At 44.6% G+C, this 57671-nt stretch carries 59 protein-coding genes (2 of these 59 only partly in view); 13 read left to right on the forward strand and 46 right to left on the reverse strand.

What is annotated here, in order from left to right:
- The 18 genes from rpsH to rnr all read right to left on the reverse strand — a co-directional run.
- Positions 1-350: the 5' portion of a 30S ribosomal protein S8 gene (rpsH, locus tag JCM16456_RS13800; protein WP_068715293.1), read on the reverse strand. It extends 43 nt beyond the left edge of the window; only the first 350 of its 393 coding nucleotides appear in the window; it begins with the start codon at positions 348-350; its stop codon lies beyond the left edge, outside the window.
- 29 nt (positions 351-379) lie between these two features.
- Positions 380-685, reverse strand: coding sequence for a 30S ribosomal protein S14 (rpsN, locus tag JCM16456_RS13805; RefSeq protein WP_068715295.1), 306 nt, complete (start codon positions 683-685; stop codon positions 380-382).
- 17 nt (positions 686-702) lie between these two features.
- A complete protein-coding gene (rplE, locus tag JCM16456_RS13810) occupies positions 703-1242 on the reverse strand; it encodes a 50S ribosomal protein L5 (RefSeq protein WP_068715297.1) in 540 nt (179 codons plus the stop codon).
- Positions 1243-1256: 14 nt separating this feature from the next.
- A complete protein-coding gene (gene rplX / locus JCM16456_RS13815) occupies positions 1257-1571 on the reverse strand; it encodes a 50S ribosomal protein L24 (protein WP_068715299.1) in 315 nt (104 codons plus the stop codon).
- A gap of 13 nt (positions 1572-1584) precedes the next feature.
- Positions 1585-1956 (reverse strand): 50S ribosomal protein L14, encoded by a 372-nt coding sequence (gene rplN / locus JCM16456_RS13820; RefSeq protein ID WP_068715301.1) that lies wholly within the window; start codon positions 1954-1956, stop codon positions 1585-1587.
- A 162-nt stretch (positions 1957-2118) separates the two neighbouring features.
- Positions 2119-2373: a 30S ribosomal protein S17 gene (gene rpsQ / locus JCM16456_RS13825; protein WP_068715304.1), complete on the reverse strand. Its 255-nt coding sequence runs from the start codon at positions 2371-2373 to the stop codon at positions 2119-2121.
- On the reverse strand, positions 2373-2564 hold the full coding sequence (gene rpmC, locus JCM16456_RS13830; RefSeq protein ID WP_004728606.1) for a 50S ribosomal protein L29: 192 nt from the start codon (positions 2562-2564) through the stop codon (positions 2373-2375). The genes rpsQ and rpmC overlap by 1 nt, the downstream gene beginning before the upstream one ends.
- A complete protein-coding gene (gene rplP, locus JCM16456_RS13835) occupies positions 2564-2974 on the reverse strand; it encodes a 50S ribosomal protein L16 (RefSeq protein ID WP_004728605.1) in 411 nt (136 codons plus the stop codon). Before rplP ends, rpmC begins: the two co-directional genes overlap by 1 nt.
- A gap of 11 nt (positions 2975-2985) precedes the next feature.
- Positions 2986-3681 carry a 30S ribosomal protein S3 gene (rpsC, locus tag JCM16456_RS13840; RefSeq protein ID WP_068715306.1) on the reverse strand — a complete coding sequence of 232 codons (696 nt, stop codon included), beginning with the start codon at positions 3679-3681 and terminating at the stop codon, positions 2986-2988.
- A gap of 19 nt (positions 3682-3700) precedes the next feature.
- Positions 3701-4033: a 50S ribosomal protein L22 gene (rplV, locus tag JCM16456_RS13845; RefSeq protein ID WP_068715308.1), complete on the reverse strand. Its 333-nt coding sequence runs from the start codon at positions 4031-4033 to the stop codon at positions 3701-3703.
- 10 nt (positions 4034-4043) lie between these two features.
- Entirely contained in the window at positions 4044-4322 is a 279-nt protein-coding gene (gene rpsS / locus JCM16456_RS13850) for a 30S ribosomal protein S19 (RefSeq protein WP_001138114.1), read from the reverse strand.
- A 20-nt stretch (positions 4323-4342) separates the two neighbouring features.
- The gene (gene rplB, locus JCM16456_RS13855) at positions 4343-5167 is read right to left on the reverse strand and encodes a 50S ribosomal protein L2 (RefSeq protein ID WP_068715310.1); all 825 of its coding nucleotides are present in this window, start codon (positions 5165-5167) and stop codon (positions 4343-4345) included.
- Positions 5168-5183: 16 nt separating this feature from the next.
- Positions 5184-5486, reverse strand: coding sequence for a 50S ribosomal protein L23 (rplW, locus tag JCM16456_RS13860; protein ID WP_068715312.1), 303 nt, complete (start codon positions 5484-5486; stop codon positions 5184-5186).
- Entirely contained in the window at positions 5483-6085 is a 603-nt protein-coding gene (gene rplD / locus JCM16456_RS13865) for a 50S ribosomal protein L4 (protein ID WP_068715314.1), read from the reverse strand. Before rplD ends, rplW begins: the two co-directional genes overlap by 4 nt.
- A gap of 16 nt (positions 6086-6101) precedes the next feature.
- Complete coding sequence (gene rplC, locus JCM16456_RS13870) at positions 6102-6731, reverse strand: 50S ribosomal protein L3 (protein ID WP_068715316.1); 630 nt, start codon at positions 6729-6731, stop codon at positions 6102-6104.
- 14 nt (positions 6732-6745) lie between these two features.
- A complete protein-coding gene (gene rpsJ, locus JCM16456_RS13875; protein ID WP_001181007.1) occupies positions 6746-7057 on the reverse strand; it encodes a 30S ribosomal protein S10 in 312 nt (103 codons plus the stop codon).
- A gap of 397 nt (positions 7058-7454) precedes the next feature.
- Positions 7455-8195 (reverse strand): 23S rRNA (guanosine(2251)-2'-O)-methyltransferase RlmB, encoded by a 741-nt coding sequence (rlmB, locus tag JCM16456_RS13880; protein WP_068715318.1) that lies wholly within the window; start codon positions 8193-8195, stop codon positions 7455-7457.
- The gene (gene rnr / locus JCM16456_RS13885) at positions 8192-10663 is read right to left on the reverse strand and encodes a ribonuclease R (protein ID WP_068715320.1); all 2472 of its coding nucleotides are present in this window, start codon (positions 10661-10663) and stop codon (positions 8192-8194) included. Before rnr ends, rlmB begins: the two co-directional genes overlap by 4 nt.
- Before the next feature lie 262 nt (positions 10664-10925).
- Here rnr and JCM16456_RS13890 point away from each other — a divergent pair, with 262 nt between their 5' ends.
- The 3 genes from JCM16456_RS13890 to JCM16456_RS13900 all read left to right on the forward strand — a co-directional run bounded on the left by JCM16456_RS13890 (position 10926) and on the right by JCM16456_RS13900 (position 15979).
- Positions 10926-12296 (forward strand): amidohydrolase, encoded by a 1371-nt coding sequence (locus JCM16456_RS13890; RefSeq protein ID WP_408068383.1) that lies wholly within the window; start codon positions 10926-10928, stop codon positions 12294-12296.
- Positions 12297-12453: 157 nt separating this feature from the next.
- Positions 12454-14196, forward strand: coding sequence for an ABC transporter ATP-binding protein (locus JCM16456_RS13895; protein ID WP_068715325.1), 1743 nt, complete (start codon positions 12454-12456; stop codon positions 14194-14196).
- Positions 14189-15979 (forward strand): ABC transporter ATP-binding protein, encoded by a 1791-nt coding sequence (locus JCM16456_RS13900; RefSeq protein WP_068715327.1) that lies wholly within the window; start codon positions 14189-14191, stop codon positions 15977-15979. Before JCM16456_RS13895 ends, JCM16456_RS13900 begins: the two co-directional genes overlap by 8 nt.
- A gap of 49 nt (positions 15980-16028) precedes the next feature.
- Here JCM16456_RS13900 and motX read toward each other — a convergent pair whose 3' ends face one another.
- The 7 genes from motX to kefG all read right to left on the reverse strand — a co-directional run bounded on the left by motX (position 16029) and on the right by kefG (position 22756).
- Positions 16029-16673 (reverse strand): flagellar protein MotX, encoded by a 645-nt coding sequence (gene motX / locus JCM16456_RS13905; RefSeq protein ID WP_068715329.1) that lies wholly within the window; start codon positions 16671-16673, stop codon positions 16029-16031.
- A 302-nt stretch (positions 16674-16975) separates the two neighbouring features.
- Positions 16976-18274 carry an adenylosuccinate synthase gene (locus JCM16456_RS13910; protein ID WP_068715331.1) on the reverse strand — a complete coding sequence of 433 codons (1299 nt, stop codon included), beginning with the start codon at positions 18272-18274 and terminating at the stop codon, positions 16976-16978.
- 128 nt (positions 18275-18402) lie between these two features.
- Complete coding sequence (locus JCM16456_RS13915) at positions 18403-19344, reverse strand: isoaspartyl peptidase/L-asparaginase family protein (protein ID WP_068715333.1); 942 nt, start codon at positions 19342-19344, stop codon at positions 18403-18405.
- 139 nt (positions 19345-19483) lie between these two features.
- A complete protein-coding gene (gene slyD / locus JCM16456_RS13920) occupies positions 19484-20065 on the reverse strand; it encodes a peptidylprolyl isomerase (RefSeq protein WP_068715335.1) in 582 nt (193 codons plus the stop codon).
- 96 nt (positions 20066-20161) lie between these two features.
- Positions 20162-20362: a YheV family putative zinc ribbon protein gene (locus JCM16456_RS13925; protein ID WP_068715337.1), complete on the reverse strand. Its 201-nt coding sequence runs from the start codon at positions 20360-20362 to the stop codon at positions 20162-20164.
- Positions 20363-20370: 8 nt separating this feature from the next.
- Positions 20371-22185: a glutathione-regulated potassium-efflux system protein KefB gene (gene kefB, locus JCM16456_RS13930; RefSeq protein ID WP_068715339.1), complete on the reverse strand. Its 1815-nt coding sequence runs from the start codon at positions 22183-22185 to the stop codon at positions 20371-20373.
- Positions 22166-22756 (reverse strand): glutathione-regulated potassium-efflux system ancillary protein KefG, encoded by a 591-nt coding sequence (kefG, locus tag JCM16456_RS13935; protein ID WP_225249931.1) that lies wholly within the window; start codon positions 22754-22756, stop codon positions 22166-22168. The genes kefB and kefG overlap by 20 nt, the downstream gene beginning before the upstream one ends.
- Positions 22757-22881: 125 nt before the next feature.
- Here kefG and JCM16456_RS13940 point away from each other — a divergent pair, with 125 nt between their 5' ends.
- The 6 genes from JCM16456_RS13940 (at position 22882) to crp (ending at position 28427) form a co-directional block, all read left to right on the forward strand.
- Positions 22882-24804, forward strand: a complete 1923-nt coding sequence (locus JCM16456_RS13940) for an ABC transporter ATP-binding protein (protein ID WP_068715342.1) — start codon at positions 22882-22884, stop codon at positions 24802-24804.
- Complete coding sequence (locus JCM16456_RS13945) at positions 24804-25289, forward strand: TIGR02444 family protein (RefSeq protein WP_068715344.1); 486 nt, start codon at positions 24804-24806, stop codon at positions 25287-25289. Before JCM16456_RS13940 ends, JCM16456_RS13945 begins: the two co-directional genes overlap by 1 nt.
- A 45-nt stretch (positions 25290-25334) precedes the next feature.
- Positions 25335-26312 (forward strand): hydrolase, encoded by a 978-nt coding sequence (locus JCM16456_RS13950; protein ID WP_068715346.1) that lies wholly within the window; start codon positions 25335-25337, stop codon positions 26310-26312.
- Positions 26313-26381: 69 nt separating this feature from the next.
- Complete coding sequence (locus JCM16456_RS13955) at positions 26382-26591, forward strand: YheU family protein (RefSeq protein WP_068715348.1); 210 nt, start codon at positions 26382-26384, stop codon at positions 26589-26591.
- A 92-nt stretch (positions 26592-26683) separates the two neighbouring features.
- Entirely contained in the window at positions 26684-27553 is an 870-nt protein-coding gene (locus JCM16456_RS13960) for a phosphoribulokinase (protein ID WP_068715350.1), read from the forward strand.
- Between the two features lie 241 nt (positions 27554-27794).
- A complete protein-coding gene (gene crp, locus JCM16456_RS13965; protein WP_068715351.1) occupies positions 27795-28427 on the forward strand; it encodes a cAMP-activated global transcriptional regulator CRP in 633 nt (210 codons plus the stop codon).
- 101 nt (positions 28428-28528) lie between these two features.
- Here the strand turns inward: crp and JCM16456_RS13970 are convergent, their stop codons facing one another.
- The 18 genes from JCM16456_RS13970 to pilM form a co-directional block, all read right to left on the reverse strand.
- Entirely contained in the window at positions 28529-29317 is a 789-nt protein-coding gene (locus JCM16456_RS13970; protein WP_068715353.1) for a DUF1338 domain-containing protein, read from the reverse strand.
- A 62-nt stretch (positions 29318-29379) separates the two neighbouring features.
- Positions 29380-30837 (reverse strand): succinylglutamate-semialdehyde dehydrogenase, encoded by a 1458-nt coding sequence (gene astD, locus JCM16456_RS13975; protein WP_068715355.1) that lies wholly within the window; start codon positions 30835-30837, stop codon positions 29380-29382.
- A gap of 18 nt (positions 30838-30855) precedes the next feature.
- Positions 30856-31875 carry an arginine N-succinyltransferase gene (gene astA, locus JCM16456_RS13980; RefSeq protein ID WP_068715357.1) on the reverse strand — a complete coding sequence of 340 codons (1020 nt, stop codon included), beginning with the start codon at positions 31873-31875 and terminating at the stop codon, positions 30856-30858.
- 99 nt (positions 31876-31974) lie between these two features.
- Positions 31975-33186: an aspartate aminotransferase family protein gene (locus tag JCM16456_RS13985; protein ID WP_068715359.1), complete on the reverse strand. Its 1212-nt coding sequence runs from the start codon at positions 33184-33186 to the stop codon at positions 31975-31977.
- Positions 33187-33587: 401 nt separating this feature from the next.
- Complete coding sequence (locus tag JCM16456_RS13990) at positions 33588-34166, reverse strand: aminodeoxychorismate/anthranilate synthase component II (protein ID WP_068715361.1); 579 nt, start codon at positions 34164-34166, stop codon at positions 33588-33590.
- 237 nt (positions 34167-34403) lie between these two features.
- On the reverse strand, positions 34404-37028 hold the full coding sequence (locus tag JCM16456_RS13995) for an ExeM/NucH family extracellular endonuclease (protein WP_082712306.1): 2625 nt from the start codon (positions 37026-37028) through the stop codon (positions 34404-34406).
- A 200-nt stretch (positions 37029-37228) separates the two neighbouring features.
- Positions 37229-38245: a tryptophan--tRNA ligase gene (gene trpS, locus JCM16456_RS14000; RefSeq protein WP_068715365.1), complete on the reverse strand. Its 1017-nt coding sequence runs from the start codon at positions 38243-38245 to the stop codon at positions 37229-37231.
- A gap of 219 nt (positions 38246-38464) precedes the next feature.
- Positions 38465-39145, reverse strand: a complete 681-nt coding sequence (locus tag JCM16456_RS14005; RefSeq protein ID WP_179946804.1) for a phosphoglycolate phosphatase — start codon at positions 39143-39145, stop codon at positions 38465-38467.
- A gap of 27 nt (positions 39146-39172) precedes the next feature.
- Entirely contained in the window at positions 39173-39877 is a 705-nt protein-coding gene (rpe, locus tag JCM16456_RS14010; protein ID WP_068715369.1) for a ribulose-phosphate 3-epimerase, read from the reverse strand.
- Positions 39878-40005: 128 nt separating this feature from the next.
- On the reverse strand, positions 40006-40827 hold the full coding sequence (locus JCM16456_RS14015) for a Dam family site-specific DNA-(adenine-N6)-methyltransferase (protein ID WP_068715371.1): 822 nt from the start codon (positions 40825-40827) through the stop codon (positions 40006-40008).
- A gap of 70 nt (positions 40828-40897) precedes the next feature.
- On the reverse strand, positions 40898-42409 hold the full coding sequence (locus JCM16456_RS14020) for an SPOR domain-containing protein (RefSeq protein ID WP_068715372.1): 1512 nt from the start codon (positions 42407-42409) through the stop codon (positions 40898-40900).
- Between the two features lie 49 nt (positions 42410-42458).
- Positions 42459-43538 carry a 3-dehydroquinate synthase gene (gene aroB, locus JCM16456_RS14025; protein WP_068715375.1) on the reverse strand — a complete coding sequence of 360 codons (1080 nt, stop codon included), beginning with the start codon at positions 43536-43538 and terminating at the stop codon, positions 42459-42461.
- Positions 43539-43564: 26 nt separating this feature from the next.
- The gene (aroK, locus tag JCM16456_RS14030) at positions 43565-44083 is read right to left on the reverse strand and encodes a shikimate kinase AroK (RefSeq protein ID WP_068716087.1); all 519 of its coding nucleotides are present in this window, start codon (positions 44081-44083) and stop codon (positions 43565-43567) included.
- Positions 44084-44269: 186 nt separating this feature from the next.
- Positions 44270-45580 carry a type IV pilus secretin PilQ gene (locus JCM16456_RS14035; protein ID WP_068715377.1) on the reverse strand — a complete coding sequence of 437 codons (1311 nt, stop codon included), beginning with the start codon at positions 45578-45580 and terminating at the stop codon, positions 44270-44272.
- On the reverse strand, positions 45577-46035 hold the full coding sequence (locus JCM16456_RS14040; RefSeq protein WP_068715379.1) for a hypothetical protein: 459 nt from the start codon (positions 46033-46035) through the stop codon (positions 45577-45579). Before JCM16456_RS14040 ends, JCM16456_RS14035 begins: the two co-directional genes overlap by 4 nt.
- Positions 46036-46037: 2 nt before the next feature.
- Complete coding sequence (locus JCM16456_RS14045; RefSeq protein ID WP_068715381.1) at positions 46038-46601, reverse strand: hypothetical protein; 564 nt, start codon at positions 46599-46601, stop codon at positions 46038-46040.
- The gene (locus tag JCM16456_RS14050; RefSeq protein ID WP_068715383.1) at positions 46601-47146 is read right to left on the reverse strand and encodes a PilN domain-containing protein; all 546 of its coding nucleotides are present in this window, start codon (positions 47144-47146) and stop codon (positions 46601-46603) included. Before JCM16456_RS14050 ends, JCM16456_RS14045 begins: the two co-directional genes overlap by 1 nt.
- Complete coding sequence (gene pilM / locus JCM16456_RS14055) at positions 47130-48080, reverse strand: pilus assembly protein PilM (RefSeq protein ID WP_068715385.1); 951 nt, start codon at positions 48078-48080, stop codon at positions 47130-47132. The genes JCM16456_RS14050 and pilM overlap by 17 nt, the downstream gene beginning before the upstream one ends.
- A 141-nt stretch (positions 48081-48221) precedes the next feature.
- On the opposite strand from pilM, the gene JCM16456_RS14060 reads away from it, so the two are divergent.
- Positions 48222-50780 (forward strand): penicillin-binding protein 1A, encoded by a 2559-nt coding sequence (locus tag JCM16456_RS14060; RefSeq protein WP_068715387.1) that lies wholly within the window; start codon positions 48222-48224, stop codon positions 50778-50780.
- 71 nt (positions 50781-50851) lie between these two features.
- Here the strand turns inward: JCM16456_RS14060 and oxyR are convergent, their stop codons facing one another.
- On the reverse strand, positions 50852-51748 hold the full coding sequence (gene oxyR, locus JCM16456_RS14065; protein WP_068715389.1) for a DNA-binding transcriptional regulator OxyR: 897 nt from the start codon (positions 51746-51748) through the stop codon (positions 50852-50854).
- Positions 51749-51906: 158 nt separating this feature from the next.
- Between oxyR and JCM16456_RS14070 the strand changes: the two genes are divergently transcribed.
- From JCM16456_RS14070 to JCM16456_RS14080, 3 genes are all read left to right on the forward strand, one after another.
- Positions 51907-52638 carry a glutathione peroxidase gene (locus JCM16456_RS14070; protein ID WP_068715391.1) on the forward strand — a complete coding sequence of 244 codons (732 nt, stop codon included), beginning with the start codon at positions 51907-51909 and terminating at the stop codon, positions 52636-52638.
- A gap of 131 nt (positions 52639-52769) precedes the next feature.
- Entirely contained in the window at positions 52770-54227 is a 1458-nt protein-coding gene (locus JCM16456_RS14075) for a dihydrolipoyl dehydrogenase (protein ID WP_068715393.1), read from the forward strand.
- A gap of 189 nt (positions 54228-54416) precedes the next feature.
- The gene (locus JCM16456_RS14080) at positions 54417-54674 is read left to right on the forward strand and encodes a DUF3624 domain-containing protein (protein WP_068715395.1); all 258 of its coding nucleotides are present in this window, start codon (positions 54417-54419) and stop codon (positions 54672-54674) included.
- A 236-nt stretch (positions 54675-54910) separates the two neighbouring features.
- Here JCM16456_RS14080 and argH read toward each other — a convergent pair whose 3' ends face one another.
- Entirely contained in the window at positions 54911-56785 is a 1875-nt protein-coding gene (gene argH / locus JCM16456_RS14085) for an argininosuccinate lyase (RefSeq protein ID WP_068715397.1), read from the reverse strand.
- Positions 56786-56981: 196 nt separating this feature from the next.
- Positions 56982-57671: the 3' portion of an argininosuccinate synthase gene (locus JCM16456_RS14090; RefSeq protein ID WP_068715398.1), read on the reverse strand. Its footprint extends 525 nt past the window's final position; only the last 690 of its 1215 coding nucleotides appear in the window; the start codon falls outside the window, past its right edge; the stop codon is at positions 56982-56984.

A 57671-nucleotide genomic window follows, 5' to 3' on the forward strand; every position in this document is an offset into this window, starting at 1 on the left:
CGAGCAGCGCGGTCTGACATCAGACCCTTGGAAGTGGAAACAACAGCAACACCCAAACCGCCCATCACAGATGGTAGCGAGTCTTTGTTTTTGTAGACACGCAGACCAGGACGTGAAACACGTTGGATTTGCTCAATTACAGGTTTAGCTTGGAAGTACTTAAGAGTAACTTCTAGCTCAGGTTTTGCTTCGCCTTCAACAGCGAAGTCAACGATGTAACCTTCAGCTTTAAGTAGTGCAGCAATTGCAACTTTAAGCTTTGAAGAAGGCATTTTAACAGCAACTTTGTTTGCTGCCTGACCGTTACGAATACGGGTCAGCATATCCGAAATCGGATCTTGCATGCTCATAAACTTTACTCCAAATGATTAAGTGGCAATTACCAGCTAGCCTTACGAAGTCCAGGAATCTCGCCTTTCATGCAAGCTTCACGAACTTTAATACGGCTTAGACCGAATTTACGTAGGTAACCGTGTGGACGACCAGTTTGGTTGCAACGGTTGCGCTGACGTGATGCACTTGAATCACGTGGAAGTGATTGCAGTTTAAGAACTGCGTTCCAACGATCTTCTTCAGATGCGTTTACATCGCTGATGATAGCTTTTAGCGCTGAACGCTTTTCTGCGTACTGAGCTGCAAGCTTCGCACGTTTTACTTCACGTGCTTTCATTGATTGTTTAGCCATAACAGTAACCCTTCACCTTACTTACGGAATGGGAAGTTAAAGGCAGCCAGCAGAGCACGGCCTTCCTCATCGGTACCAGCAGTCGTAGTGATAGTAATATCAAGACCGCGTACACGATCGACTTTATCGTAGTCGATTTCCGGGAAAATGATTTGCTCGCGAACGCCCATGCTGTAGTTACCGCGTCCATCAAAAGATTTAGCGCTAACACCACGGAAGTCACGTACACGTGGTAGAGCGATTGCGATTAAACGCTCTAGAAAATCCCACATGCGTTCGCCACGCAAGGTTACTTTACAACCAATTGGGTAGCCTTCACGAATTTTGAAACCTGCAACAGATTTACGAGCTTTAGTAATCAATGGTTTTTGACCAGAGATTGTAGCCATATCAGATGCTGCGTTTTCTAGTAGTTTCTTATCGTTGATTGCTTCACCAACGCCCATATTGAGGGTGATTTTCTCAATTCTAGGGACTTGCATGACGCTTGTGTAGCTGAACTCTTTGGTCAGTTCAGCGACTACAGACGACTTGTAGTAATCATGCAGTTTCGCCATAGTAGAACTCCAAATTACTTAATTGTTTCGCCGTTAGACTTGAAGAAACGCACTTTTTTGCCTTCTTCAAAACGGAAACCGATACGGTCCGCTTTACCAGTTGCTGCGTTGAATACAGCCACGTTAGATGCATCAATTGCTGCTTCTAACTCAACGATACCACCTTGGGTACCTAGAGCAGGAACAGGTTTTTGATGTTTCTTAACTAGGTTGATACCTTCAACGATAACTTTACCAGTTGCGAGAACCTTAGTTACTTTACCTTTCTTGCCTTTATCTTTACCAGCAAGAACGATTACTTCGTCGTTACGACGGATTTTAGCTGCCATTGTTTGCCGCTCCTTACAGAACTTCTGGAGCCAGTGATACGATCTTCATGAATTTCGCGTTACGAAGTTCACGAGTCACTGGACCAAAGATACGTGTACCGATAGGTTGCTCACTGGTATTGTTTAACAGTACGCAAGCGTTACGGTCGAAGCGAATGACAGAACCGTCTGGACGACGTACGCCTTTACGGGTGCGAACTACCACTGCCTTAAGAACATCACCTTTTTTAACTTTACCGCGAGGAATTGCTTCCTTAACGGTAACTTTGATGATGTCGCCCACATGAGCGTAACGGCGGTGAGAGCCACCCAGAACCTTAATACACATTACGCTGCGAGCGCCTGAGTTATCAGCTGCGTCCAGCATACTTTGCATTTGGATCATGTTAGTGCTCCGCTAAATATAAAAAAACTAGACCCTCTCGGGTCGGGCTGCCTCTTTAAAAGGGACGCGAATTGTACCACCCTTTTTTTCGAAAAGGTAGTCAAAAAACAAGCGGCCCCAAAAAATTCTTGGAGCCGCTTGTCGTTTATAGAAAAAGGAAAATTAGATTTTCGCTTTTTCTAAAACTTTTACCAAAGTCCAAGACTTAGTCTTAGACAGTGGACGACACTCTTGAATTTCAACTACGTCGCCTTGGCCACATTCGTTGTTTTCATCGTGTGCGTGTACTTTAGTGGTGCGTTTAACGAACTTGCCGTAAATTGGGTGTTTTACGAAACGTTCGATAGCAACAACGATAGACTTGTCCATTTTGTTGCTAAGTACGCGACCCTGTTGGGTACGAATCTTGTCGCTCATTATGCGCCTGCCTTCTCAGTCAAAACAGTTTTCACACGTGCGATATCACGGCGTACAGCTTTAAGAGTATGAGTTTGTTGCAGCTGACCAGTTGCAGCTTGCATACGCAAGTTGAACTGTTCTTTCAACAAATTCAAAAGCTCAGCATTTAGCTCTTCAACGCTTTTTTCGCGTAGATCTAGTGCTTTCATCACATCACCTGCTTGGTTACAAATGTAGTCTTGAATGGCAGTTTACGAGCCGCTAGGCGGAACGCTTCACGAGCCAATTCTTCAGGTACACCATCAACTTCGTACATAACCTTACCAGGTTGGATTTGGGCTACCCAGTACTCAACGTTACCTTTACCCTTACCTTGACGAACTTCAAGTGGTTTTTCTGTGATAGGTTTGTCTGGGAACACACGGATCCAGATTTTACCTTGACGCTTAATGTGACGAGTCATAGCACGACGAGCCGCTTCGATTTGACGAGCAGTTAGACGACCACGGCCTACGGCTTTTAAACCGAAGCTACCGAATGATACTTCAGTACCTTTAGCTAGACCACGGTTACGACCTGTGTGAACCTTACGGAATTTAGTACGTTTAGGTTGTAGCATCTGTCGACTCCTTACTTACGGCCTTTACGCTGCTTCTTAGGCTTATCACTCTTAGGCTCTACGGTTTCAGTTGGCATACCACCAAGGATTTCACCTTTGAAGATCCAAACTTTAACGCCGATAACGCCGTATTGAGTGTGAGCAGAAGAAGTTGCGTAATCAATGTCTGCACGTAGAGTGTGTAGAGGCACACGGCCTTCACGGTACCACTCAGAACGTGCGATTTCAGCGCCGCCTAGACGACCACTTACTTCAACTTTGATACCTTTAGCGCCTAGACGCATAGCGTTTTGTACCGCGCGCTTCATAGCACGACGGAACATAACACGGCGTTCTAGTTGAGACGCGATGCTATCAGCCACTAGTTGACCGTCTAGCTCAGGCTTACGTACTTCAGCGATGTTGATTTGCGCTGGTACACCTGAAATTTTAGCTACAGCTGCGCGTAGCTTTTCTACGTCTTCACCTTTCTTACCGATTACAACGCCTGGACGAGCAGTGTGAATAGTCACACGGATGCTCTTAGCAGGACGCTCGATAACGATGCGTGAAACTGACGCTTTTACCAATTCCTTAGTTAGGAATTGACGTACCTTGAAGTCGCCGTCTAGGTTGTCAGCGAAATCTTTGGTATTAGCAAACCATGTAGCATTCCAAGGCTTAACGATGCCTAGACGAATACCATTAGGATGTACTTTCTGACCCATTGCTTACTCTCCTAGTCTCTTAGCGATCTGCGACAACCACAGTAATGTGGCTTGAACGCTTCAAGATACGATCCGCACGGCCTTTAGCACGAGGCATAATACGCTTCATGACAGGGCCCTCATCTACGAAGATTTTAGCGACACGTAGATCGTCAATGTCAGCACCTTCGTTGTGTTCCGCGTTAGCGATAGCTGACTCAAGAACTTTTTTCACTAGATCAGCAGCTTTTTTGTTGCTGAAAGTTAGCGTTTCAAGAGCTTGGTCTACTTTCTTACCACGGATAAGATCTGCAACTAAGCGAGCTTTCTGAGGAGAAATGCGAGCAAAGTTATGTTTAGCAATAGCTTCCATCATCTACTCCTTATTTCTTCTTAGCTTTCTTATCCGCAGCGTGACCGCGGTAAGTACGTGTAGGCGCGAATTCGCCCAGTTTGTGACCGATCATCTCGTCAGTTACGAAAACTGGAACGTGTTGACGACCATTATGGACAGCGATGGTCAAACCGATCATTGTAGGAATGATCATTGAACGACGGGACCAAGTCTTAATAGGCTTTTTGTCTCCGCTTTCCACCGCTTTCTCTACCTTCTTCAGCAAGTGTAGGTCAATAAATGGACCTTTCTTGAGAGAACGTGGCATGGCTTATCCTCTTTAATAGATTACTTATTACGACGATGTACGATGTACTTGTCAGTGCGTTTGTTCTTACGAGTTTTGTAACCTTTAGTTGGTACGCCCCATGGAGATACAGGGTGACGACCACCAGAAGTACGACCCTCACCACCACCGTGTGGGTGATCAACCGGGTTCATTACAACACCACGTACAGTTGGGCGGATACCGCGCCAACGGCTTGCACCAGCTTTACCTAGTTCACGCAACATGTGCTCGTGGTTGCCCACTTCACCAACAGTTGCACGACCTTCAGATAGAACTTTACGCATTTCGCCAGAACGTAGACGGATAGTAACGTATGCACCATCGCGAGCGATGATTTGAACGTAAGCACCAGCAGAACGTGCAATTTGAGCACCTTTACCAGGTTTTAGTTCAACGTTATGTACAGTTGTACCTACAGGGATGTTGCGCATTGGCAAAGCGTTACCCGCTTTGATTGGTGCATCAACACCAGACTGGATTGAATCACCAGCTTGGATGCCTTTAGGTGCAATGATGTAACGACGTTCGCCGTCTGCGTATAGTACTAGAGCGATGTTCGCGCTGCGGTTTGGATCGTATTCGATACGTTCAACTTTTGCAGGGATACCATCTTTAGTACGTTTGAAGTCAATCACACGGTAGTGTTGTTTATGACCGCCACCGATGTGACGAACAGTAATACGACCGTTGTTGTTACGACCACCGTTCTTAGAGTTTTTCTCTAGAAGAGGTGCGTAAGGCTTACCTTTGTATAGGTCAGCGTTAACGATTTTAACAACGTGACGACGACCAGCCGAAGTCGGCTTACATTTAACAATAGCCATTTTTCAACTACTCCTGTTATTCCGCGCCGCCAACGAAGTCAAGATCTTGACCATCTTTCAAAGTAACGTACGCTTTCTTAACGTCGCTACGGCGACCTTGGCGAATACCTTGACGTTTGGTTTTACCCTTAGTGATAAGAGTATTTACAGACTTAACTTCAACTTCAAATAGCTTTTCTACAGCTGCTTTGATCTCTTTTTTAGTTGCATCGATTGCTACTTTGAAAACGATAGTATTCGCTTTCTCTGCAGCCATAGTTGCTTTTTCAGAGATGTGCGGAGCACGTAGAACTTTTAGTAGACGCTCTTGCTTAATCATCCTAGCATCTCCTCAACTTGCTTAACTGCAGCAGCAGTCATTACAACTTTGTCGAACGCGATTAGGCTTACTGGATCGATACCAGTTACGTCACGTACGTCAACTTTGTATAGGTTACGAGCTGCTAAGAATAGGTTCTCGTCTACTTCACCAGTAACGATAAGTGCATCGTTAAGCTCAAGTTCTTTAAGCTTAGCTACTAGCGCTTTAGTTTTTGGTGCTTCTACTGAGAATTCTTCAACAACGATTAGACGCTCTTGACGAACTAGCTCAGAAAGAATTGCTTTCATAGCACCACGGTACATTTTTTTGTTTACTTTTTGGCTGTGATCTTGTGGTTTCGCAGCAAAAGTAACACCACCTGTACGCCAGATTGGGCTACGGATTGTACCAGCACGAGCACGGCCAGTACCTTTTTGACGCCATGGCTTAGCGCCACCGCCAGAAACTTCTGAACGTGTCTTTTGAGCACGAGTACCTTGACGAGCACCTGCTGCGTATGCAACAACTACTTGGTGTACAAGAGCTTCGTTGAACTCACGTCCGAAAGTAGTTTCGGAAACAGTTAGTGCGTTAGCACCTTTAACCATCAATTCCATTACTTACTCCTAGACGTTATGCTTTAACAGCTGGTTTGACGATCACGTTACCGCCAGTTGAGCCAGGGACTGCACCTTTGATAAGAAGCAGATTGCGCTCAGCGTCAACACGTACGATCTCTAGGTTTTGAGTCGTTACACGCTCAGCACCCATGTGACCTGCCATTTTCTTGCCTTTGAACACGCGACCTGGAGTCTGACATTGACCGATAGAACCAGGAGCACGGTGAGACAAAGAGTTACCGTGAGTCATATCTTGGGTACGGAAGTTCCAACGCTTAACAGCGCCTTGGAAACCTTTACCTTTAGATGTACCAGTAACGTCTACTTTTTTAACTTCGTTGAAAAGTTCTACAGTAAGTTCAGAACCTACAGTGAACTCTTCGCCGTTTTCTAAACGGAATTCCCAAAGACCGCGACCAGCTTCAACACCTGCTTTCGCAAAGTGACCAGCTTCAGGCTTAGTAACGCGGTTAGCTTTCTTAGCACCAGCAGTGATTTGGATTGCTGAGTAACCGTCAGTTTCAAGAGATTTAACTTGAGTTACACGGTTCGCTTCAACTTCCACAACTGTTACTGGGATAGAAACGCCTTCTTCAGTAAATACGCGGGTCATACCCACTTTACGTCCGACTAGACCAATCATTCTTCTAATCTCCCTTAACCTAGGCTGATTTGAACATCAACACCAGCAGCAAGATCTAGACGCATCAGTGCATCAACAGTCTTGTCAGTTGGTTCAACGATGTCGATCAGACGCTTGTGAGTACGAATTTCGTACTGGTCACGTGCATCTTTGTTTACGTGTGGAGAGATAAGAACAGTGAAACGCTCTTTACGAGTAGGTAGTGGGATAGGACCACGAACCTGTGCGCCGGTACGTTTAGCTGTTTCAACGATTTCCGCAGTAGAAGCGTCGATTAGTTTGTAATCGAATGCTTTTAGGCGGATACGGATGCGTTGGTTCTGCATGAGACAGAGCTCCAATAATTAAAAATTACACAAACAATATCGCCACTCTGACTCGCATAGGGCGAGAGAATGCCGATTGATTTATGTGAAACCGTAGTGTCCTAATTGGACACATTGTCAGCTAATTAAAATTGATCATATCGACCAAAAATTATTAACTGCGAACATAAGCAGAGTATACATTACCTTACAAATCATCAGATTTGCACGCTCCTCGCCGCTCATTGGTTCACAACTGACTTAAGTCAGTGGGGCGCATTATACAGGTTGCTGGGAGACATGCAAGCACTGTTCGAAAATTAAACCATATACGACAAGGCTGTGATTTTGTGGGCAAACGAGAAAAGGCTTCGCTATTTTTAGCGAAGCCTTTCATACGTTGGAGAGTGAGTGTAATTTATTTCGCGAGGCGCTGACGAACAGCTTCAAATAAACAAACACCCGTCGCTACCGATACGTTTAAACTCGATACCGAACCAGCCATTGGAATCTTAATTAGGTCATCGCAGGTTTCACGAGTTAAACGACGCATCCCGTCACCTTCAGCCCCCATCACAATTGCCAAAGGCCCCGTCAATTTACTTTGGTAAATATCATGAGTTGCTTCACCCGCTGTACCTACGAACCAAATACCTTGCTCTTGCAATGCACGCATAGTACGAGCCAAGTTGGTTACACGGATAAGTGGTACGGTTTCTGCGGCACCACACGCAACCTTACTTACCGTTGCATTCATTGCAGCAGACTTGTCTTTGGGTACGATAACTGCCGCGACACCGGCTGCATCAGCATTGCGTAAACACGCCCCCAAGTTGTGTGGGTCGGTCACACCATCTAGAACCAGTAGCAGAGGTTGCTCATGCTGCGCAATGATGTCATCTAAATCATTTTCATTAAGTGCTTTTGCAGGTTTAACTTTAGCGATCACGCCTTGGTGATTTGCACCTTTTGCTTTGTCATCTAATGTCTTACGGTTCATTTCTTGAATCGATACACCAAGACGAGTTAGTTCATTAAGCACAGGTAATAAACGGTCATCTTGACGACCTTTTAGTACGTAAGCCTCAACAAAGCGCGCAGGGTCACGCTCAAGTACAGCTTTAACAGCGTGAATACCATAGATCAGTTCGTTACTCATTCTTTACCTATCTTTTGTTTAGCTTTGCTCTTTTTGTTACGAGCTTTATCTTTGCGCGACTTTGGCGCTTTGGTTTTATTACGTTTACGGCCTGTACCATTAGCACCCTCAGGTGCTTTGGTTGGTTCAACCAAAGGCGCTACGCCCTGCTCTGTTTTCGGCTCTCGTTTACCACGTACCGATGACTTTTTACTGCGCGCTCGTTCACGAGCCTCTTCTGCGCGTTTTTTCGCAGTTTTACCACGGCCGCGTACTTTACGACTTGTTTCGACTAATGCAAAGTCAATTTGACGATCATCGAGATTTACTGCTTGTACTTTTACTTTTACGGCATCCCCTAAACGGTAGATAGCCCCAAAAGATTCACCGATAAGTCGTTGACCAATCGGATCAAATTGGTAGTAATCGTTATCCAATGAGGAAATGTGAACCAAACCATCAATATGCAATTCTGTTAAGCGCACAAAGAAACCGAAGCCAGTCACATTGGCAATCACCCCATCGAGTACTTCACCCACATGGTCTTGCATGTATTCACATTTGAGCCAATCAGATACTTCTCGAGTCGCATCATCCGCTCGACGTTCTGTCATTGAGCATTGCTCACCATAGAAGTCCATATCATCGAATGAATAGTGGAAGCCACCGGTTGGTGTCCAGTTATCTTTCAATGTACCGCTCTCTTTCGCAATCAGGTATTTGATTGCACGATGCAATAGCAAATCGGGGTAACGACGAATAGGCGAAGTAAAGTGGGCATAGCGTTTTAATGCTAAGCCAAAGTGGCCACAATTATCTGGGTTATACACCGCTTGCTTCATTGAACGCAACAGCATGGTTTGGATGAGTTCTTTGTCTGGGCGCTCACCAACTTGCTGCATTAGCATGGCATAGTCGGTCGGTGACGGTTCGAGTCCACCAGCTAGATTCAAGCCTAGTTCACCAAGGAAATCACGAAAGCCCATCAAACGCTCTTCTCCAGGAGTTTCATGGATTCGATACAGTGCAGGCTCTTTTGCTTTTTCAACATATGAAGCGGAAGCGATATTCGCCAAAATCATACACTCTTCAATGATTTTGTGCGCATCGTTACGTACTAATGGCTCGATACGATCAATCTTACGATTGGCATTGAAGATGAATTTGGTTTCGACGGTTTCAAACTCAATGGCACCACGCACCTCACGCGCTTTTTTCAACACTCGGTACATGTTGTTCAGCTCTTCAAGGTGAGGAACGAGAGGGGCATAACGCTCACGTAGCTCTTCATCACCATTAAGCATATCGGCTACTTTGTTATAAGTAAGACGAGCATGGGAGTTCATTACCGCTTCATAGTGTTTGTAGCCTGACAACTTGCCTGTGGCGGAAATGGTCATTTCACACACCATACACAAACGGTCAACTTGTGGATTCAAAGAACACAAACCATTGGATAATACTTCTGGTAGCATTGGGACAACTTGTGATGGGAAATACACCGAGTTACCACGTACGATAGCTTCCTTATCAAGAGCAGAATTAGGACGAACATAATAGCTCACGTCTGCTATCGCGACCCAAAGGCGCCAACCGCCGCCTTTTTTCGCTTCACAGTAGACAGCATCATCAAAGTCACGCGCATCTTCACCATCGATAGTGACTAGAGGCAAAGCTCGTAAATCAATGCGACCTTTCTTCGCCTCTTCCGGTACTTCTTCACTAAAGTGCTCAACTTGCTTTTCTACTTCATTTGGCCATTCATGAGGGATTTGGTGAGTACGAATCGCGATCTGTGTTTCCATACCAGGGGCCATATTCTCACCCAATACTTCCACAATTTTACCCATCATGCCTCGGTTACGAGAACCGCGGTCGGTAATTTCAATCACAACCACATTGCCCATACGAGCTCCGCCACGCAACTCATTAGGAATAAGAATATCTTGATGAATACGAGAATCATCTGGCACAACGTACGAATAGCCTTGCTCCAAGAAAAAACGACCCACTATTTGTGTTTTTCTTTCTTCGAGAACACGAACCAATCTTCCCTCTTTTCTTCCTCTTTTGTCCGTACCGGCAGGCTGAACCAATACGTAGTCACCATGAATAATGGTGCGCATTTGGTGATGTGGCAGCAGGATGTCAGCATCTTTACCAATACTGCCTTCTGGGCGCACCCAACCAAAACCATCACGATGACCAATCACGTACCCTTTCACTAGCTCTAGCTTTTCTGGTAGCGCATAGCATTGACGACGAGTAAATACCAACTGACCATCGCGTTCCATCGCACGGAGGCGACGACGCAAACCTTCATAGTGATCTTCACCCTTAAGCTGTAATGCTTCAAACAGGTCATTACGGTTCATTGGAACATTGGCTTGTTTTAGAAAATCTAAAATAAACTCCCGACTCGGAATGGGATTTTCATAATTCTGTGATTCGCGCTCGGCAAAAGGGTCGTTGTTGATATTCTCTGACATTAAAAGGCCTAATTGTGATCATAAAGGGAAGAATCTGACTTAAGTATATCTAACTCGATAGCTAAGCTACAGCAATCAGAGGAAAAAGCTTCAAATGGCTGGTAAATCTATCGCAAAATTCTGATGTCCTACTCTAGTGTTAGTTTCCTTCATAACAACCATTGCAACTTGCCCTTGCTGCTCTATCATAGCTTTTCTTTTTACTCTTCACGCACGATAGGATATCACTATGCGCTTTTCACCAGCGGTTCTGCTCGCCGCAATGTCAGGAGTTATCGCCACCAGTTGCTGGGCCAAAACCACTGCGGATTTGGTGGTTACCAACGGATATGTACTGACAATGGATAAAGACAAAACCGTCTATCCACACGGCACTGTCGTGATCAAAGGCAATAAAATTATCGCGATTGGCGACAAACACTTAGCTGAACAATATCTAGCCAAACAAGTAATGAACGTCGAAGGTGACATCATTATGCCAGGGTTGATCAATACGCATACTCATGTCTCTATGACAGTATTTCGCTCATTGGCCGATGATGTGCCTGACCGCCTCCACCGTTATATTTTTCCACTAGAAGCCAAACTAGTATCTCGAGACATGGTTCGCATTGGCGCCAACTTAGGTAATGTGGAAATGGTTAAAGGTGGGGTGACCACTTATGCCGATATGTACTATTTTGAAGACGAAGTTGCCAAAACTGTCGATAAAATTGGTATGCGGGCAGTGCTTGGTGAAAGTGTAATTAAGTTTCCAGTCGCCGATGCAAAAAATGCCGATGAAGGCATCGACTATGCAATGAAATTTATCAACGAGTATCGTAACCATCCAAGGATTACTCCGGCTTTTGCACCACATGCTCCATACACGAACACGACTGAAACTCTGCAGAAAGTTGCTCGCCTATCGGAACAAGAAAATGTACCGGTTCTGATTCACTTGGCAGAAACCGTCCGTGAACAGCAGGTTATAGCAAAACGTGCTAATGGATTAAGTCCTGTGCAATACATGCAATCGATCGGCGCACTAAACTCACATGTTGTCGCCGCACATATGATTTTGGTGGACGACAAAGACATTGAAACCGCCAAGCAAGCTGATATCGGTGTCGCTCACAACATGAGTGCGAATATCAAAGCGGCCAAAGGTGTCTCGCCTACACTAAAAATGTATGACGACGGACTACGTATCGGCTTAGGTACGGATGGACCTATGTCCGGAAACACCCTAAGCGTCATTGATGAATTTAACCAAGTGGCTAAAGTGCATAAGCTGGTCAATCACGATCGTGCTGCAATGCCACCACTCAAAGTGGTAGACATGGCGACCATGGGCGGAGCCCGAGCACTGCATATGGAAGATAAAATCGGCTCGTTAGAAGAGGGAAAACTGGCAGATATCATTGTGGTTGATACAAAAGCACCCAATATGGTACCTATGTACAATCCTTATTCTGCCCTAGTTTATTCAGCTAACTCAGCGAATGTAAAAGACTCCATTGTCGGTGGCCAAATAATCATGAGAAACCGCGTTATATTGACCATCGATGAAGACAAAATCCGTCAAGAAGCGGTAGATTACACCCAAGTTGTTAAAGACGCAGTCATTCAATCGGGTGAAAAAGTTTTGTAATTCAAAAAAGATAAAAGCGTTCCCTTCTTAGGAGGAGCGCTTCATTTTTAACTCATCATTTGTTTTCATAACTTCTAGCATTTGTTGACGGCACCAAGTGCCTAGCTGCTTTTTCAATCACAAGATAGAATAAGAGCTCATCAACAGGATATTTTTCATGCAATTATTTTATCGTTTAGGTTGGTTCTTCCGCCGCTATTGGTACACGTACAGTTTAGCGTTACTTATGCTCTTTACCGTCGGCCTAATAAACATGGCGATTCCATGGATCATCGGTCAATCCATCGACCAGATGTTGGCCACCAAAAGCATGGAGCATGCAGAGCAATTCTTGTGGTTACTCGTTGTAGGCGCAATTGCTGTTTATTTGCTACGTTACGGCTGGCGCCGCATGCTGTTCGGTACTTCTTATCGCTTAGGCAACCAACTTCGTGAGCAGTATTACCAACGCCTAACCAAACAAGGTCAAGCCTTTTATAGCCAACACTCCACTGGCGATCTTATGGCGCGCGCTACTAACGATATCGACGCGGTGGAAACCGCTGCGGGTGAAGGTATTTTGTCTGGTTTCGATGGCATGCTGACGTTTATTCTCGTGCTAGTCATGATGTTTGTCTTTATCGATTGGCGATTAGCTGCCCTAGCACTCTTACCATTTCCCTTTATGGGCTACAGTTTCTATCGTTTATCCAGCACCATTCACCGCCAATTTAAAGATACACTCGATAAGTTCTCCACCTTAAACGATCAAACTCAGCAAGCCATGGTTGGGATGCGGATGATCAAATCGATGGGACGAGAAGCGATCGAAATACAGCAATTTAACGCAATTGCTGAACAAGCGGCCGAGAGTAATTATCATGTAAACCGCTCAGAAGCGAAGTTCGACCCCATCATTCAAATCAGTTTAGGTGCGGCCATGCTAATTACCTTGCTGGTCGGTGGTTGGCAAATACATGAAGGTATGTTGACGGTTGGACAGCTAACCAGTTTTACCCTCTATCTCTCTGAGCTGATTTGGCCAATGTTCGCCTTTGGCTGGTTGATGAATATCTTGCAACGTGGAAATGCTGCAGTCGGGCGTTTACATGAATTAATCACCCTACCCGACTCAATCCAAGATACAGGAACACAGACTCCATCAGGCTATCGTGTCGATATCAACGGGCTTAGTTTTCGCTATCCCAATACCAATCATCCGAGCTTAAAAGATATTTATCTGACGATCCCTGAACATCATGTGATAGGGATTGCTGGTGTTACTGGGGCTGGGAAAAGTACATTACTTCAACTATTAATGCGCTATTGGGAAACCGAAAAAGACTGTATTCAACTGGGTGGGCACCCAATTACTCAGTTGCGGCTAACTGAGCTGCGCGCTCAATTTGCTTATGTTCCCCAAGATTCGTTTCTATTTAGTACGTCAATTTTAGAAAACATTCGCATGGGGAAATCGCACGCAAGTGATGAAGAAGTGTATCAAGCGGCACGATTAGCCGCCATTCATGATGACATTCTGCAATTCCCTGAAGGGTATCAAACCCTTGTTGGTGAGCGTGGTGTAACGCTATCAGGAGGTCAGCGCCAACGTGTTGCTATCGCGCGCGCACTGATCAGTGAAGCCCCTATTTTGATTTTGGATGACGCACTTTCCGCTGTCGATGTGCAGACAGAGAAAACTATATTGCAACATTTACGTGAACGTCGCTCACAAACGGTACTTATTGTTAGCCATCGCCTATCAGCGATTGAACATGCGGATCAAATCATAGTGCTGTCCCACGGAACCATTAGTGAACAAGGCACTCATCAACAACTGATTCAACAAGATGGTTGGTACTCGAGAATGGCCGCCTATCAACAAATGGAACAAGCGCTGGAAGAGAACAATCATGAGTAATTCCCCTACACCTGAAAATAAAGTGGGCAACGCAGGCACCTTTAAGATGCTAATGGGCTATGTCTTTTCCGATCGTCCCCGTTTAATCAAAGCATTACTGCTCGTGGTATTTGCTACTGCTCTTGACGTGATTGGTCCGATGTTGGGGAAAGTGTTCATTGATCGCTTCATCATGCCCGACCATTACCCGCTTTGGCCGATCGTCGGCATAGTGGTGCTCTATGCAACCGCAACGTTGCTCGGCACTTACTTGAAGTACCAACAGACAATGAAATTTGTCGATATAGCGTTAAATGCGGTATTGGATATACGTGAACGCATCTTTGCACACGTTTTACGCTTGCCGATGGCTTTCTTTGATTATGCGCGTACCGGTCAACTCGTTAGCCGAATCACTAACGATACCGAATCGATCAAAGACATTTATGTGCAGTTTTTATCAAAAGTCCTCTCAAGCATCATCATGCTGATCGGGATCCTTACCGCAATGGCGATCTTAGATGTGCATTTAATGTTGATCGCCTTAGCGTTAATCCCAGCTATTGTCATCATGATCTATTTCTATCAACGCCTTAGTGGCCAAATCGTCGCCGACAGTCGTCAATTCCGTTCCGATATAAACGCAACGATCAGTGAATCAATTGGCGGTATGGCGGTTATCCAAGCCACGAATCAACAACAGGAAAAATTAGCACAATTTGACACCATCAATGGGGGCTACTACAAAACCCGCTTACAAACCATTACCATCGGGTCATTCCTATTACGCCCAGCCATCAACTTACTCAGCATATTAGTTCTTGCTGGTGTAGTCTGGTTTTTTGGCTTAAAAGTGGTAAACGGTTATACCGAAATCGGTGTGCTGTATGCCTATCTTAACTATTTAGGTCGCTTCACTGAACCTTTAGTCGAAATTACCCAGCGCTTTAGCCTTTATCAGCAAGCAATTGTGGCCGGCGATCGTGTTTTTGAACTATTTCAAGAACCGACAATGGCATCCGATCATGGCACTCAAAACCTTATCGAACATGGGCATCTCTCGTTGCAGCAGGTCAATTTTCACTACCAAGAAGACAAGCCCATTCTACAAAACATCAATGTCGATATTGCTGCTGGTAAGTTTTTCGCGGTAGTCGGACATACAGGGAGCGGTAAAAGTACCTTGTTGAGCCTACTACTTAATTTCTATCAACCACAATCAGGCTCAATTACCATCGACGGACATAAGCTCGATGAATATCACCATGATGCTCTGCGCCAAGGGGTTGGCTTCATTCCACAAGAACCGTTTATTCTGGCTTCAACCCTGTTTGATAATATCGATATGGGCCGTGGTTTATGCCTAGAAGCCATACAAAATGCAGCACGTAAAGCGCATTTGCATGACGTCATCATGGAAATGAGCGAAGGGTATCAAACCCAATTAGGGGAAGGCGGATTACGTCTTTCAACGGGTCAAAGACAACAATTAATCATCGCTCGCGCTTTAGCTGGCTCACCGAAAATCTTGCTGTTAGATGAAGCCACCGCGAATGTGGATAGTGAAACGGAACAAGTCGTACAAAAGGCACTCAGTCAGTTACAGGGGCAAGTCACCATGATTGTGGTCGCGCACCGCCTATCAACCATTCGCCAAGCTGACCAAATATTAGTGTTGGATAAAGGGAAGTTGATTGAACAAGATAATCATGAGCAGTTGATGGGGATAGAGCATGGTCGCTATAAAGCGATGTATCTATTGCAACAACAAGAACAAAAAGTCGCTCAGGCTGAGCAATCGTAGTAAGCTAAAATGAGGCAAAACAGTAGGTAGCTAAATGGTCTTTAGCTGCCTACCAGTAAGTTTCTTTGCGTTTAGCTCGGGCAATAATGTTTTCCGGCATACGCTGCGCCAACCCTTCACGCAGTAAGGCAATACGCCTATGTTGACGCTGATCCGCGGTCACTGAGTTGTACAGCCAACGATAAGCATCTTCATAATCTAATGGGCTGCCATAATCTCGTAGCAATAGCTCCGCCAGTTGAATACGTGCATTAAGATCGCCCATACCTGCTGCTTCACGCAAATAAGGAATTGCACGCTCTCGATCTTGTTGCACAAAAGTACCATGAGCATAATAAGAACCGATGCGCTCTAATGCTGTAGGAAGCCCTTGATGAGCGGCGCTTTCAATATAGTAAAGTCCCAGCTCCACATCCTGATTAACGCATACTCCCCAAGTCAACATATCACCGTACAAGAACTCATAAGAAGGCAAATTGATACGAGTCGCACGCGCAACGATATCTTCCACTAACTGGCATTTATCCGCTTTAACGCGTTCCAAATGTTTGTTTTGCTCAATCAGTTTTATGAGCTCAGATTCGCTGTAAATCGGCACTGGCTCTCCGACATCCGACACTTCTTCTGCCTTAACAACAGATACGGATGCATGAAGAATCAATAACAGCGATGCTGCGATAGTTCGTAGCTTCATTGCTGTACTCTTATCTAATACTTAGCCTTCATTTTCTAGCATGCAGTGGCACGCTGGCTAAACTTGATCTTTGTATCGACCATTATGCCTATCTCTTTAGCCAAAAGTTGCCGAAGAGCGGCAAATCTTTGCCTCCAGATCACACTAAAATGCCCACAGAGGACCAACAGAACGGTTCAAATATGCAACTAAACACGATAAAACCAAGGTGGCATAACCATGCTATCGGCGAGTGTTTGTCTAGCAAGTATAGATGAAAAAAAAGCCAGCAAGTATGCTGGCTTTTTTCAAGATAGACTCAATTAAGCTTCAAATGGGTGAACCTTAATAATGGTCTCACGACGGTCAGGACCAGTAGAAATGATGTCTACAGGAACGCCTGTCAATTCTTCAATACGTTTGATGTAATCAAGAGCAGCTTGTGGAAGCGCATCAATTGATTTCGCACCGAAAGTAGTTTCCGACCAACCTGGCAGAGTTTCAAAAATCGGAGTAATACCTTCGTAAGCGTCAGCAGCAAGAGGAGAAACTTCAAGTACAGTACCATCAGGTAGTTGGTAACCAGTACAGATTTTCACTTCTTTTAAGCCATCAAGAACGTCAAGTTTAGTTAGGCAGAAGCCAGTTACTGAGTTGATTTGCACAGCGCGACGAAGAGCCACAGCATCGAACCAACCACAACGGCGTTTACGACCTGTTGTTGCGCCAAATTCCGCACCTTTAATACCTAGGTGTTCACCGTTCTCATCGAACAGTTCAGTAGGGAATGGGCCTGCACCAACACGTGTACAGTAAGCTTTCACGATACCGCAAATGTAGCCGAGGTGACGAGGACCGAAGCCTGAACCTGCAGCAACACCACCAGCAGTTGTGTTAGAAGAAGTTACGTATGGGTAAGTACCATGGTCGATGTCTAGAAGTGTACCTTGAGCACCTTCAAACATGATTTTGTCACCACGTTTGCGCGCTGCGTCTAGTTCGTCTGTTACGTCGATAACCATAGAAGTTAATAGCTCAGCGTAGCCTTTAGCTTGCTCAAGCACTTCTTCGTAACTTACTGGTTCTACTTTGTAGAAGTGTTCTAGTTGGAAGTTATGGAATTCCATCACTTCTTTCAACTTAACAGCGAACTCTTCTAGGTTAGCCAAATCGCCAACACGTAGACCACGACGAGCTACTTTATCTTCGTAGGCAGGACCGATACCACGACCAGTAGTACCAATTGCTTTCTTACCACGTGCCGCTTCACGAGCCTGATCAAGAGCTACGTGATATGGCAGAATTAGCGGACATGCTTCAGAAACAACTAGGTTTTGACGAACAGGAACACCACGAGACTCAAGTTCAGTCATTTCACGAATCAACGCATCGGGAGACAGTACAACACCGTTACCGATAATGCATTTTACGTTTTTGTGAAGGATACCTGATGGAATTAGGTGTAGGACAGTTTTCTCACCGTCGATGACAAGTGTGTGACCTGCGTTGTGACCGCCTTGATAGCGAACCACGTATTTTGCATCTTCTGTAAGAAGATCAACAATTTTTCCTTTGCCTTCGTCACCCCATTGAGTGCCGAGGACGACTACGTTATTTCCCATTTTTCCAGTCTGATTGCTAGTTAAAAATGGATTCTAGCACTGATCGATTTTCGATGCAGTTATTTTTTAAGCAAGAAAAAATTATAAGATCAGTGCTATTGATACTTTTTAGTTATTTGAGCAAGTTCTTACTCATCTGCGTAGATTTTGACGCTTAGTTTACCATCGCAATCGATTGCGGCACGATACATTCCCGAACTGTTCATCGCGAAATGGATCTCACCACGCCCATCAAGCGCGATCAAACCACCTTCACCACCGATCGTTTTTAGATCGCCTTGGATGATCGTTTCACATGCGGTATGGACATCTTCTTTGAGATATTTCATGCGCGCCGCCACATCTGCAGCCACGGTTTTACGGATGAAATATTCTCCCATCCCCGTGCAAGAAACCGCCACATTACCATTCTCAGCAATCGTACCTGCACCAATGATCGGTGAATCACCAATACGGCCAAATTTCTTATTGGTTACACCGCCAGTACTGGTCGCTGCGGCCAAGTTACCTTGTTGGTCTAACGCGACAGCACCCACGGTGCCATGTTTACGATCATCTGGGTATTTTGCTTCAGAGAGAGCAAAGCCATTTTTCTCTTTCATCGCCTGCAATTGCTCATAACGACGTTCAGTGAAAAAGTAATCTTGCTCGGTGAAATCAAAACCGCGTGAGAATCCAAACTCTTCAGCGCCTTCTCCCATCAAAAATACATGATCGCTGTGTAGCATGACATCTCTTGCCAGCTCTATCGGATTACGAATATGACGCACGCCAGCAATCGCACCAGCGTTGCTATCACGACCATCCATCACCGAAGCATCCATCTCAACCATTTCTTTATTGGTTAGAACCGACCCTTTACCCGCATTAAACAGAGGAGAATCTTCCATCACTTTCACCGCAGCAACAACAGCATCTAGCGCTGTCCCACCTTGAGCCAAAATTTGATGACCTGCTTTGACGGATTTCTCTAAATCACTAAGGATGGCGACTTTGAGCTCTTCGCTCATTTTTTCACGCAGGATAGTTCCCGCGCCACCATGGATGGCGATGGAGAATGGTTGCGACATAGTAACTCCCAGTATTATTGTGTTTTGTTTAAGCAGTTTGTCGAAAATTTCCCCATAGTCAATAAAAAAACGCTGACAGGTTACCCTGTCAGCGTTTTCTAACTCACTATTCCCTAAAGGAATTTATGCGAAAGCTATCTTAGTGTGAACAGCCACAACCGCCTTTACCGCCACAGCAACCTTCGTCGCCATGATCATGGTCGTGACCGTGGCCACCACAACAACCTTCGTGATCATGGTCATGATGATGACCGTGAGCGCTATGAACATGGCCATGTGCCAATTCTTCTTCTGATGCTGCGCGTACTGCTACAACTTCAACATCAAATGTTAGTGTGTGACCAGCCAGCATGTGGTTACCGTCAACCACCACTTCGTCACCATCAACTTCTGTAATTTCAACAGGGATAGGACCTTGGTCAGTATCCGCTAGGAAACGCATACCAACTTCAAGAGTGTCTACACCTTGGAATACTTCAGCAGGAACACGTTGAACAAGGTCATCGCTGTGCTCACCGTAAGCGTCTTCTGGAGAGATAGTCGCAGTAAATTTATCACCCGCTGCTTTACCTTCCAATTCACGCTCTAACCCAATGATTAGGTTGTCATTACCGTGTAGGTACTCAAGAGGGGCTTCAGTTGTTGATTGATCAACAACCACGCCATCTTCAAGTTTTACTTGGTAAGCCAGAGCGACTACCACGTTCTTTTCAATTTTCATAAAAGCTCCAAGGAGTGTATTGCTCTCAGATCCTCATTTGGATCTAAGCGTAAAATGAGATGGCCGTTATTATGAAGATCATCGCCAGAAACACAATTACTCTGGCTTAAAAATTCCGATCATCTGTTCACTGGCTCGACTTGTTTGTTCCATCGATTTAGGTTTACGCTGTTCAGAATAGCCGCACTCGACACATTCAACCAGCTCGATATTATTTTCGATCCACCAGCGAAGTGTATCCTGAGTGTGGCAAGAAGGACAATTAGCCCCAGCAATAAAGCGTTTTTTTTGTTTCAAAATCTAATTTACTCCCGATCCCAATGCTCGCGAGAGCGGCGTTCATTTTCCATTTCTTGACCAAATATCTCTTCTAACTCTTGGCGTGCCTCTTTAGCTCGCAATGAAAGTTTTTTATCTTCCATGTGATATGGCAAGAGCTGAGTTAGCATAGCAGTATCTAATCGACGAAAATGTGCTTCGGCTCGTTTTGCTTTGTAAGGATGCATTCCCAATGCTTGTAATGTCTCACGACCAAGCTCCAAAGCACCCAAAAAAGTCTCGCGAGAATAGCCAGCGACTTCATGATTGATCAATTGATATGCCTCAACTCGGCTACGGGCACGCGCCAATATTTTCAATTGCGGGAAATGGTGCTTACACAGCTCAACAATTTTCATTACTTCGTCAGGAGCATCGGTACAAATAACAATTGCCTCTGCTTTTTCTGCCCCTGCTGCGCGTAGTAACTCCAAATTAGCCGCATCGCCATAAAAAACCTGATAACCAAATTTACGCAGTAACCGTATTTGGCTAGCATCACTTTCAAGCACAGTAACATCGATTTTATTTGCAAACATCAAACGACCAACAATCTGACCGAATCGGCCAAACCCGGCGATAATGACACGTGGTTCCCTGTCTTCAACATCAGAGGCAAGCGACTCTTCTTTATCGAGTTTGTAATCATTTAATTCACGAGCAAACCAACGCCGCTGAGCGGCCAGTAACAAGGGGGTTGTTAACATAGATAAACTGACAATAACCAACATCATCGAGACTTGGTCAGACGTTAGTAATTCGTTAGATCGTGCCGCAGTATAAATAACAAAGGCAAACTCCCCACCTTGACTTAAAATCGCTGCCATATTGCTGCGGGCTTTGGCACCAGTACCAGCCAAACGAGCTAGCAGATATAAAATAAGGCCCTTACTCATGACCAGAGCGACCACCGAACCAACAATCAACCAAGGCTCAATGATCAGCAAGCCCAAATCAACCGACATTCCTACCGCAATAAAAAATAGGCCTAACAGCAAACCTTTAAATGGTTCCACCGCAATTTCGAGCTCATGGCGAAATTCGCTTTCTGCTAATAGAACCCCAGCGATAAATGCGCCAAGTGCCATGGATAAACCGAGATGCTGCATCATCAGAGCAATACCGATCACCAATAACAGAGCGGCGATAGAAAAAATCTCACGTACACCGCTAAGGATAATGTAGCGAAAGATAGGATTGAGCAAATAGTGCCCCCCCACCATCAGTCCCACAATACCAGCGAGCATCCAAACACCGTCCAACCAAGTCATCGCGGAATTGCCAACTAAAAGGGGCATCAAAGCAAGCACTGGAATCACTGCAATATCTTGGAACAGTAAAACTGAAAATGCGGTTTGGCCAGTTTCGCTATGAGACAAGTCGTGCTCTTCTAATAAACGTAAAGCTATCGCGGTTGAAGACATGGCAAGCCCAACTCCAATCACCAAACTCGTTCGCCAATCTACGCCAAACAAAGAAATCACGCTGGCTAATAGCGCGGATGTCACGACAACCTGAGCACCACCTAAACCGAGAATAGGAATACGCATTTGCCACAGTTTTTTAGGGTTAAGCTCTAAACCAATCAAAAACAGTAATAACACCACGCCAAACTCGGCAAAATGCAAAGTAGCATCGACATCATTAATCAGCCCCAATCCCCAAGGGCCGATCACGACTCCCGCTAGCAAATAACCAATGACCGATCCTAAACCGGCCCTTTGCGCCAAAGGAACAGCTACTACAGCAGCTGCAAGAAATACGGCGCCACTTTGTAATAAATCACTTGTCGTCGATACCATCGCGACTCCTTAATGGTTCCAGAGGATCCTTTAACCATAAACGGTATAACTCTGCGTGTTGATAACGCTCCAAGTCCGTCACATTACGCGACCAATACAGAACCAAAGGTTCAATCCAATGCATTTGACATAATGAAGCCGTCAGTTCGAAAGGCTTTAAGAGCTCATGGAGAGGAAAGCGATTATACCCAGAGGCATCAAATGCTTCTTTTCTCCCACCGGTGGTAATAACGCTGCGCCAAAACTTCCCTTTAAGTGCATTCGAATGACCAAATGCAAAGTCCTTACCTAACACAGAATCGATCCACTCTTTTAACAGTGAAGGGCAAGAATACATATACAGTGGATGCTGAAAAACGATCACATCATGGGCAAGCAAGCGTTGGTGCTCGGCATGAACATCAATAAAAAAGTCTGGATACGTAGCGTAAAGATCCACCACGGTAACATGCTCTAACTCGCGTACTTTTTTAAGCAAAATACGGTTAGCGATCGATTGTTCTGGATCGGGGTGAGCGTACAACACAAGCACTTTCGGAAGTCTACTTCCTTGAGGAAACGGCGTGGTCATCCTTGAATTCATCTCCGCTATGTTATTCATTTGTTAATAGAATCATAACGCAAAATGCATAATGATCGACATTTATCCTTATAACCCCTACTATTCCTCGCGCAAACCTGAGGAAAACAAAGTTTATGATTATCTTCTCTGACATTCAGTTACTCCGTGGCGGTAAACCTCTACTTGATGGGGCATCAGCAACGATTCATCCAGGCGATAAAGTAGGTCTGGTCGGTAAAAACGGTTGTGGTAAATCAACCCTGTTCGCTTTGCTAAAAGATGAACTTTCTATCGATGCTGGTTCAATGAACTTCCCATCTAACTGGGAACTTGCTTGGGTAGCACAAGAAACTCCAGCACTAGAACGCACCGCACTGGATTATGTGATTGATGGCGATCGAGAGTATCGTGAACTAGAACGTCAACTCCTGCAGGCTGAAGCTGACGACAACGGCACACTCGTGGCAGAACTACACGGAAAAATCGAGACAGTTGGTGGTTACAGTATTCAAGCGCGCGCTGCAGAACTACTTAATGGCCTTGGGTTTAGCCAAGAACAGATGCAATGGAATCTCACCCAATTTTCTGGTGGTTGGCGAATGCGTCTCAACTTGGCACAAGCGCTACTGTGTCGCTCAGATTTACTGCTTCTCGATGAACCGACCAACCACTTAGACCTCGATGCGGTGATGTGGCTGGAGCGATGGTTACAAACTTATTCAGGTACTTTGGTCATTATTTCCCACGACCGTGACTTTCTTGATCCTATCGTCGGGCGCATTATCCATATCGAAAACGAAAAGATGAATGAGTACACCGGTAACTATTCCTCTTTTGAGGGACAGCGCGCACAAAAAATGATGCAACAACAAGCCTCATTTGAAAAACAACAAAAACAGATGGCGCACATGCAAAGCTACATCGATCGCTTCCGGTACAAAGCCTCAAAAGCGCGCCAAGCACAGAGCCGGATTAAGGCATTAGAAAAACTAGAGAAAGTATTACCGGCTCAGTTTGATAACCCATTTAACTTTGAATTTCGAGTCCCCGATGCCTTACCTAATCCAATTCTGATGATGGATCAAGTCAGTGCCGGTTATGGTGATCATCTCATTCTCGATAAAATTCGCCTTAACCTAGTTCCTGGCAGCCGAATCGGTTTGCTCGGGCGTAACGGCGCGGGTAAATCAACGCTAATCAAACTTCTTTCTGGTGATTTAAAACCGCAAGGTGGTGACCTAACCTATTCACAAGGTGTGAAAATCGGCTACTTTGCCCAGCATCAGTTGGAAACCCTTCATCCGGAAGAGACGCCACTACAGCACATGATGCAAATCGCGCCAGACCAAACAGAGCAACAACTGCGTGATTACCTAGGTAGTTTTGGTTTCCAAGGTGATAAAGCACTCGACCCTGTAGGGCCTTTCTCGGGCGGTGAAAAAGCGCGTCTCGTGTTGGCTTTATTGGTATGGCAAAAACCAAACCTATTGCTGCTTGATGAACCAACCAACCACCTTGATCTCGACATGCGTCAAGCGCTGACTTTAGCACTACAAAGTTACGAAGGCGCGATGGTGATCGTCAGCCATGATCGTTACTTACTGCGCGCGACCACCGATGATCTTTACCTAGTCCATGATCACCAAGTGGCGCCATTTGATGGTGATTTATTAGATTACTACAAGTGGTTAACCGATCATCAAAGAGCCCTACGTAAAGAAGTCGCCACACAAAGTAATCCTAATAAAGACAACACAAACAGTGCTGCTGCGAAGAAAGAACAAAAGCGTCGTGAAGCCGAATTTCGTAAGTTAACCGCTCCAATTCGCAAAAAACTGACCCAACTAGAAACCAAATTAGATAAGCTTAATGCAGTGATCTCTGATGTGGAAAATCAGTTGGCCGAATCCAGCCTGTATGAAGCGCAAAATAAAGCTAAACTTACTGAATTACTCGCCCTTCAAGCCACCAGCAAATCTCAACTTGAAGAAGTAGAAATGGATTGGATGGCAGAACAGGAAACGCTCGAAGCAATGGAACAGGAATTTAATAGTTAATGACCCAAGAGCATGCACACACTTCACTCACATTGGAAAGATTGTGGCAATTCAGTCTGCAATATTACAGTGTGCGAGAAGTAAAAGAGGCATGCTTAAGTCTGCAAAATCAGTTCCACGGTAATGTGAATCTGCTCTTACTGCTTAAATGGTTAGATGAAGAGAAACTGAGTTTTCAGACCGAGCAATGGCCAATCGTCTCCGATTGTCTTGGTCGGTCTGAAGCGCTATTACATCAATACCGAGAATTACGTCGCAAGCTCAAAGGTCATGTCACCGATACCTTATATCGTGAAGCCTTGCAATTTGAGCTGCATCTGGAAAAGCAGCAACAATCCGACTTGGTAGACTGCATTACCACTCAGTTGACGCTCACATCAACTCAGCAACCCGAACTTTGCCAACGATATTGTCGCCAATTAGGCGCCGACAAACTCACGGCTGTTTTTGCTAAACCCGCGCAACCGCAACAGAAAAAACCTTAGCGGTCGTGTAACCTGATGACCGACAGAGCCAATAATGGAATGCCAATGTCTGCCTTTTTGCCACCTTTGGGACTAGCTAACCCACATATCCAAACCTTACTACCACGACTATTTCGTCGTCGTCCTCTGTTTGAACCCATTTGGCAAACACTAGAGACACCTGATAATGATTTTCTCGATTTAGCCTGGAGTGACCCCCCTGAACAAGTGGGTCACAACAACAAACCCATTTTTGTGCTGTTTCACGGTTTAGAAGGCAGTTTCTATAGCCCTTATGCAAATGGGCTGATGCATGCATTTGCTCAGCAAGGTTGGAACTCGGTACTGATGCATTTTAGAGGTTGTAGTGGCCGACCTAATCGCCTTGCTCGCGCCTATCATTCAGGAGAGACGTCAGATGCGCGCTTAGTACTTGAGCATATTCGTCAGACATACCCCAATCGTACGGTTATTGCGGCTGGAGTTTCTCTCGGTGGTAATATGCTGGTTAACTACTTATCCGACTATGCCGATGACCCGATAGTACAAGCTGCAACTGTTATTTCAGCGCCGTTAGATTTGGCTTCTTGCTCAGACCGTATCGAAGTCGGATTTTCTAAGGTGTATCGTAATTACTTGATGAACTCGTTAAAACGAAATGCGCTACTGAAAATCTCGCTCTTGAACGAGCAATTGGGTATTAAGGCCGAACAGATAACAAACCTGCATCGCTTACGTGATTTTGATGATCTAATTACTGCTCCGCTCCATGGTTTTGCCAATGCACAAGATTACTATCAGCGTTGCTCTGGCTTATCCAAATTAACCCATATTTCGATACCGACACTGCTACTACAAGCCAAAGACGATCCATTTATGACCGATAAAGTGGTCCCTACATTTCCTCTTCCCGAGTATGTGCACTATCGCTTACTTGAACATGGTGGTCACGTGGGGTTCGTAAATGGCTCTTTGCTTAAACCACAATGCTGGCTTGAACAAACCCTGCCAAAGCACTACCAATATTTACTCAGTAACGACTAAAAAGTCGGTATTTTTACAACCCATTAATTAACGCAAGAGTGGTAAAAACCATTCATGTTAGAGGTTTTTATGAACATCCCTTGGCAACAAATTGCCCCAGAAACGTTAGATAACTTGATTCGTGAATTCGTTCTTCGCGAAGGGACCGACTACGGTACACACGAAATCTCGTTGGACACAAAAGTCGAACAAGTTAAAAAACAGCTGCAAGCAGGCGAAGCAGTGATTGTCTACTCAGAACTACATGAAACGGTAGACATACAATTACGCCATGCATAATTGCCAGATGAGAGCAGAACAAACCATGCTATAGTGAATCCACTTAGATTTGGAATTCCCTTAATTAAGGACAACAAGAGACAGGGTTAGTCATGTCAGCGAAACATCCTATTATTGCCGTTACAGGTTCTTCTGGTGCTGGAACAACGACGACATCTGAAGCGTTCCGCAAAATGTTTAACATGATGTCAGTAAGGCCAGCTTGGGTTGAAGGTGACAGTTTTCACCGATTTACCCGTCCAGAAATGGACGTAGAAATTCGCAAAGCGCGCGAACAAGGTCGTCATATCAGTTATTTTGGCCCACAAGCCAATGACTTTCCCACGTTAGAAGAGTTCTTTCGTCAATACGGGAAAGATGGCACAGGCCAAATTCGCCGCTATCTGCATACATTTGACGAGGCTGTACCATACAACCAAATGCCTGGGACATTTACCCCTTGGCAAGATTTGCCAGAAAATACCGATGTATTATTTTACGAAGGTTTACATGGTGGCGTGGTTGATGGCGATGTTAACGTATCACAACATGTCGATTTTTTAATTGGCATGGTACCAATCGTAAACTTAGAGTGGATTCAAAAATACGTTCGAGACACCCGTGACAGAGGGCATTCTCGTGAAGCGGTAATGGATTCTATCGTTCGCTCGATGGACGACTACCTTAATTACATTACCCCGCAGTTTTCTCGAACTCACATTAACTTCCAACGTGTTCCCACGGTGGATACGTCAAACCCATTAAATGCGAAAGGGATTCCAAGTTTAGACGAAAGTTTTGTCGTAATACGCCTTCGTGGCATAAAAAACGTCGATTTCCCTTATCTACTCGCTATGATAGATGGATCATTCATGTCGCGGCATAATACCATTGTGGTTCCTGGTGGAAAAATGGGGTTTGCGATGGAATTGATTGTCCGCCCAATCCTGCAACAACTGATAGAAAGCGGTAAAATTGGCTAATTCATCACATGTAATTTTCGCTTACTTTTCATACCGTGATCATAAGCACGTTTTTGCGCAATAAATCGGCCAAACGACACGATTAAAGTCAAGAAATTAGTAATGAAAAAGGATACTATTCTTTAACGGAAACAAGATAACTTGCAGTGAATCCAAACTCTTCTTATTCTAGTAGGCCTGAATAAGGCTTCGCTAAAATATGGATAGCGGCAAGCGTACCCTGCAGAGGAAGTGAGATATTATGGTTCTAGGTAAACCTCAAACAGACCCAACATTAGAGTGGTTTCTTTCACACTGTCATATTCACAAATACCCATCAAAAAGCACTTTGATTCATGCGGGTGAGAAGGCAGAAACGCTGTATTACATCGTAAAAGGTTCTGTTGCGGTATTGATTAAAGATGAAGAAGGCAAGGAGATGATCCTTTCCTATCTAAATCAGGGTGATTTTATCGGTGAACTTGGTCTTTTCGAAGAAGGTCAAGAACGTAGCGCCTGGGTTCGAGCAAAATCTCCATGTGAAGTAGCTGAGATTTCATTTAAGAAATTCCGTCAGCTAATTCAAGTTAACCCAGACATTCTAATGCGTCTTTCTGGTCAAATGGCACGTCGCCTACAAGTGACTAGCCAAAAAGTGGGCGATTTAGCCTTCCTTGACGTAACTGGTCGTATTGCTCAGACTCTTTTGAATCTAGCAAAACAACCTGATGCAATGACTCACCCAGACGGTATGCAAATTAAAATTACCCGTCAGGAGATTGGTCAAATCGTTGGTTGTTCACGCGAAACGGTTGGTCGTATTCTTAAGATGCTTGAAGAACAAAACCTTATTTCTGCACACGGCAAAACTATCGTCGTGTACGGCACCCGTTAATTCGTACTAACAAGCAACGAATGAGAAAAACCACCTAATCAGGTGGTTTTTTATTTTTTGAACAGCCAAAGCCTAATACCCGTAGTGGTAATGATGAACGATTACTGGCGATGGGTACTTTCAAAAATCTTATCCGCCGACGCCTCAACAAACCCTTGATAGAGTGTCCCGTCAGCCATGGGATAGCGCTTGGCAAACTCGTAGAATCCGCCCGGCACCATTGCCGTAACATCATCAAAACTCACTTCGACCTTATCCGCCAACGTAGAAGACTGCTCAAGCATAACGTCTGGAGACCCTTTTACTTCCCCTCCAGCCTCATTGATTGCAAAGCCATGACTGCGTAAATGCGCATTCACCTGCTTAACCTCGTCAAACGCACTAAGTTGATTGACACTTACGGTAAAATGATTCGCTCCATACCCATGTGCAGCTAACCATCCTGCGTATTCACTCTCTGCTGCCAAGATTTGATAATCGGTATAACTTAATGACCATGGCCTTCCTTGCCACAAAAAGTCGGGATTAGTAACCTTGGTAACACTATCAAGTAATGGATAAATCAACTTTTGGGCCGGAATACTCAGTTCATCCACCAACAACTCACTAATAAATACCTTAGGTAAGGTTGGATCTGGGTGTTGCAAATGACGCGCATAAAGCTTTTTGGCAGCAAAACGATATTCGCCACCGACTTGGTAGCCTTCAGCTAAAAAGGGCTTCATTAGTACATCTAACCCGAGTTGCGGGCTACGAAAGGTGCGTAGCGCGATGTGATCATTAATTAAAGGTTCGTTTTCTTGCAGCAATTGGTGAACTTTGTCCGCAGATGGACACAAACGGGTAATATAGTCTTGCCATAGATTATCAAACAGTTGGACAGCTCTCATAGCGTCTCCTTATCTGTAAAATAGCGACCCTCTTGCCCTAAGTTCGCCGCCAAATAGAATGATCACAACTCCACACCAGGGCTGAGCTGGGCCGGTAATTGGGTACAATCCCCTTCCATTGATGCCATCGGGTAAGCACAATAGTCCGCCGCATAATAAGCACTTGGACGTAAGTTGCCGGATGCTCCAGGACCACCAAATGGGGCATCACTGCTTGCCCCCGTGAGTTGACGGTTACGGTTTACAATGCCCGCTCGAATATGGTCGATAAAATACTGCCACTCATCCTCTTGCATCGAGATAAGACCGGCGGAAAGGCCAAAACGGGTATTGTTCGCGCCCGCAACCGCCTGTTCCAAACCTTGATAGCGAATCACTTGCAGTAGCGGTCCAAAATATTCTTCATCCGGTAATTCCTCAATTGCAGACACATCGATGATTCCCGGCGTAACAAACGCAGCATGGGTATTCTTGGCTTCGAGTAAAATCTCACCACCCAGTGATTCAAGCCGTTGCTGCGCGTTAACAATATGTTGTGCAGCCTGTACAGATATCATCGTTCCCATAAAAGGTGCTGGCTGGGCAAAAGGCTGATCAATACGCAGTTTCTTGGTCGCCGACACTAAGCGAACTAATAATTGATCACCTTTTTCTCCTACTGGGACAAATAATCTACGCGCGCAGGTACAGCGTTGCCCGGCACTAATGAAGGCTGATTGAATAATGGTATAAATCGCAGCGTCTAACTCGCCAAACTCGGTAGAGACCACCAGCGGGTTATTCCCCCCCATCTCCAGCGCTAACATTTTCCCTGGTTGACCAGCAAATTGGCGGTGAAGCAACTGCCCTATTGCAGCACTCCCAGTGAACAGCAAACCATCAATGCCTTTGGATTGCGCTAATGCCACTCCAGTCTCTTTAGCGCCTTGCACCAAGTTCAACACACCAGCGGGCAACCCAGCTTTTTGCCATAAGCGAACCATCAATTCGCCACTAAGAGGGGTTTGCTCTGAAGGCTTAAACACAATCGTATTCCCGGCAAGTAACGCCGGTATGATATGACCATTAGGTAAATGACAAGGGAAGTTGTAAGGGCCAAATACAGCCATCACACCAATCGGACGATGACGCAGAACAACTTGATTACCGTTCACCTCTTTGGCGCGCTCCCCGGTTCGTTCCTGATAAGCTTGAATAGAAATAGCGACTTTGCCCACCATAGCCGCCGCCTCGGTACGTGTTTCCCATAATGGCTTACCCGTCTCTTTCGCGATGGTTTCTGCTATCAACTCACTGTTTTCTTTTACAGTTTCAGCGAACGTTAACATCAACGCTTCCCGCTCAGAAAAAGGACGATTTTTCCACGTGACAAAAGCTTCTCGAGCCGCTTGTACGGCTAACTCAACTTGAGATAGGGTTGCGCCAAAGCCTTGCCAAAGCACATCGCCATGATAAGGGCTGACTGAAGCAAATGCTTCTCCTTGACCTTCAATCCACTGTCCTGCAATCCACTGAGTCATCTTCAACTCCTTTTCTGTTTACTGCGCGAGCACCCGCACAAAATCACCACTTTCGACGCCTAAAGCTTCGGCCACATCCGGCGCCAAAATAGCGCTATGATTTTCAAGACTCACCGCCGCTTTTGCCGCAGTTGCACGAAAATGCCGAAATGACGTATTGGCAATCAGGTAATCTTGGGAGCTAGTATGGTCTGCTACTTGTACTTTCAGTCGTTGCGAATGACGTATCGACTCTATATGGTCTCTATCACACTCAACTGTTGGGCCGGCATCAAAAATGTCCACATAGTTCCGACAAACAAACCCTTCTTTTTCCAGCAAGCGTAAGGCAGGTTTAGTGTTGTCATGGACCTGACCAATGACGGCTTGCGCTTCTTTACTTAACAGATTGATATAAATCGGTAATTTAGGCATAAGATCAGCGATAAATCCCTTATTACCGATCCCAGTTAAATAGTCTGCCATCGAAAAATCGATAGAAAAGAAGTGCTGCTGTAACCATTGCCAAAATGGTGAATTGCCTTCTTCATCAGAAACACCTCGCATTTCTGCAAAAATGGTTTTAGAGAAGCGTTCAGGATGTTCCGCCAACATCAAAAAGCGGCATTTAGACATTAAGCGACCGTTGAGGCCTTGACGAAATTGAGGGCGTAAGAAGAGTGTGCAGATTTCGCTGCAACCAGTGTAGTTATTGCCAAGAGTCAGTAACTTAACAACGTTTTTAACTTTAAGACGACGTGAAGAATGAACAATAGTGCTGATGTGATAAGAATAACAAGGCACATCCCAACCCACGGCAGCTTCGATACCAGTGGTTCCCGCAATTTCGCCAGTATCACTGTCAAAGCCAACCATCAAATAGCCTTCGTCACTGGGTTCATTGACATCAAGTTTGGCAAAACTGTATTCGGAATGTTGAATCCGAGTTTTTAACATCTCCTCATTGACGGGGAGTGAAGTAAATCCATAACCCGACTCCACAGCACAAGTGTGGAGCGCTTCATAATCAGACATAGCAATAGGGCGAACAACTAGCATCAATATTCCCTCCAGATGCTAAGGGCCCGAATATCGGGCCCTACCTAGTCTATCGCCATGAGCGCGATGTTCTCATATAGCTCGATGGCGATACCCAGCTCACACTAAAGTCGCAATTGCAGAATCTAGGCGAGCTAAACCTTCTGCGATATCTTGTTCTGGAATGATCAAAGATGGAGTAAAACGTAATACGTTAGGACCGGCAACTAACATCATCAAGCCAGCTTTACCTGCAGCCACTAACACATCACGCGCTCGACCTTCCCATTTTTCATTCAGTGCCGCGCCAATGAGCAAGCCTTTGCCACGCACTTCACTGAAGATATCGTATTTTTGATGAATTTTTTCTAATCCAGCACGAAATAGCGCTTCACGTGCTTTCACCCCAGCCAAGGTTTCTGGCTGACTAATAATATTGACAGCAGCTTCTGCCACAGCACACGCCAACGGGTTACCGCCATACGTCGAACCGTGCACTCCCACTTTAAAGTGAGAAGCGATGTCTGTGGTTGTCAAAATCGCACCAATCGGGAAGCCAGCGCCAAGAGATTTAGCCGTGCTCAAAATATCTGGCGTCACACCCAAACCTTGGTAAGCATAGAAATCCCCAGTACGACCATTACCGGTTTGCACTTCATCGAAAATCAACAGTGCATTATGTTTATCACATAGTTCACGAACCGTTTGCACAAATTCATCGCTTGGAGAAACGATACCACCTTCACCTTGCAAAGGCTCCATCATTACCGCACACGTTTTATCAGACATGTGAGCTTTAAGTGCCTCAATGTCGTTATAAGGAATATGGGTAACGTCAGAAGGTTTGGGACCGAAACCGTCTGAATAGTTCGATTGCCCACCGACGGTTACAGTAAAGAAAGTGCGTCCATGGAAACCTTGTACAAAGGCAATGATTTCTGATTTCTCAGGGCCGAAATTATCAGCAGCATAACGGCGAGCCAGCTTCAATGCAGCTTCATTGGCTTCCGCGCCTGAGTTTGCAAAAAACACTTTTTCAGCAAACGTAAGGTCAGTCAGCTTTTTAGCCAAACGTAGGGCGGGTTCGTTCGTCATCACATTACTTAAATGCCAGACTTTATTCGCTTGTTCCGTCAACGCCTTAACCGCGGCTGGATGGCAATGTCCTAAACAGCTCACTGCAATACCGCCAGCGAAGTCGATATACTCTTTACCTTCTTGATCCCAGAGGCGAGAACCTTCCCCTTTTACTGGGATAAATTCCATTGGGCTGTAACAAGGCACCATCACCTCGTCAAATAAACCGCGTTCTACTTTCTGTTCTACTGTCATTGCACATCCCCTCCCAATACGAATGCTGTGCTAATGAGCAACTACTTATATTTTAGTCGATATATAAGATTTTATATTGCGAATAAGCGTCACTAGCATTGTATTTACAAAATATTAACCAATTCAATAGTGGTATATTCTGTAAGCAAATCACCATTGCATTCACTCACTGCCACACATGACTATTTATGCACTAATAATAAGAATTTATGAAGCACTTTTCATCACTTAAATAAAAAATTATTTAAAAACTCAGGCTTAAAGGGGAAGTGATCGGAATAGACAAATGTATTGCGAATAAGTTTTCATTTAAGAAAACCCAATAAAATCGCAGAAAAATTAATCAAAAAGGTGATCACCTTCTTAATTTTTAATCTATTAGCTGCGATTAAGATGGAGGGTTAGCGGCGCAAAAAATTGGCAAGTAATTCATGCCCTTGCTCAGTTTTAATCGACTCGGGGTGAAACTGCACCGCATCAATCGGTAGTGTGCGATGTTGGTAACCCATGATCTCGTCCATTTCACCGTTGGCATTGACTGTCCACGCCGTAATTTCAAAACAATCAGGAAGAGAATCTGTTTCTACAATCAGGGAATGATAACGTGTAACGGTCAATGGCATGTTCAAACCAAAAAATACACTCTTATTGTTATGGCAAATTGGGGAGGTTTTACCATGCATAACCTGTCGAGCCCTCACCACTTTGCCACCAAACGCTTGCGCAATGGCTTGATGACCCAAACAAACGCCCAATAACGGAAGCTTCCCTGCAAAATGACGAATCGCCTGCAAAGATATCCCCGCTTCGTTAGGTGTACATGGCCCAGGTGAAATAACCAAATGACTGGGGGCTAATGCTTCAATCTCTTCAATCGTGATTTCATCATTACGAACCACCTTTACCTCAGCCCCCAATTCACAAAAGTACTGGTATAGGTTGTAAGTAAACGAGTCGTAGTTATCAATAATCAGTAGCACCGGCTTAATCCACTCAATAGAATTCGCCGACTATTGTGCCTCGAAGAACCATAAAGGCAAGTGTTCATCTATTTCATGATGTGCTTTTCACTGAACTTTTATATCGGCATCCCCCTATGAGCTCAAGCTGTAGAATTCAGAACATCATCAACGCGTACCGAGCAAGCTCAATTACGCTAAGAATGGTTAGCAAAAGACAAAAAAAAGCCCCAGCATAAGCTGGGGCGCAAGGTATTGTTAGCGGTTCAACCAATGACCGAATATTAGATCGAGTAAACATCGAATAGAGAATGGCCGACATTCCTGTGCCACACTTTGCTGAAACTGGAGTTCTAATACCGCTGGATCATGGTCAGAAGCTCGGTAGATATCCTGATAACGTGGGAAGTCTGCGCTCTTATACTCATCGTTGTAATCAAACAAGGTCGATTCTGCCGCATTAATGTGCCAATCCGTTGCATCAACCACGTATTTACGCAAGGTTGGACTAATTAAGATGTGGTCTAGCGTCCCCACTTCATCATTATACGAATAGCTCCAACTATCAGGATGCAGCGCCGCAACAATATTTTGATATCCGTAATTGTCTGTGACTTGAGCACCGTCATCACCAAACTGCTCTTTACCATCGATATAGGTATTTCGAGCTGCATGGATTGTCTTACCGTATTTTTCAACTGAATAATCGGTAAGCACTAAGATAGGGTCCTCTTTTGCGTAAGAGTTCATGTCACCTAAGATGACTTTGTCACCAGCAAGCTGATTGAGCGCATCACCAAGAGCCACCGCTGCCGCGACACGGAAATTCTCACAGTTACCTTGATAATCCGCATCATCGCCACCTTGCCCTCCTTCAGCAACGGGGGCCATGTCTTCCCAACAAGCAGAACCTTTGGATTTGAGATGGTTAACGGCGACCGTCAAACGATGGCGACTCTCTTTGACGATAAAGGTTGGTGCTATCGTGTCTCGTTGCTCATTTTTTCCATCTTCAACCACACTCCCCTCATCATCATAAACAGCTGGGGCAATTTGTTTTGGCATCGGAATAATGCGTGAGGACTCGAGTTCAACTTTTGCAGGTCGGTAAATCAAACCAACGGTAATAGCATCGGTGCCCACAGAATCATTTTCGTCGGCGACACCATCTTGATTCGTATCGAAAGCAAGATATTGGTAATGCTTATCTGCATCCGATATACCACTATTAATCGTCGACACCAGTTGGCCAATAGCACTGTTGTCGCCAAAGCCGTTATTTTCTATCTCCATTAAACCCACAATATCTGCGTCTAATTGAGTGATCGCTTTGGCTATTTTTGCTTGTTGGATTTCAAACTCTTGATAATTATCCGCACCACGATTACTACCATGTTGATTAGCATTACCGCCAAATGGAGAATTGAAATAATTCAACACATTAAAGGAGGCAACTCTTAAATTACCGGCCTTTAATTCAGGAGATGAAGTTCGTGGGGAGTGGTGAACAATATGACTATTATCTATCTCATTAGTCACAATCAGTCGATATTCATCATAACTGTAGGCAATGACACCCTCTAAGCCACTAATAGCATCATTCACCCGTAAATAATCTTCTGTCGAACCATTTTGATCAATATCGGTTAAACCAAAAGTTGGATAATACGGTATTTTCTCGTTATCAACCTTTTGATCTGATTCAATAAATAGCCGACGTTGCACATTAGCTTCATGCTCTGATTGAGCCTTTGTTGAACCTGCAACATAACGTTGATTAGGTTGATAATTCATTGAACCTTGTGCAAGCACCATATTGTTACGACTGGCGTCATAATCGTAGCTAAAGGTTCTCGCTATACGCATATCTAATGACTTAGGCAACCTGACTAACATGCCTTCATAGCGTTCTAATACATCGCGCAGCGAACCATCACTGGTTGAATTAAAGACAATATCTTGAGCAACAGGGGCGTCTTGTTGACTCAAAACCGTCCACTGCTTATCTGCAACGGCAAGTTCAGTCACACCATAGTATTCTTTGACCGTCCCTTGTGTACAAACAACATCACCAGGCTGTAAATCAGAAGAAGACTTACCGGTATAAACAAATAAACCTTCTGAGGTTTTATCGTTATTATCAGCGGTAACAGATTGAAGATAAAACCCTTTTGTTAGACCAGTTGTCACAGCGCTCACCACACCACGAACAAAATACTGCTGGTCAGAGCTATCGCTGTCATCGGCGACAAGAGGCGAGCGACTTCCCTCACCTTGGATATCATGGATAGAAGTGAAGGTGGGTTCAGAACCATCACTCAACGTGCAGGAAAAGAGCGGTGTCGAATCATCACCCTGCTCACCAAATGAACCCAACCCAGTTAAGTTGTCTTTTTCTAACTCATCCCATTGGTTGCTATCAAACTCAACAGAGCCTGCCGTGACAGTAGACTGACGAACTAAAGAGACATCTTTACCCCAATATTCAGAGCTACCAGAAACACCAACAATATCAACCAGCGCATCTTGGTAAAACAAGCCTACCGCATCATTACCATTAAAATTCGTTACCGAATTATTCAGCAAATCAGCAATGGCTGTTATTGACGTTTCAGCTTTAGAGTGAGCAATAACAATAGTTTTACCGGCATCAAGCGTAATACCAGCGAGTGACAAATTTGAATTCCAATCAGTTGAGCCATTGGTCGCCTTTTTTAATTGGTAATCATCTAAAGAAATGGATGTATTACCCGTATTAGCAATTTCAATCGCTTTGTTATAACTACTACCTTCAACATATTGAGAAATAATCACATCCGCGTGTGACGATGCAGCAAATATCAACCCCATAGTTGATATAAGAAGCCGTTTTCCCCTTTCCATAACCACCTCGTATTAATGCATTCTGTTTGTATGAGTGAGAGTTAATAATATGTCACACATAGCATAACAATTTGATTACTACGTATTCTGTTTTATTAATAGTGGATATTACTTCCAAAACAAAGGTCAATTGGGTGTAGTATTATTTACAGCCAACAAAAAACCGGCCTTAGCCGGTTTTTTGTTTTATAGAGAAACGCTTATGGGCGCGAGACAAAACCCACCGCTTCATATACTTTTTGCAATGTCGGATGCGCTTTCGCTGACGCTTTTTCTGCACCAGCTCGCATCACGTCTTGCAAGTACCCAAGATCATTACGAACACGTTGATATTCAGCTTGAACAGGCTCAAGCATGGCTACAATCGCCTCACCCACGTCTTTCTTGAATGGGCCATACATTTCAACGCCAGCGTACTGTGCTTCGATCTCTGCAAAAGTTTTACCTGTTGCTGCAGAGTAAAGACCCATAAGGTTAGCAATGCCCGCCTTGTTTTCCACATCGTAAGCAATACGAGGTGGTGTTTCTGCATCCGTTTGCGCTTTATTGATTTTCTTGATAATCGATTTAGGGTCTTCCAGAAGAGTAATCACATTCTTACGGTTGTCATCCGATTTCGACATTTTCTTCGTCGCATCTTGCAGGCTCATTACACGCGCATTGACCTGTGGAATGTACGGTTCTGGAATAGTGAAAATTGGATTTTCTGGGCTGTAAATATTGTTAAAGCGAGTCGCAATATCACGCGCCAATTCTAGGTGTTGTTTTTGATCACTACCAACTGGCACTTGGTGAGCACCATAAAGCAGGATATCCGCAGCCATCAGCACTGGGTAATCGTAAAGACCCACGTTGACGTCATTCGCGTAGCGAGCCGCTTTATCTTTAAACTGAGTCATACGATTCAGTTCACCCATTTGGGTATAACAGTTAAGAAGCCATCCTAGTTGAGCATGCTCAGGAACGTGTGATTGAACAAATAGCGTGCTCTTTTTCGGATCAACACCAACTGCCAAACATACCGCTAACGCATCCAATGTAGCTTCGTGCAATGCTTTTGGATCTTGGCGTACCGTGATGGCATGAAGGTCTACAACACAGTACTGACAGTCGTAGTCGTCCTGCATCTGTTGCCATTGACGTAGAGCACCCAGGTAGTTACCGATACTAAGTTCACCTGAAGGTTGAACACCACTCAATACGATGGGTTTGCTCATGAGAATGATTTCCTTGTTATATAAATAAGAAGTAAAACGGATACTGAAATAAAAATGAATACTAGGCAACTACAGCTAAGAGGCAGTAGTTTTTAACAATGGTTTTAAACCATAGTCCTAACCAATGTCTTCCCTAGTAATAAAGCCGCGTTAATTGCATAAAACGCGGCTTTGCCAGTGTACTCATTGACGAGTATTTTACTAGTGCAAAAATGAACTTTAAGCGCGAATTTCCAGCACATTCAGCAGTTCACCGATATCATCGGCAACAAAATCAGGTTGAGAGTCAGAGATTGGCTCACCATGGTTATAGCCATAAGTCAGACCAAATGAGCGACAACCAGCATTTTTAGCCGCCAGAATATCGTTCTTTGAATCACCTACCATCAGCATTTGCTCAGGAGAAACTTGATGTTTTTCCATTAGCCAATTAAGCGCCATTGGATCCGGTTTCTTTTTCTCAAAAGCATCACCACCTAACACATCAGCAAAATATTCGGCAATACCATGCTGTTCAAGAATAGCTGGCACAAACTTAGAAGGTTTATTGGTAATGACCGCCAAAGTAAAACCTTGCTCAGCTAAACGGCATAGAGTCGACTTTACATTACTGTACAAGTGACTGTGTTTATGCCCAGTTTGCTCGTAGAAGTCATCAAATAAAACTCGAGCTTTTTGGCGTAACTCATCACTCAACTCGGCAGACACCTGCAAGCTTTGGCTTAATGCACGACCGATTAAGATATCAGCCCCATTGCCCACATAGTCACGTACTTGAGCCTCACTCACACTTGGGTAACCTAAGGCTTGTACAGCTTGGTCGGCGGCAATAGCTAAATCGGGTACACTATCGAGCAAGGTACCATCCAAATCAAAAGCAATCAGTTTAATGGGTGTCAACATTCCTATCCTATCGTCGAGTTTGATTTACGAACGCTCTGGTAAAGTATCGCATTTAGACTTAGTTACCTGATCAAGCTCAGATCGCATAGCATCGATTACAGCTTTATAATCTGGCTGCCCAAAGATAGCGGAACCAGCAACAAACATATCGGCACCAGCTTCCGCAATTTCGCGGATGTTGTCAATTTTTACACCACCGTCGATTTCGAGACGAATATCATGACCACTGTGGATAATACGCTGACGCACTGCGCGTAGTTTATCTAATGTATGGGGTATAAAGGCTTGACCACCAAAACCAGGATTTACCGACATCAATAAAATCATATCTATTTTATCCATGATGTAGTCTAAGTAATGCAGTGGAGTCGCAGGGTTGAGCACCACGCCGGCTTTGCAACCATGCTCTTTGATCAGTTGTAAAGTACGATCGACGTGTTCTGAAGCTTCAACATGGAAGGTAATCATGGATGCGCCCGCTTTCGCGAAATCAGGAATAATGCGGTCGACAGGCTTCACCATCAAATGCACATCAATTGGAGCAGTGATCCCGTAATCACGCAGAGCCTTACAGATAGGCGCACCAAACGTCAAATTGGGTACGTAGTGGTTATCCATCACATCAAAGTGAATCACATCAGCACCCGCATCGAGTACATTCTGAACATCTTCACCTAAACGAGCTAAATCTGCAGATAAAATGGATGGCGCGATAATAAAATCTTTCATTCCTGACCTCTTAAGGTAATCAATGCAACCTGAACACTCTCGGTTCGCTATTTTACCTAAGGGTCAAGTGAGATCATAGCACTACGCAACCACTGCCTAAATTCTGTGAGTTCGACACCACTCAAACGCTATTTTTTCGAGTGAAAAAGCGCGAGTAACTCATCGACTTTATTACGACCAGCGCCGTTGCGGCTAATCGTTCGCTTCACTTTCACCACATTGAGTTGCGCACCTGTATACAAACGGCGGGTAAGCATGGTGTCATGATTGGAGATTAACACTGGAATACCGCGATCAAACGCGGTGCGCTCAGCAATGACGGCAAGTTTCGCCTGATCATCCAACGTAAAACCGTTGCCAGCGTATGAGGTAAAGTTAGCCGTATTAGACAAAGGCGCATACGGTGGATCGCAATACACCACGCTGTTTGCTTTGGCTAAAGCGAAACTCTCTTCGTAGCCAGTACAAACAAAAGTCGCCCGCTTTGCTTTTTCAGCAAAAAAAACCAACTCATTTTCAGGGAAGTAAGGCTTTTTGTAAGAACCAAAAGGAACATTGAAGCCGCCTTTTTTGTTATAACGACATAACCCGTTAAAACCAAAGCGATTCATGTATAGGAATGCAAGCGAACGATAAAAGGTATCGTCGCTCTCATTGAATGTTTTACGTACATCAAGGTACGCTTCTTTGCGATTGTACTCAGGAGTAAACCAGCGCTTTGCTTCAGTAATATAGCGCTCTGGCTCATTCTTAAGCAGATCATAGAGATTGATCAAATCCGGATTAATATCCGCAAGCACATAGTGCTCAAAATCAGTATTGAGAAATATTGAGCCGGCGCCCACAAAAGGTTCAACTAACTCTTCAGCCTCAGGAAGATGACGTTGTATGTCTTCAACAAGGCTAAATTTACCGCCAGCCCATTTTAAAAAGGCACGCTGCTTCTTCATCTACTGCTCTAATTCAATCACCACCAAATAAGGCTGCGGAATGTAACATATTTTCAGCCTAAGCTCAGGATTATTTCACCCTATCTATCTCACGCTGAACTTGGCTCAACGATTTTGCCCAAGGACCGAGCGCTTGCAAACGTCCAGGCAAAGTTTCAACCGCATCACGGGCGAGTTGGATGGTCGGGTAATTTTCATAAGTAATGATGTACCACTGCGTACCATTGCGCAAAGTTGGATACACATTCACTTTACCCTCTAAACGGTACTGCCCTAGAAACGACTGCACTTCCGGCAAAGATTTTACGGCGGCTAATTGCAATGTATAACTTCTTGGTGACATGGCTTTCAGTTCTTTTTCCGCCAGAACAAATGAACCAGTTGCAGGGGTTACGGGAGAAGTGTCTCTTTCAGCCGTTGGGTCAGTAGATTGTGCTTGCTGTACCACCGAGTCTATCGCAGCAGTATCAGCAGGTTTAGCGTTATTTTCCATTAAAGCATCAACCACATTTGACTCAATAACCACTCGCTGCTGATCATCTTCACTTTGACCAACGCCTACGGAGTTTTCTTTCACATCGGGAGGCAGGGCAGATGAATCATCCACCGAGCCATCATCATAGACTCGTGCTGAAGCAGTCGACGTTGATTCTTTTGTACCTGCAGAGCTAGTTTGCTGCTCACTCTCGACTTGAGCGTTCTCAGCCGATGAAGAAGTTTCACTCTTTAATGTTGGAATTGCAGTTTGCTCTTGCTGTGGCGGAGCAATAGTGTCCGCTAAAGGGGACGAGGTACGATCTAGCGGTGTGGGTTGAGATAGCATCCACCAATACCCTCCACCAATCAAAAGCAATAGAACCAGAACCACAAGAGTAATGTTAAGTGGTGAGGCGATAATAGAACGGATGATAATTCTCTTCTCCGCTTTTTGCTCAGACAAAGCCATGATATCTCCCGGAATGCGTTTTGCCTTTTTATAGGCTTGTCGGGTACGCCGCTCCATAGAGTCATCAATAAAACGCATCACCCGACTTTCAAATAAACGATCCGCTTCTTCCTCGCTCAGCGCTTCAATTTCTAAATCGATGGGCTTCAACTCTTGGCCGTAACTAAGTCGAGTCAAAAGCGGTTCTAGACTATTGGACTGAACAAACAGCACAACGTTCACTGTCCATAACGGATTGGCCTGACTTTCTAAAATCCACATCCAAAGTTCGGAGACAATGGTTTCCGACAGCAGGTGAGCATCGTCGATAACTACGACAATATCGCAACCGGAGTCGGCGTAAAGACGACCGAAGCTCTCTGCAATGGAATCTTTTGGATTGAAAAATGGCTCAGATACGAGCTGAGAAAGAATGGTCGTGCGGTGCTGTTCATCATTTTGGTTAGGGTGACACATGAGTAATGCTTGGTTCTTATCATCAGCCCATTGTTCTAAGTAACGTTGAGCTAACCAAGATTTCCCAGCACCTTGAACACCATAAATATTGACAAGGTTAGAACCAAATCGCGTGAGTAACTGCAATCGTTCCAGCAATTCTGATTGAGATTCTAACTCCAATTCATGTGCCAAATTCATGTGAACACCCTTTATAAACAGTACATTACTGATAATGAAAGGTTTAATCCTAACGGCAAAGATTAATCGCTTGTTCGATTTTCTCTTCTGGGACGCCTTTCACAACTTCGGCGGTTCCAATGCTCGTAGGCAATACCAATCGCAACTCACCAGCCAACACTTTTTTATCGCGCATCATGTGTTTCATGAAATCATCAAACGACATGCTCTCTGGTGTATGTACTGGTAATTTAGCACGTTTAAACAGTGCAATGATGCGGTCTGCTTGCTCTTGTGTGATCATACCCTGCAACTGAGCTGTACGAGCAGCCATTGCTGACCCCGCAGATACAGCCTCACCATGCAGCCAGTTACCATAACCCAGCTCTGCTTCAATTGCATGGCCAAAGGTATGACCCAGATTGAGTAACGCTCTGATTCCAGACTCTTTCTCATCCAAAGCGACAACTTCAGCTTTGATTGAACAGCAGCGGGCAATCGCATAGGTCAATGCTTTTACGTCTAATGCATATAAAGCATCGAGGTTTTCTTCCAACCAAACAAAGAAATCCTGATCGTAAATAACACCGTATTTGATCACTTCAGCCATCCCTGCCGCGAATTCACGTTCAGGTAGGGTCTTTAAGCAATCGGTGTCGATCAACACAGATTTTGGTTGGTAGAATGCACCAATCATGTTTTTACCAAGTGGGTGATTCACTGCGGTTTTTCCACCGACAGAAGAATCCACTTGGGATAACAAAGTGGTTGGAATTTGAATAAAATCGACACCACGTTGGTAACATGCGCTAGCAAATCCCACTAAATCACCTATTACACCACCACCGAGCGCAATAACAACCACATCGCGGCTGTAATTATGTTCGATTAAGTAGGTCATTACGGTGTTAAAAGTATCGAGACTTTTGTATTTCTCACCGTCAGGCAATTCAAGAACCGCAGACTGACAACCGATGTGGTTGAGCATGGCAGTAATTTTATCTGCATACAGAGGGGCGACGGTAACATTAGAAATGACCAACACTTTCTGTTTAGCCGATAAAGAAAGAAGAGCCGGATCATTAAATAACCCGGCACCAATTGAGATTGGGTAACTACGTTCACCTAAGTTGACCGTAATCCGCTCCATGGTATGCACTCCTAAAGCAAGAACAATTAATGTTCTTCTAGCATTTTTACGATCTGGTTGGCTACCACTTTTGCACTTTGATCGTCTGTACGTACAGTAATATCTGCAATTTCTTCGTACAGTGGATTACGTTCTCCAGCTAGAGCTTCCAATACTTCTCGAGGTTGATCTACCTGTAGCAGAGGACGTTTTTTATCGCGGTTGGTTCGCGCCAATTGTTTTTCGATGGTCGTTTCTAGGTAGACGACAACACCACGGGCAGACAGGCGATTACGGTTTTCACGGCTCTTAACAGAACCACCGCCAGTAGCGAGAACAATACCTTGTTGCTCAGTGAGATCGTTGATAACAGCTTCTTCGCGTTTACGGAAGCCTTCTTCACCTTCCACATCAAATACCCAAGCGATATCTGCGCCAGTGCGCTCTTCGATAACAGTATCAGAGTCAACAAACTCCATATGGAGTTGTTGTGCAAGATGTCTACCAATTGTGCTTTTGCCAGCACCCATAGGGCCAACAAGGAAAATATTGCGTTTTTCAGCCATGTTTAGCATTAATTTACAACGTTAATTCAATGACATCGCCACAAGATTCGCTAGACATAGTTCAACGATAGGAATGCTTGCGGCACCTATTCCTCACAGATAATTCGTGATAAGACCCGAAATTATCTAGATCTGGCTCCACTAATGCAACTTTAATTTTACTTCTAGGCCGATAAATTCCCTAAGTCATTGAATGAACACTTTCGGCGTCACAAATATTAGCAGCTCATTTTTGCCACTTTGTTGATAAGTTCTCCGAAATAATGAACCAATCCAAGGTAGATCCCCCAACAAAGGAACCTTGTCCACATGATGAATGGTACTGTATTGATAAATACCACCCAAAACGACCGTTTCACCGTTATTCACTAACACTTGAGTACCAATTCTTTGTGTTTGAATGGTCACAGCATCGCCCGTACCTGAACTCACCGCATTACCCGGACGGTCTTGAGTTACGTTAAGATCAAGAATCAAACGATTATCTGGCGTGATTTGCGGTGTCACTTTCAAACTCAGAACCGCTTTGCGAAAAGTGACCGAGGTTGCTCCACTAGATGCCGCTTCCAGATAGGGAATTTCTGTACCTTGCTCAATATAAGCAGGCTTCTTATTAGTCGTTACCAAACGAGGGCTCGAAATGATTTCAGCCTTTGATTCACTTTGTAACGCGGATAACTCAAGGTCCAGCAAAGTATCAGCCCCCAACTTAGCCACTTGAAAAGCAATACTGCTTGCACGAGCGGATGCAGAAGGAAGATGCACATTAAGTTGGCCCATGATGTCTTCAGAGTCGGCACCTTGCAATCCTTCTAATGAACCTGCTAGGTTCGTTTGATTACTTTGAAAAATCCCCCAGCGAACTCCAAGTTCATCAAGATTACCTTGGCTCATGGTAACAATACGCGCTTCGATTAAGACCTGTTTCATTGGTACATCCAATGACTGAATAAATGCTTGAAGCTCTTTTAATCCTTGCGCTGTTTCTTTGAGCAGTAATGCATTGGTGCGTTTATCAATTTGCACCGAACCTCGTGGTGATAGTAGCCCGCTTTTGGCCACCATGTCGGCGATATTCTTGGCAAGAGCATAATGAATTGGAACGCGTAAATAGCTTAACGGCTGTTTGTCCAAGCGAATTTGCCGCTGCTCTTTCTCCATGTTTACCAGCTCATCGCGTGGTGCTATCCATAACACTCCGCTATCTTCTTTGTAAGCTAAACCTTTCATTTTTAGGATAATGTTCAGAGCCTTATTCCAGCTAACATCATCTAGGTTCACCGACACATTTCCAGCCACACTGTCTGACATCACCAAGTTCATGTGACGTTGCTGAGCCAGTAATACAAGCAATCGACGTACTTCTGCATCTTGCAGTTGTAATGAAATAAGCTTCTCTTTTTCATCTGCAGCGAAAGCAAACGAACTCATCCATGCAAAGGATAAAATGACGACAGCCGACTTAACTATTAAGCACAATAAAAGGTTCTGTTTCATGGATTATCATTCTCCAATATCAGGCCAATAGCGGTTTCTTTATCGGTAATTGAAATAAGCTCGATACCACCACGAAAAATGCGTTTGACCTTGTGGCCTGACATAGGTATCCGTTCTCCCTCTTTTACAATAAACAACTCATGACTTGAATCAGAAATAATTGCTAATGCTTCATTTTTCGAGACAACCACGCCAACTAAATCCAACTCGAAGTCTCCGCCTTGTACTGACAAATGCGAAAACCCAGACTCAAAGTTGTCAGAGCGTGGCAGTACAGAAGGAGCGAACGGATTACGCTCATTCCCCACAGTAAGTTCTAACAGACTGGGCAATCGCCATTGAGAGTCTGCGGGTAAAGGGGGAGTAGATGTCGCCTCACTTGCTATACTGAGCGCGCTATATCCCCAAAGATAGGCGGCCAAAATAGGACTGAGTAACATGAGAAAACGCGACATGGTTATATCCTATCGATCAATACAATCCCTTGAGATTGCATAACACCCAATGGTTCATGCCCTCTTTGCCACTCCAACTGTTCAAGTTGCAGCGAATGCGTGAGAGTAAGCAAATGAACATAAAAATGCCCTAGCGCTAAATATGCCCCCTTTACATGAAAACCAATTTTCTGAGCGGAAGTTGACTCACTGCGATTCTCTTGTTCAACCCAGGCTAACTGCACAACCTCAACTTGGTGAGCTTGCGCAATTTGCGTAATCACACCTAACCAATCTTTTCCCAACAACGTTTTCTGTTGCGTATCGATAGGCATAAAAATGCTTTCTAGTTCTTGCAATGAATCTCTCTTGGGAGGCCACATTTGAATACGTACTAACATACTGTCTTGTTCGGTATACATGAGCTCGATTTCCCTATCGAGTAACTGGGTTTGGTGACGCTGTGGCGATAGCACGAAATGGTAGACAATACCGTTAAAACTCAGCAGAAAAACAAGCCACATCAGCAACAATCGTTGCCAAGAATAATCACTAAACAACATGACATCCGTACCATAACGATGCATCACAACTCCTCTTGCTCAACAAGGCGAAACCTTAGAGTGAATCGAGACTGCGAAGAATCAGCACTGACCAAAGAGTCAGTTTCAACGTGCTTAAACTGCTTAATAGCACGTAGCTCTAACACCAATGTTTCTAATGAGCTTACATTTCCAACACGACCAGACAAGCTCACCCAAGGAGCCTGCCATGTCATTTCATCGAGCACCACATCGTCCGGTAAGGCTAAAGGTAGGATATTCATCAATAGAATGGGTTGATTGTTACGTTGGATACGCTGGCTAAATGCATGAAAACGCTTTTGTTCATGGGCAAAGCGTTGTTCATCACTAATCACTTGCCGCTCCTGCTGTTGGAGCGTTTGATAAGCTTGTTTCAGCGCCGCTAACTCAGCATAACGTTGCGTTATCGTACTGCGCTCGATTTGCCATATCAGTGCCTGCCCACCACCACTTAACAGAAGCATTAGACCACCGATGATCCAAATGCTTTTTTTGCGTATTTTTGAGCGCTGGTCACGCCATGGAAAGAGGTTAACTTGAAGATGCATTCCTGCCCTCCTTCCAATTTAATCCATTGAAAGCTAGCCCTAAAGCACAAGAAAATTGAGAAGGAAGAGACACTGCCTCCTTATTTTTCGCAACCAATAAGGAGTCTAGGTTTACTATTTCACAAGGTAGCTTTAAACACTGTTGCAATTGCGATTCAATATTCCCATTGAGAGCGCCGCCGCCAGTCAACCAAACACCCTTTATCGGTACAGTTGAAGAGAGCGATTGATAAAGATGTAATTGTTGAACCAGAGCCAACATCCAGTTTGATTCAGACACAAACTCGTTCGGAGCGACGCTCTTAATATCAATCACTTTTCCCCATGGAATATCACCGCCACGACACAAAGTAACCTTAGAATGACCAATATCAAGCAACATCCAATTGTCATTTTGTGTTATTGCACTTAAACGAGACCAAATGGCGAGCAGGCTGTGCCCTTGTGGCGAGATAAAAAAAGGATCAAAACCGGAACTACGTAGCAATGCAATACGATGTTCCAGCAAAGAAAGTCGAGCTGCATACACTTGGTAAGTTGGCCCTAACTCCGAAGAACCTGCAGAATCTGCTGCAGATGTGTAGTCAAATGCAAGGTCATCAGCCAAAAAAGGCACTTGTTCGCATAATAAGTTCTTTAACGCCATTTCGGGGGGCTGATAGCTATCTAATTGTAATTGTTTGGTTATTACTGCTGAGTCTGGTATTGCGATGGCAACTTTACGACTAAATAGAGGTAAACCCTTTTTTAGTTCTTTGAGTTTCTTTACAATTTTCTGATAATTCAGCATGTGGTTATCAGCGAAAATACCATCGGGTACGAGTAATTCAGCGTAAAATATAACCGAATCGGTGTTGCGCCACTTTGTTAAGGTCACAGCCTTAATGCTGTGATGACCGATGTCGACACCCGTAACTCGTGATGATATACCCATGCAGCTCAGCTCCGTGATTTACTCAGCAATTAATGCCTCAAAGAGGTTTGAGGCGGGCAATCAAATTTGCACCTGGCTGAGAGGAACACTAGAGTACAAGGGTTTGCTCAATAGCAGCCTATATTAAACAGGGATTCTCCGGTGAAGTTCATAAAGCGTTTATTTATTTTTTCACTCATTTGCATTTTTCTTGGAGTCACTACAATTTTTGGTTTTTACCTTTATGTGAAACCAGAACTACCCGATGTAGCGACACTAAAAGATGTCAAATTACAAACTCCGATGCAGGTGTATAGCCAAGACGGTAAATTAATTGCCCAATTTGGTGAAAAACGACGCATCCCATTACGGTTAGATCAGATGCCCAAAGAGCTGGTCGACGCCTTTATTGCCACTGAAGACTCCCGTTTCTACGAACACTATGGCTTTGACCCTATTGGTATCGCTCGTGCAGCTGTTGCCGTTCTGGTATCAGGAAGTGCAAGCCAAGGGGCAAGTACGATCACTCAACAGCTAGCGCGAAACTTCTTCCTCACCAATGAGAAGAAGATCATGCGCAAGGTGAAAGAGATCTTTATTGCGGTACATATTGAACAGCTGCTGACCAAAGACGAAATTCTTGAACTGTACCTAAACAAAATCTATTTAGGCTATCGTTCTTATGGTGTCGGTGCTGCTGCTCAAGTTTACTTTGGTAAAGAGGTCAAAGATCTCACCCTTGGGGAAATGGCAATGATTGCCGGCTTGCCTAAGGCTCCATCAACAATGAACCCAATTTACTCACTTAAACGCGCTACCAAACGTCGTAATGTCGTGTTGGCTCGTATGCTGAGTGAGAAGTACATTAGCCAAGAGCAATACGAAGAAGCCAAAGATGAGCCACTGATTGCTCAATACCATGGTGCAGAAGTTGAGCTGAATGCCCCTTATGTCGCTGAGCTTGCTCGCGCGTGGATGGTCCAAAAATACGGTGACGACGTTTATACCTCAGGTAAAAAAGTGTACACCACGGTAGACTCACATCTTCAAGCAGCAGCAAACCATGCAGCAGTCACTAACCTACTTAACTATGACCAACGCCACGGGTACCGAGGCGCAATCAAACAAGTTTGGAAAGAAGGCGATACACCTTGGGATATCGATAAGATTGATGATTATCTCACTGATCAACCGACTTATGGTGAGCTGTACCCTGCCGTAGTAACTCAAGTTGATGATCAAACAGCAACGGTCGAAATCAAACGTCAAGGTACTCATGTTATTGCATGGGAAAATATGAATTGGGCTCGCCGCTTTATTACCGATGATCGCCAAGGACCATTACCGACAACCGCAAAAGAGATTGTCAGTGTCGGGGACCAGATTTGGGTACAACCGATCACCGATGAAAAAGAACAAACTGCAATAGACGAAACTAGTGATGAAGAGACAACGTCTTCTCGTCGTACTCAATATGAGACTTGGAAACTAAGCCAAGTGCCTAATGCAAACACCGCGTTTGTCGCTATGAATCCTGAAAATGGGGCGGTGAAAGCATTAGTTGGTGGTTTTAACTTTGTGCACAACAAATTTAACCGTGCCACTCAATCGGTACGTCAGGTAGGGTCAAGTATCAAACCGTTTATCTACTCAGCAGCGATTGATAGCGGCATGACATTAGCCACCCTAATCAACGATGCCCCTATAAACCAATGGGATAAGAGCCAAGGTACAGCATGGCGTCCACAGAACTCACCACCAACTTATGGCGGCCCAACACGTATTCGGATTGGTTTAGCCCAATCGAAAAACGTTATGGCGGTTCGAGTATTACGTGCTATTGGCTTAGATAAAACTCGTCATTACTTAACACGTTTTGGCTTTGATCTGGACAAGTTACCTCGCTCAGAAACCATCGCGCTTGGTGCTGGCAGCCTAACACCAGTAAAACTGGCGCAAGGTTACTCGGTATTCGCTAACGGTGGTTACTATGTTGAACATTTCTATATCGACCACATAGAAGGTCCATTTGGCAACATGGAATATCAAGCGCATCCAAAAGTGATTTGCCGCGATGATTGTCAACAAAACCAAGAAACCCATGGTGGATTCATCGAACAAGATGCCGATACAGAAACTCAACCAACCGAATATGCACCGCAAGTGATCTCTGAACAAAATGCCTTTTTGGTAAGAGAAATGATGAATAGCAATATTTGGGGCGGTGGCGATTGGAGCCACAAAACAGGTTGGAATGGCACAGGTTGGCGTGCACAAGTTCTACATCGTCGTGATATCGGCGGTAAAACCGGTACAACCAACGATTCGAAAGATGCTTGGTACAATGGCTTTGGTCCAGATATCGTAGCAACAGCGTGGGTTGGGTTTGATGACCATAGTCGAAACCTTGGTCGTACTTCACCAAACCCAAATATTGAACATGGAATTTCTGGAGCAGAAGCTGGGGCAAAAACGGCACAACCGGCCTGGATTGATTTTATGAAGCAAGCTTTAGCCAATGTCGAACCGCAAAGTAAACAGATTCCAGATGGCATTGTGCGCGTTCGTATTGACCGCGCGACCGGTCTTCTGACCAACAAATTAGATTACACATCGATGTTTGAGTACTTTATTAACGGCACTCAACCAAAAGATTACGTCTCCGATGGTGTCAGTGACAACATCTATACCACACCAGCGGGTGGAGATGGCTTGTTCTAACGTATAAAGAGGCTGATAATTTCAGCCTCTTTTTTGTTTGGGGTAATACGACTCACCACCAACCGTTGCAACTATTTGTGCAACTGATATAGGCGCTGTTCCATTACCTCGGCAAGCTTTTCAAACCGTTCACGCAGTGGCGACCCCGGTCGATACACCACGACTAAACGGCGTGATGGAATTGGATTAACGGCTTTGACATAACAAACCCCATCTTTTTCGCGTTCAACTGGTAATGAAAGCTCAGGAAGCAAGGTAATCCCTGCACCAGCCGCCACCATATTTCTTAGTGTTTCAAGGCTGGTTGCTTTAAACCTTTCATCGTCTTTAGCGCCTGCCGCAAAGCAGTACCCCAAGGCTTGATCACGCAAACAATGGCCGTCACCTAACGCGAGCACTGTTCGCCCTTTCAGCTCATGCAAATCGACCTCTTCACGATCATGCCACTCGTGCTCACAAGGGACAGCAAGACTCATGGGTTCTTGATAAAATTCAATCTCTTTAAATGGTTCCGTTTCTTCAACTGAAGCAAGCACCAAGCAGTCCATTTTCCCTTCTTCAAGTAAACGAACTAATTGATGAGTCTGCGCTTCATGAAGATATAACTCCAATTCTGGGAAATGCTCTTTTAATGTGGGCACAATTCTCGGTAAGAGGTACGGGCCTAATGTCGGAATAAAACCAATGTGCATTGGGCCGCTCATCGAACCTCCATGCTCATTCGCCATATCTTTAAACATTTTTACTTCACTAAGAATTCGCTTAGCCTGCTCCACCAGCTTTAACCCAGCATCCGTAAACAGCACTCGACGGCTACTGCGTTCCAATAGCACAGTACCTATTTCATCTTCCAGCTTACGTATCTGCCCACTTAACGTTGGTTGACTAACAAAACACGCTTCAGCCGCTTTGCGAAAATGCTTATGTTCCGCCAGTGCGACCAGATATTCAAAATCTCGAATATTCATTTATTCGCTCCAGATAGAAGTTACCTATCAAAACCATAGCATTAAACGATTAGAGCTATCAAAGTATTTCTTTTATCTTAGTCACATCAAAACGAGCACAGATGGTTATGCTCTTATACAGAATCAACAAAACGATTTAAACCGAAAAGGAAACCAATATGACTATCGCTAAAGAAGGCCAAGCAGTACCTCAAGTTACTTTCCCTACTCGCCAAGGCGATGCATGGGTTAACGTGACAACAGAAGAACTATTTAAAGGCAAAACCGTTATTGTATTTAGCCTACCTGGTGCATTCACCCCGACGTGTTCATCAAGCCACCTACCGCGCTACAACGAGTTGTTCCCAGTATTCAAACAACACGGTGTTGATGAAATTCTATGTGTATCAGTAAACGATACATTCGTAATGAACGCATGGAAAGCCGACCAAGAAGCCGACAATATTACCTTCATTCCAGATGGTAACGGTGAGTTCACTGATGGCATGGGTATGCTTGTTGACAAAAATGACCTAGGTTTTGGCAAACGTTCATGGCGTTACAGCATGCTGGTTAAAGATGGCATCGTAGAAAAAATGTTTATCGAACCTAATGAACCAGGCGACCCGTTCAAAGTATCTGACGCAGACACCATGTTGAAACACATCGCGCCTAACTACCAAACTCAAGAATCGATTACTGTTTTTACAAAACCAGGTTGCCCATTCTGTGCAAAAGCAAAACAAGCGCTACAAGAAGCACACCTACAATACGAAGAAGTGGTACTAGGTAAAGATGCAACCACAGTTAGCCTACGTGCTGTATCTGGCCGTACAACAGTTCCTCAAGTATTCATTGGTGGTAAACACATCGGTGGTAGCGAAGAGTTAGAAACTTACTTAGCTAAATAATAAGTCATGCGACTGGCTCCTTACGAGGAGCCAGCTCTAAGACTCATTCATCAGGACCCAATGCCTAGGGTCCAAATCTCGTAACTTACTTGATGATTCAGTGATGCCCTTGTCATCGCTAAGGACCCTTTATGCAAAAAATTCGTGTTGATGTCGCTGTCATTGGCGGTGGTACCGCAGGCTTAGGCGCTTACCGTGCAGCAAAAGCGCACACTTCTAGTGTTGTCATGATTGAAGGCGGCCCGTATGGCACCACTTGTGCTCGTGTTGGTTGCATGCCGTCCAAGCTTCTGATTGCTGCTGCAGAAAGCGTACACAACATTCAAAAAGCTCCCGGTTTTGGCGTTCACCCCCAAGGCGAATTAATCATTAACGGTCGTGAAGTGATGGACCGTGTAAAACGTGAACGCGACCGTTTCGTTGGTTTTGTCCTTGAAGGTGTGGATGAAATCCCTGCGGAAGACAAAATCGCTGGCTATGCAAAATTCAAAGATGATCATACCCTAATTGTGGATGATCATACAGAAATCACTGCAGATCGCATCGTCATTGCTACCGGTTCACGCCCTGCTTATCCGGGTGTTTGGAATGAATTAGGTGATCGCTTAGTCGTAAACGACGACGTATTTAACTGGGATGACCTACCAGAAGCGGTTGCGGTATTTGGCCCAGGTGTGATCGGTCTAGAGCTAGGGCAATCACTGCATCGTCTTGGCGTGAAGGTGAAAGTGTTTGGCTTAGGTGGTCAAGTGGGTCCAATAACCGATCCTAAAATCATGTCTTACGCCACTAAAGCCTTCCAAGAAGAGTTCTACTTAGACCCAGATGTCAAAGTAGAAAGCATGAAGCGCATCGAAGGCTCGGACAAAGTTGAAATTCAATTCATCAACCATAACGGTGAATTAGAAACATTCGTTGTCGATTATGTACTGGCAGCGACTGGCCGTCGTCCTAATGTCGATAACTTAAATCTTGAATCAACCAACTTAGAAGTCGATGCGCGAGGCGTACCGAGTGCAGATCACTTCACTCTGCAAACCTCTGTTAGCCATATTTTTATTGCTGGCGATGCCAGTAACCAGATTCCGTTATTGCATGAAGCGGCAGACCAAGCACGTATCGCAGGTGACAATGCAGGACGCTTCCCAGAACTTCGTGCGGGCTTACGCCGCTCACCAATTTCTGCTGTATTCTCTGATCCGCAGATTGCGATGGTTGGCGAAACGTTCAAACAGCTTTCAGCTCGTTTGGGTAACTGCGGCTGCTTCGCAACGGGTGAAGTATCGTTTGAGAACCAAGGTCGTTCTCGTGTGATGCTGCGCAATAAGGGCCTATTACACGTTTACGCAGAACAAGGCACTGGTCGCTTCTTAGGCGCAGAGATGATGGGGCCAAATGCTGAACACTTAGCTCACCTACTGGCTTGGGCACATCAAAACCAGATGACGATTTCTCAGATGTTAGATATGCCTTTCTACCATCCGGTGATTGAAGAAGGCGTACGTACTGCCCTACGTGACGTCAACGCAAAACTGCACCTAGGACCAGAGATGATTAAACACTGCCTAGATTGTGGTCCGGGTTGTTAAGCCAATAACCATCCTATTCTAATAACAACAAAAGACATCCATGCCCTGCATTGCCCGACTTCCCCAAGTCGGGCCTTTTTATTGCTTGGCTCGCTTATTCATTGGCATGCCCCCCTAGCGTTAGTTCACTTCTCTTCTCGCTTATCGACGATATAATAACAACTCAATGGCATTGAAATGAGACAACCTATGGCATGCAACTCATGTGAAGAGAACTGGTTTTGGAAGAAAATTGGCCGCTGCCAACGCTGTATGGATCAACTGACTACGCTATCAGTCGTATGTTGGGTGGTCTGGTATTTTGGTTTTCGTGATGACCCTCGTAGTGTCGGGTCGATTGCTCTGCTGTTTGCAGGATTTGCTTTTAACGCCTTGCTATTTCTCCATCTCTGGATGAAATTTGTCATCCTACCGTGGCGCGATCGTCAGAAACGATCCAAACATTGATCACTAACGCTTCAACCAGATCTTTGCTCCGTTGTTTTACTGAATTTCAGGCATAAAAAAAGCCTCAGAACTAGCAGTTATTCTGAGGCTCTCTTAGATTCTTCTAAGAAAAAGCAGTGGTACTTTAATAGACACTGCTTTCCTGTATAGGTTCCAAGAAAAATGATCTTTTTTTATTTTTCTTGTCTATTAGTGGAAAATCATTGCGTTACAAATCGTATAAAACTTAATCCATATTAAGCGACGTGTGCTTTCGTGATCAATTTCTCGACAAGATTCACTTCTAGCGCCACTTCATCACAAGCATGCTGACGTGGGCATTGCTCGCAATCTTTTAATACTTTTTCTGGTAACAAGGTTTTTGATGTCGGAATAAAGTCCTGTTTCATGAAAAACTCAGGGGTACGAGTCAACACAAAGACTTTCTTAATCGCCATCTTACGCGCTTTATTCACTAAGTAATGAACAATCGCGGTACCTTGACCTTGGTTTTGCCAGCCTGCTTCAACACCTAAAGAGCGTATTTCAGCCAATCCTGAGTCATACACGTAAAGTGATGCACAACCGGTGATTTCACCATTGTGTTCGGCAACGGCAAAAGAGCCAATATCACGCACGATTTCGTTACGTGAGCGAGGAAGATTTTCTCCCATGTTTGCCCAGTAAGTCACCATACCTTCTAACGCTTCTACATCCGTCAACCGTGCGGGACGCACTTGTACTGAGGCGCTATCACGTTTTGCCAAACGTTTCTGTGCTTCTTCAACAGCGTAAGTGACTTGATGAGGAGCCACACCACCTTTTGCACTACGTTTTTCAAGACAAGACTCAATGGTTAGGATGGCATACACATCGCTATCGATAACGGGTGAAAACTCTTTTAGTTCATCAAGAGACAGCTCTTCAAGAGCACAACCTTTAGCAATTGCACCGACAACCGCCACACCCACAATATGGTGCGCTTCACGGAAAGGAATGCCTTTCGCAACTAGATAATCTGCTAATTCAGTTGCATTCGCATAGCCTTGTTTTGCCGCTTCCAAAGTGCGTTGTTCGTTTACTTTGATACCATCGAAACAAAGCGATGCCATTTCCATGCAGTCGTTCCATGTATCTAACGCATCAAACAAGCCTTCTTTGTCTTCCTGCATATCTTTGTTATACGCAAGAGGCAGCGCTTTCACTGTCATCATCATACCAGCCAGTGAACCGTACACACGGCCAGTCTTACCACGAATAAGCTCTAGTGCATCTGGGTTTTTCTTCTGTGGCATCAAAGAGGAACCTGAAGTTACCGTATCCGATAATTCAATAAAACCTGATTCGCCAGAGTTGTAGAAAATCATGTCTTCAGCAAGACGAGATAAGTGAATCATGGAGATAGAAGCGACAGACATCAGCTCCATCACATGATCACGGTCAGAAACCGAGTCTAGAGAGTTACGAGTCGCACGGCGGAAACCCAAGTTATACGCCAATTTTTCACGATCGATAGGATAAGCAGTACCCGCTAGCGCACCAGAACCTAATGGGCAAGTATCTAAACGTTTAATCGCATCCTCAAGACGCGAGTAATCACGCTCGAACATTTCTGAGTAGGCTAAACACCAGTGTGCAAAGGTCACTGGTTGTGCGCGTTGTAAGTGGGTGTAACCTGGCAACACAGTATCGTTGTGCTCGCTTGCTACCGTCACCAATTTAGTTTGTAGGCGGTCTAAGGTCATCAAAATCTGACGGCCCTGCTGGCGACACCATAGCTTAAGGTCAGTTGCTACTTGGTCGTTACGTGAACGGCCAGTATGTAATTTTTTGCCGAGATCACCCACTTTGTTAATCAGTTGCTGCTCAACCCAAGAGTGAATGTCTTCTGCATCGGATGCTAAGATCTGCTCTGGATCTTCCATCACTTCCATTTTCAACTCATTGAGAGCAAGCTCTAAACGCTGTTGTTCTTCTTCAGTCAGAACATTAACCGATACAAGAGCTTTAGACCAAGCAACAGAACCGACAATATCTTGCTCAGCCAATCGGTAATCGAAGCGCAATGAATCATTAAACTGTTTAAATCTTGTATCTGCTGCTTGGGTAAATCTTCCGCCCCATAATGCCATTGCGTTTCTCCTGCTACTTTAGTGCCTAATCACTAAGGAGGTGACTAGAATTGCTTCATTATTGCCAGTGTTTGTTATACCTAAGTAACCTTAATTACAGTTACTTTCTGAAAGTTACTTGGGTATCGCTTATTTTGTTAAAAGGGGGAGCGTCAATAGACGCTCCCTCTATTCTATTTTGCTTTGAAGTACTTTATTACTTTTTAGCCGCGTTTAGAGAACGAATACGGCTTGCCAAAGAGTATAGACGGATGAAGCCGCCTGCATGGCTTTGGTCGTAAACATCGTCAGCACCGAATGTCGCAAACTCTTCAGAGTACAAGCTGTTGTCTGAACGTTTTTGCGTTGCTGTTGCTTGGCCTTTGTAAAGTTTGATAACCACTTCGCCGTTCACATCTTCTGCTAGAGATTCTGCAGCAGCCATGATGGATTTACATAGTGGAGTGAACCAACGACCATCATAAACAAGTTGCGATGCTTTCACGCCAAGCTCTTCACGGAATTCGAACGATGTTTTGTCTAGTACAAGTTGCTCAACTGCACGAAGCGCTTCCATCATGATGGTGCCTCCTGGAGTTTCATAACAACCACGAGACTTCATACCCACTAGACGGTTTTCAACGATGTCGATACGACCGATACCGTGTTTTGCGCCCACTTCGTTAAGCTCGATAAGCGCTTGGTAAGGAGAAAGTTCTTTGCCGTTAACTGCAACCACTTCGCCTTTTTCTACTTTGATAGTAAGGTATTCAGCTTCGTTAGGCGCTTTTTCTGGATCGGTTGTCCAAGCCCAGCAATCATCGTTTGGCGCGTTCCAAGTGCTTTCTAGAACACCACCTTCAGTAGAGATGTGCCATGCGTTGGCATCACGAGAGTAGATTTTAGT

Origin of the sequence: Vibrio tritonius (assembly GCF_001547935.1) — a bacterium.
GTDB classification, from domain to species: Bacteria; Pseudomonadota; Gammaproteobacteria; order Enterobacterales; family Vibrionaceae; genus Vibrio; species Vibrio tritonius.

Bases quoted from the DNA above. Each gene is read 5' to 3' on its own strand.
- rplW (WP_068715312.1), bottom strand. From the start codon at position 5,486: ATGATTAAGCAAGAGCGTCTACTAAAAGTTCTACGTGCTCCGCACATC.
- rlmB (WP_068715318.1), bottom strand. From the start codon at position 8,195: ATGAGTAACGAACTGATCTATGGTATTCACGCTGTTAAAGCTGTACTT.
- rpsS (WP_001138114.1), bottom strand. From the start codon at position 4,322: ATGCCACGTTCTCTCAAGAAAGGTCCATTTATTGACCTACACTTGCTG.
- JCM16456_RS14050 (WP_068715383.1), bottom strand. From the start codon at position 47,146: ATGCATCTTCAAGTTAACCTCTTTCCATGGCGTGACCAGCGCTCAAAA.
- JCM16456_RS13960 (WP_068715350.1), top strand. From the start codon at position 26,684: ATGTCAGCGAAACATCCTATTATTGCCGTTACAGGTTCTTCTGGTGCT.
- crp (WP_068715351.1), top strand. From the start codon at position 27,795: ATGGTTCTAGGTAAACCTCAAACAGACCCAACATTAGAGTGGTTTCTT.
- JCM16456_RS13950 (WP_068715346.1), top strand. From the start codon at position 25,335: ATGTCTGCCTTTTTGCCACCTTTGGGACTAGCTAACCCACATATCCAA.
- JCM16456_RS13970 (WP_068715353.1), bottom strand. From the start codon at position 29,317: ATGAGAGCTGTCCAACTGTTTGATAATCTATGGCAAGACTATATTACC.
- rplV (WP_068715308.1), bottom strand. From the start codon at position 4,033: ATGGAAGCTATTGCTAAACATAACTTTGCTCGCATTTCTCCTCAGAAA.
- astA (WP_068715357.1), bottom strand. From the start codon at position 31,875: ATGCTAGTTGTTCGCCCTATTGCTATGTCTGATTATGAAGCGCTCCAC.
- rplX (WP_068715299.1), bottom strand. From the start codon at position 1,571: ATGGCAGCTAAAATCCGTCGTAACGACGAAGTAATCGTTCTTGCTGGT.
- JCM16456_RS13985 (WP_068715359.1), bottom strand. From the start codon at position 33,186: ATGACAGTAGAACAGAAAGTAGAACGCGGTTTATTTGACGAGGTGATG.
- JCM16456_RS13955 (WP_068715348.1), top strand. From the start codon at position 26,382: ATGAACATCCCTTGGCAACAAATTGCCCCAGAAACGTTAGATAACTTG.
- rplC (WP_068715316.1), bottom strand. From the start codon at position 6,731: ATGATTGGTCTAGTCGGACGTAAAGTGGGTATGACCCGCGTATTTACT.
- rplD (WP_068715314.1), bottom strand. From the start codon at position 6,085: ATGGAATTGATGGTTAAAGGTGCTAACGCACTAACTGTTTCCGAAACT.
- JCM16456_RS14035 (WP_068715377.1), bottom strand. From the start codon at position 45,580: ATGAAACAGAACCTTTTATTGTGCTTAATAGTTAAGTCGGCTGTCGTC.
- JCM16456_RS14075 (WP_068715393.1), top strand. From the start codon at position 52,770: ATGCAAAAAATTCGTGTTGATGTCGCTGTCATTGGCGGTGGTACCGCA.
- JCM16456_RS13900 (WP_068715327.1), top strand. From the start codon at position 14,189: ATGAGTAATTCCCCTACACCTGAAAATAAAGTGGGCAACGCAGGCACC.
- JCM16456_RS13895 (WP_068715325.1), top strand. From the start codon at position 12,454: ATGCAATTATTTTATCGTTTAGGTTGGTTCTTCCGCCGCTATTGGTAC.
- rpsJ (WP_001181007.1), bottom strand. From the start codon at position 7,057: ATGCAGAACCAACGCATCCGTATCCGCCTAAAAGCATTCGATTACAAA.
- rpsQ (WP_068715304.1), bottom strand. From the start codon at position 2,373: ATGAGCGACAAGATTCGTACCCAACAGGGTCGCGTACTTAGCAACAAA.
- aroB (WP_068715375.1), bottom strand. From the start codon at position 43,538: ATGGAGCGGATTACGGTCAACTTAGGTGAACGTAGTTACCCAATCTCA.
- rnr (WP_068715320.1), bottom strand. From the start codon at position 10,663: ATGTCAGAGAATATCAACAACGACCCTTTTGCCGAGCGCGAATCACAG.
- trpS (WP_068715365.1), bottom strand. From the start codon at position 38,245: ATGAGCAAACCCATCGTATTGAGTGGTGTTCAACCTTCAGGTGAACTT.
- JCM16456_RS13940 (WP_068715342.1), top strand. From the start codon at position 22,882: ATGATTATCTTCTCTGACATTCAGTTACTCCGTGGCGGTAAACCTCTA.
- pilM (WP_068715385.1), bottom strand. From the start codon at position 48,080: ATGGGTATATCATCACGAGTTACGGGTGTCGACATCGGTCATCACAGC.
- JCM16456_RS13915 (WP_068715333.1), bottom strand. From the start codon at position 19,344: ATGTCGCAACCATTCTCCATCGCCATCCATGGTGGCGCGGGAACTATC.
- rplE (WP_068715297.1), bottom strand. From the start codon at position 1,242: ATGGCGAAACTGCATGATTACTACAAGTCGTCTGTAGTCGCTGAACTG.
- JCM16456_RS14070 (WP_068715391.1), top strand. From the start codon at position 51,907: ATGACTATCGCTAAAGAAGGCCAAGCAGTACCTCAAGTTACTTTCCCT.
- rpsN (WP_068715295.1), bottom strand. From the start codon at position 685: ATGGCTAAACAATCAATGAAAGCACGTGAAGTAAAACGTGCGAAGCTT.
- JCM16456_RS13890 (WP_408068383.1), top strand. From the start codon at position 10,926: ATGTCAGGAGTTATCGCCACCAGTTGCTGGGCCAAAACCACTGCGGAT.
- oxyR (WP_068715389.1), bottom strand. From the start codon at position 51,748: ATGAATATTCGAGATTTTGAATATCTGGTCGCACTGGCGGAACATAAG.
- kefG (WP_225249931.1), bottom strand. From the start codon at position 22,756: ATGACCACGCCGTTTCCTCAAGGAAGTAGACTTCCGAAAGTGCTTGTG.
- aroK (WP_068716087.1), bottom strand. From the start codon at position 44,083: ATGGCTGAAAAACGCAATATTTTCCTTGTTGGCCCTATGGGTGCTGGC.
- JCM16456_RS14045 (WP_068715381.1), bottom strand. From the start codon at position 46,601: ATGCATCGTTATGGTACGGATGTCATGTTGTTTAGTGATTATTCTTGG.
- rplB (WP_068715310.1), bottom strand. From the start codon at position 5,167: ATGGCTATTGTTAAATGTAAGCCGACTTCGGCTGGTCGTCGTCACGTT.
- kefB (WP_068715339.1), bottom strand. From the start codon at position 22,185: ATGGTATCGACGACAAGTGATTTATTACAAAGTGGCGCCGTATTTCTT.
- argH (WP_068715397.1), bottom strand. From the start codon at position 56,785: ATGGCATTATGGGGCGGAAGATTTACCCAAGCAGCAGATACAAGATTT.
- rplN (WP_068715301.1), bottom strand. From the start codon at position 1,956: ATGATCCAAATGCAAAGTATGCTGGACGCAGCTGATAACTCAGGCGCT.
- JCM16456_RS14015 (WP_068715371.1), bottom strand. From the start codon at position 40,827: ATGAAGAAGCAGCGTGCCTTTTTAAAATGGGCTGGCGGTAAATTTAGC.
- JCM16456_RS14020 (WP_068715372.1), bottom strand. From the start codon at position 42,409: ATGAATTTGGCACATGAATTGGAGTTAGAATCTCAATCAGAATTGCTG.
- slyD (WP_068715335.1), bottom strand. From the start codon at position 20,065: ATGAAAATTGAAAAGAACGTGGTAGTCGCTCTGGCTTACCAAGTAAAA.
- JCM16456_RS13995 (WP_082712306.1), bottom strand. From the start codon at position 37,028: ATGGAAAGGGGAAAACGGCTTCTTATATCAACTATGGGGTTGATATTT.
- motX (WP_068715329.1), bottom strand. From the start codon at position 16,673: ATGAAGCTACGAACTATCGCAGCATCGCTGTTATTGATTCTTCATGCA.
- astD (WP_068715355.1), bottom strand. From the start codon at position 30,837: ATGACTCAGTGGATTGCAGGACAGTGGATTGAAGGTCAAGGAGAAGCA.
- rpmC (WP_004728606.1), bottom strand. From the start codon at position 2,564: ATGAAAGCACTAGATCTACGCGAAAAAAGCGTTGAAGAGCTAAATGCT.
- rpe (WP_068715369.1), bottom strand. From the start codon at position 39,877: ATGAAAGATTTTATTATCGCGCCATCCATTTTATCTGCAGATTTAGCT.
- JCM16456_RS13945 (WP_068715344.1), top strand. From the start codon at position 24,804: ATGACCCAAGAGCATGCACACACTTCACTCACATTGGAAAGATTGTGG.
- JCM16456_RS14080 (WP_068715395.1), top strand. From the start codon at position 54,417: ATGGCATGCAACTCATGTGAAGAGAACTGGTTTTGGAAGAAAATTGGC.
- JCM16456_RS13910 (WP_068715331.1), bottom strand. From the start codon at position 18,274: ATGGGAAATAACGTAGTCGTCCTCGGCACTCAATGGGGTGACGAAGGC.
- rplP (WP_004728605.1), bottom strand. From the start codon at position 2,974: ATGCTACAACCTAAACGTACTAAATTCCGTAAGGTTCACACAGGTCGT.
- rpsC (WP_068715306.1), bottom strand. From the start codon at position 3,681: ATGGGTCAGAAAGTACATCCTAATGGTATTCGTCTAGGCATCGTTAAG.
- JCM16456_RS14040 (WP_068715379.1), bottom strand. From the start codon at position 46,035: ATGTCGCGTTTTCTCATGTTACTCAGTCCTATTTTGGCCGCCTATCTT.